Annotated in this window: 53 protein-coding genes and 4 pseudogenes (2 of these 57 running past the window's edge); 38 read left to right on the forward strand and 19 right to left on the reverse strand. The window is 71.5% G+C overall.

The genetic code is table 11. The features are described from left to right. Window positions 1–156 carry the 5' portion of an ABC transporter ATP-binding protein gene (locus ACFZAM_RS20340; RefSeq protein WP_355334994.1) on the reverse strand. 783 nt of this gene lie to the left of the window's left edge, so 156 of the gene's 939 nt are visible here — the first part of the coding sequence; its start codon is at window positions 154–156; the stop codon falls past the left edge of the window. Window positions 157–661: 505 nt separating this feature from the next. Between ACFZAM_RS20340 and ACFZAM_RS20345 the strand changes: the two genes are divergently transcribed. The 8 genes from ACFZAM_RS20345 (at window position 662) to rpsR (ending at window position 7,292) form a co-directional block, all read left to right on the forward strand. Further along, complete coding sequence (locus tag ACFZAM_RS20345; protein ID WP_391047829.1) at window positions 662–2,224, forward strand: alkaline phosphatase family protein; 1,563 nt, start codon at window positions 662–664, stop codon at window positions 2,222–2,224. 377 nt (window positions 2,225–2,601) lie between these two features. After that, on the forward strand, window positions 2,602–3,318 hold the full coding sequence (locus tag ACFZAM_RS20350) for an FCD domain-containing protein (protein ID WP_391047831.1): 717 nt from the start codon (window positions 2,602–2,604) through the stop codon (window positions 3,316–3,318). 338 nt (window positions 3,319–3,656) lie between these two features. Further along, a complete protein-coding gene (locus ACFZAM_RS20355; protein WP_391047834.1) occupies window positions 3,657–4,265 on the forward strand; it encodes a Fe-Mn family superoxide dismutase in 609 nt (202 codons plus the stop codon). 527 nt (window positions 4,266–4,792) lie between these two features. Continuing rightward, window positions 4,793–5,152 (forward strand): hypothetical protein, encoded by a 360-nt coding sequence (locus ACFZAM_RS20360; protein ID WP_391047835.1) that lies wholly within the window; start codon window positions 4,793–4,795, stop codon window positions 5,150–5,152. Window positions 5,153–5,325: 173 nt separating this feature from the next. Continuing rightward, window positions 5,326–5,496, forward strand: coding sequence for a 50S ribosomal protein L32 (gene rpmF, locus ACFZAM_RS20365; protein ID WP_355335007.1), 171 nt, complete (start codon window positions 5,326–5,328; stop codon window positions 5,494–5,496). A 62-nt stretch (window positions 5,497–5,558) separates the two neighbouring features. Continuing rightward, entirely contained in the window at window positions 5,559–5,813 is a 255-nt protein-coding gene (locus ACFZAM_RS20370) for a type B 50S ribosomal protein L31 (RefSeq protein WP_355335009.1), read from the forward strand. Further along, window positions 5,810–6,970 (forward strand): GTP-binding protein, encoded by a 1,161-nt coding sequence (locus tag ACFZAM_RS20375; RefSeq protein ID WP_391047839.1) that lies wholly within the window; start codon window positions 5,810–5,812, stop codon window positions 6,968–6,970. The genes ACFZAM_RS20370 and ACFZAM_RS20375 overlap by 4 nt, the downstream gene beginning before the upstream one ends. A 58-nt stretch (window positions 6,971–7,028) precedes the next feature. After that, a complete protein-coding gene (rpsR, locus tag ACFZAM_RS20380; protein ID WP_391047842.1) occupies window positions 7,029–7,292 on the forward strand; it encodes a 30S ribosomal protein S18 in 264 nt (87 codons plus the stop codon). Window positions 7,293–7,432: 140 nt separating this feature from the next. On the opposite strand, the gene ACFZAM_RS20385 is transcribed toward rpsR, so the two are convergent. Continuing rightward, entirely contained in the window at window positions 7,433–8,875 is a 1,443-nt protein-coding gene (locus ACFZAM_RS20385) for an aminotransferase class III-fold pyridoxal phosphate-dependent enzyme (protein ID WP_391047844.1), read from the reverse strand. A gap of 87 nt (window positions 8,876–8,962) precedes the next feature. On the opposite strand from ACFZAM_RS20385, the gene ACFZAM_RS20390 reads away from it, so the two are divergent. Together ACFZAM_RS20390 and ACFZAM_RS20395 are read left to right on the forward strand one after the other, a co-directional pair. Then, window positions 8,963–9,901: a LysR substrate-binding domain-containing protein gene (locus tag ACFZAM_RS20390; RefSeq protein ID WP_391047847.1), complete on the forward strand. Its 939-nt coding sequence runs from the start codon at window positions 8,963–8,965 to the stop codon at window positions 9,899–9,901. Window positions 9,902–9,953: 52 nt separating this feature from the next. Further along, on the forward strand, window positions 9,954–10,721 hold the full coding sequence (locus ACFZAM_RS20395) for an enoyl-CoA hydratase family protein (protein WP_391047849.1): 768 nt from the start codon (window positions 9,954–9,956) through the stop codon (window positions 10,719–10,721). A gap of 102 nt (window positions 10,722–10,823) precedes the next feature. Here ACFZAM_RS20395 and ACFZAM_RS20400 read toward each other — a convergent pair whose 3' ends face one another. Beyond that, on the reverse strand, window positions 10,824–11,699 hold the full coding sequence (locus ACFZAM_RS20400; RefSeq protein WP_391047851.1) for an aldolase/citrate lyase family protein: 876 nt from the start codon (window positions 11,697–11,699) through the stop codon (window positions 10,824–10,826). Window positions 11,700–11,749: 50 nt separating this feature from the next. Further along, the gene (locus tag ACFZAM_RS20405) at window positions 11,750–12,610 is read right to left on the reverse strand and encodes a MaoC family dehydratase N-terminal domain-containing protein (protein ID WP_391047854.1); all 861 of its coding nucleotides are present in this window, start codon (window positions 12,608–12,610) and stop codon (window positions 11,750–11,752) included. Window positions 12,611–12,782: 172 nt separating this feature from the next. Here ACFZAM_RS20405 and ACFZAM_RS20410 point away from each other — a divergent pair, with 172 nt between their 5' ends. The 4 genes from ACFZAM_RS20410 to ACFZAM_RS20425 all read left to right on the forward strand — a co-directional run bounded on the left by ACFZAM_RS20410 (window position 12,783) and on the right by ACFZAM_RS20425 (window position 18,431). Beyond that, complete coding sequence (locus ACFZAM_RS20410) at window positions 12,783–13,424, forward strand: FCD domain-containing protein (protein WP_391047856.1); 642 nt, start codon at window positions 12,783–12,785, stop codon at window positions 13,422–13,424. Between the two features lie 735 nt (window positions 13,425–14,159). Then, window positions 14,160–16,391, forward strand: a complete 2,232-nt coding sequence (locus ACFZAM_RS20415; protein WP_391047858.1) for a histidine kinase — start codon at window positions 14,160–14,162, stop codon at window positions 16,389–16,391. Next, window positions 16,388–17,140, forward strand: coding sequence for a response regulator (locus ACFZAM_RS20420; RefSeq protein WP_391047861.1), 753 nt, complete (start codon window positions 16,388–16,390; stop codon window positions 17,138–17,140). Before ACFZAM_RS20415 ends, ACFZAM_RS20420 begins: the two co-directional genes overlap by 4 nt. Before the next feature lie 10 nt (window positions 17,141–17,150). Beyond that, window positions 17,151–18,431 carry an alpha/beta fold hydrolase gene (locus ACFZAM_RS20425; protein ID WP_391047863.1) on the forward strand — a complete coding sequence of 427 codons (1,281 nt, stop codon included), beginning with the start codon at window positions 17,151–17,153 and terminating at the stop codon, window positions 18,429–18,431. A gap of 178 nt (window positions 18,432–18,609) precedes the next feature. Here the strand turns inward: ACFZAM_RS20425 and ACFZAM_RS20430 are convergent, their stop codons facing one another. The 5 genes from ACFZAM_RS20430 to ACFZAM_RS20450 form a co-directional block, all read right to left on the reverse strand. After that, window positions 18,610–18,963, reverse strand: coding sequence for a PRC-barrel domain-containing protein (locus ACFZAM_RS20430; protein WP_355335039.1), 354 nt, complete (start codon window positions 18,961–18,963; stop codon window positions 18,610–18,612). Between the two features lie 288 nt (window positions 18,964–19,251). Beyond that, complete coding sequence (locus ACFZAM_RS20435; protein ID WP_355335042.1) at window positions 19,252–19,608, reverse strand: hypothetical protein; 357 nt, start codon at window positions 19,606–19,608, stop codon at window positions 19,252–19,254. Window positions 19,609–19,789: 181 nt separating this feature from the next. Beyond that, entirely contained in the window at window positions 19,790–21,472 is a 1,683-nt protein-coding gene (locus tag ACFZAM_RS20440; protein WP_391047868.1) for a heterodisulfide reductase-related iron-sulfur binding cluster, read from the reverse strand. After that, the gene (locus ACFZAM_RS20445) at window positions 21,473–22,672 is read right to left on the reverse strand and encodes an FAD-binding protein (protein ID WP_391047870.1); all 1,200 of its coding nucleotides are present in this window, start codon (window positions 22,670–22,672) and stop codon (window positions 21,473–21,475) included. 1 nt (window position 22,673) lies between these two features. Then, the gene (locus tag ACFZAM_RS20450) at window positions 22,674–24,164 is read right to left on the reverse strand and encodes an FAD-linked oxidase C-terminal domain-containing protein (RefSeq protein ID WP_391047871.1); all 1,491 of its coding nucleotides are present in this window, start codon (window positions 24,162–24,164) and stop codon (window positions 22,674–22,676) included. Window positions 24,165–24,378: 214 nt separating this feature from the next. Between ACFZAM_RS20450 and ACFZAM_RS20455 the strand changes: the two genes are divergently transcribed. Both ACFZAM_RS20455 and ACFZAM_RS20460 read left to right on the forward strand, forming a co-directional pair. Further along, complete coding sequence (locus ACFZAM_RS20455; protein ID WP_355335053.1) at window positions 24,379–25,254, forward strand: LysR family transcriptional regulator; 876 nt, start codon at window positions 24,379–24,381, stop codon at window positions 25,252–25,254. A 75-nt stretch (window positions 25,255–25,329) separates the two neighbouring features. After that, on the forward strand, window positions 25,330–26,127 hold the full coding sequence (locus tag ACFZAM_RS20460; RefSeq protein ID WP_391047875.1) for a hypothetical protein: 798 nt from the start codon (window positions 25,330–25,332) through the stop codon (window positions 26,125–26,127). 13 nt (window positions 26,128–26,140) lie between these two features. Here the strand turns inward: ACFZAM_RS20460 and crcB (ACFZAM_RS20465) are convergent, their stop codons facing one another. After that, the gene (crcB, locus tag ACFZAM_RS20465; RefSeq protein ID WP_355335058.1) at window positions 26,141–26,515 is read right to left on the reverse strand and encodes a fluoride efflux transporter CrcB; all 375 of its coding nucleotides are present in this window, start codon (window positions 26,513–26,515) and stop codon (window positions 26,141–26,143) included. After that, window positions 26,512–27,033, reverse strand: coding sequence for a fluoride efflux transporter CrcB (gene crcB, locus ACFZAM_RS20470; RefSeq protein ID WP_391047878.1), 522 nt, complete (start codon window positions 27,031–27,033; stop codon window positions 26,512–26,514). Before crcB (ACFZAM_RS20470) ends, crcB (ACFZAM_RS20465) begins: the two co-directional genes overlap by 4 nt. A gap of 218 nt (window positions 27,034–27,251) precedes the next feature. Here crcB (ACFZAM_RS20470) and ACFZAM_RS20475 point away from each other — a divergent pair, with 218 nt between their 5' ends. The 4 genes from ACFZAM_RS20475 to ACFZAM_RS20490 all read left to right on the forward strand — a co-directional run bounded on the left by ACFZAM_RS20475 (window position 27,252) and on the right by ACFZAM_RS20490 (window position 30,116). Continuing rightward, window positions 27,252–27,713 carry an SRPBCC family protein gene (locus tag ACFZAM_RS20475; protein ID WP_391047881.1) on the forward strand — a complete coding sequence of 154 codons (462 nt, stop codon included), beginning with the start codon at window positions 27,252–27,254 and terminating at the stop codon, window positions 27,711–27,713. 87 nt (window positions 27,714–27,800) lie between these two features. Further along, the gene (locus tag ACFZAM_RS20480) at window positions 27,801–28,334 is read left to right on the forward strand and encodes a SigE family RNA polymerase sigma factor (RefSeq protein WP_355335065.1); all 534 of its coding nucleotides are present in this window, start codon (window positions 27,801–27,803) and stop codon (window positions 28,332–28,334) included. Beyond that, window positions 28,327–28,674 carry a hypothetical protein gene (locus ACFZAM_RS20485; protein ID WP_391047884.1) on the forward strand — a complete coding sequence of 116 codons (348 nt, stop codon included), beginning with the start codon at window positions 28,327–28,329 and terminating at the stop codon, window positions 28,672–28,674. The genes ACFZAM_RS20480 and ACFZAM_RS20485 overlap by 8 nt, the downstream gene beginning before the upstream one ends. Before the next feature lie 134 nt (window positions 28,675–28,808). Then, window positions 28,809–30,116: a hypothetical protein gene (locus ACFZAM_RS20490; protein WP_391047885.1), complete on the forward strand. Its 1,308-nt coding sequence runs from the start codon at window positions 28,809–28,811 to the stop codon at window positions 30,114–30,116. Window positions 30,117–30,176: 60 nt separating this feature from the next. Here the strand turns inward: ACFZAM_RS20490 and ACFZAM_RS20495 are convergent, their stop codons facing one another. Beyond that, a complete protein-coding gene (locus ACFZAM_RS20495) occupies window positions 30,177–30,572 on the reverse strand; it encodes a molybdopterin-binding protein (protein WP_188283203.1) in 396 nt (131 codons plus the stop codon). Window positions 30,573–30,824: 252 nt separating this feature from the next. Here ACFZAM_RS20495 and ACFZAM_RS20500 point away from each other — a divergent pair, with 252 nt between their 5' ends. The 9 genes and pseudogenes from ACFZAM_RS20500 to ACFZAM_RS20540 all read left to right on the forward strand — a co-directional run bounded on the left by ACFZAM_RS20500 (window position 30,825) and on the right by ACFZAM_RS20540 (window position 40,711). Next, complete coding sequence (locus ACFZAM_RS20500) at window positions 30,825–31,244, forward strand: TOBE domain-containing protein (RefSeq protein WP_391047887.1); 420 nt, start codon at window positions 30,825–30,827, stop codon at window positions 31,242–31,244. 195 nt (window positions 31,245–31,439) lie between these two features. Continuing rightward, complete coding sequence (locus ACFZAM_RS20505) at window positions 31,440–33,338, forward strand: coagulation factor 5/8 type domain-containing protein (RefSeq protein ID WP_391047889.1); 1,899 nt, start codon at window positions 31,440–31,442, stop codon at window positions 33,336–33,338. 186 nt (window positions 33,339–33,524) lie between these two features. Then, window positions 33,525–33,971, forward strand: coding sequence for a hypothetical protein (locus tag ACFZAM_RS20510; protein WP_391047891.1), 447 nt, complete (start codon window positions 33,525–33,527; stop codon window positions 33,969–33,971). Window positions 33,972–34,265: 294 nt separating this feature from the next. Then, window positions 34,266–35,498: a GAF domain-containing protein gene (locus ACFZAM_RS20515; RefSeq protein WP_355335078.1), complete on the forward strand. Its 1,233-nt coding sequence runs from the start codon at window positions 34,266–34,268 to the stop codon at window positions 35,496–35,498. Between the two features lie 189 nt (window positions 35,499–35,687). Further along, entirely contained in the window at window positions 35,688–37,205 is a 1,518-nt protein-coding gene (gene adh, locus ACFZAM_RS20520; protein WP_188283206.1) for an aldehyde dehydrogenase, read from the forward strand. A gap of 502 nt (window positions 37,206–37,707) precedes the next feature. Continuing rightward, window positions 37,708–37,890: pseudogene (locus tag ACFZAM_RS20525) on the forward strand (RHS repeat-associated core domain-containing protein); the annotation flags it as partial. 1,034 nt (window positions 37,891–38,924) lie between these two features. Continuing rightward, window positions 38,925–39,170, forward strand: coding sequence for an NUDIX domain-containing protein (locus ACFZAM_RS20530; protein ID WP_391047895.1), 246 nt, complete (start codon window positions 38,925–38,927; stop codon window positions 39,168–39,170). 83 nt (window positions 39,171–39,253) lie between these two features. Continuing rightward, on the forward strand, window positions 39,254–39,754 hold the full coding sequence (locus ACFZAM_RS20535; protein WP_391047897.1) for a hypothetical protein: 501 nt from the start codon (window positions 39,254–39,256) through the stop codon (window positions 39,752–39,754). Window positions 39,755–40,537: 783 nt separating this feature from the next. Then, on the forward strand, window positions 40,538–40,711 hold the full coding sequence (locus tag ACFZAM_RS20540; protein ID WP_391047900.1) for a cellulose binding domain-containing protein: 174 nt from the start codon (window positions 40,538–40,540) through the stop codon (window positions 40,709–40,711). A 170-nt stretch (window positions 40,712–40,881) separates the two neighbouring features. On the opposite strand, the gene ACFZAM_RS20545 is transcribed toward ACFZAM_RS20540, so the two are convergent. Both ACFZAM_RS20545 and ACFZAM_RS20550 read right to left on the reverse strand, forming a co-directional pair. Next, a complete protein-coding gene (locus tag ACFZAM_RS20545) occupies window positions 40,882–42,360 on the reverse strand; it encodes a glycoside hydrolase family 6 protein (protein WP_391047902.1) in 1,479 nt (492 codons plus the stop codon). 154 nt (window positions 42,361–42,514) lie between these two features. Continuing rightward, entirely contained in the window at window positions 42,515–42,844 is a 330-nt protein-coding gene (locus ACFZAM_RS20550) for a substrate-binding domain-containing protein (RefSeq protein ID WP_391047905.1), read from the reverse strand. A 244-nt stretch (window positions 42,845–43,088) separates the two neighbouring features. Between ACFZAM_RS20550 and ACFZAM_RS20555 the strand changes: the two genes are divergently transcribed. Together ACFZAM_RS20555 and ACFZAM_RS20560 are read left to right on the forward strand one after the other, a co-directional pair. Continuing rightward, window positions 43,089–43,286 carry a hypothetical protein gene (locus ACFZAM_RS20555; protein ID WP_391047907.1) on the forward strand — a complete coding sequence of 66 codons (198 nt, stop codon included), beginning with the start codon at window positions 43,089–43,091 and terminating at the stop codon, window positions 43,284–43,286. Continuing rightward, entirely contained in the window at window positions 43,286–43,795 is a 510-nt protein-coding gene (locus ACFZAM_RS20560) for a cation transporting ATPase C-terminal domain-containing protein (protein WP_391047910.1), read from the forward strand. Before ACFZAM_RS20555 ends, ACFZAM_RS20560 begins: the two co-directional genes overlap by 1 nt. 25 nt (window positions 43,796–43,820) lie before the next feature. On the opposite strand, the gene mgtA is transcribed toward ACFZAM_RS20560, so the two are convergent. The 3 genes from mgtA to ACFZAM_RS20575 all read right to left on the reverse strand — a co-directional run bounded on the left by mgtA (window position 43,821) and on the right by ACFZAM_RS20575 (window position 47,976). After that, window positions 43,821–46,514 (reverse strand): magnesium-translocating P-type ATPase, encoded by a 2,694-nt coding sequence (gene mgtA / locus ACFZAM_RS20565; protein ID WP_391047912.1) that lies wholly within the window; start codon window positions 46,512–46,514, stop codon window positions 43,821–43,823. A 170-nt stretch (window positions 46,515–46,684) separates the two neighbouring features. Next, window positions 46,685–46,951 carry a transposase gene (locus tag ACFZAM_RS20570; RefSeq protein WP_391048220.1) on the reverse strand — a complete coding sequence of 89 codons (267 nt, stop codon included), beginning with the start codon at window positions 46,949–46,951 and terminating at the stop codon, window positions 46,685–46,687. Window positions 46,952–47,085: 134 nt separating this feature from the next. Continuing rightward, window positions 47,086–47,976, reverse strand: a complete 891-nt coding sequence (locus tag ACFZAM_RS20575; protein ID WP_391047915.1) for a helix-turn-helix domain-containing protein — start codon at window positions 47,974–47,976, stop codon at window positions 47,086–47,088. 290 nt (window positions 47,977–48,266) lie between these two features. Here ACFZAM_RS20575 and ACFZAM_RS20580 point away from each other — a divergent pair, with 290 nt between their 5' ends. Beyond that, a complete protein-coding gene (locus ACFZAM_RS20580; RefSeq protein ID WP_391047918.1) occupies window positions 48,267–48,917 on the forward strand; it encodes a hypothetical protein in 651 nt (216 codons plus the stop codon). 86 nt (window positions 48,918–49,003) lie between these two features. Here ACFZAM_RS20580 and ACFZAM_RS20585 read toward each other — a convergent pair. Then, window positions 49,004–49,111, reverse strand: a pseudogene (locus ACFZAM_RS20585) (aldehyde dehydrogenase); the annotation flags it as partial. A 110-nt stretch (window positions 49,112–49,221) separates the two neighbouring features. Here ACFZAM_RS20585 and ACFZAM_RS20590 point away from each other — a divergent pair. The 4 genes from ACFZAM_RS20590 to ACFZAM_RS20605 all read left to right on the forward strand — a co-directional run bounded on the left by ACFZAM_RS20590 (window position 49,222) and on the right by ACFZAM_RS20605 (window position 54,250). Then, window positions 49,222–49,797 carry an RHS repeat-associated core domain-containing protein gene (locus tag ACFZAM_RS20590; RefSeq protein ID WP_391047920.1) on the forward strand — a complete coding sequence of 192 codons (576 nt, stop codon included), beginning with the start codon at window positions 49,222–49,224 and terminating at the stop codon, window positions 49,795–49,797. A 270-nt stretch (window positions 49,798–50,067) separates the two neighbouring features. Further along, entirely contained in the window at window positions 50,068–50,247 is a 180-nt protein-coding gene (locus ACFZAM_RS20595) for a hypothetical protein (RefSeq protein ID WP_391047922.1), read from the forward strand. A gap of 242 nt (window positions 50,248–50,489) precedes the next feature. Further along, the gene (locus ACFZAM_RS20600) at window positions 50,490–50,783 is read left to right on the forward strand and encodes a VOC family protein (RefSeq protein ID WP_391047924.1); all 294 of its coding nucleotides are present in this window, start codon (window positions 50,490–50,492) and stop codon (window positions 50,781–50,783) included. A 1,613-nt stretch (window positions 50,784–52,396) separates the two neighbouring features. After that, window positions 52,397–54,250 carry a GDSL-type esterase/lipase family protein gene (locus tag ACFZAM_RS20605; RefSeq protein WP_391047925.1) on the forward strand — a complete coding sequence of 618 codons (1,854 nt, stop codon included), beginning with the start codon at window positions 52,397–52,399 and terminating at the stop codon, window positions 54,248–54,250. Between the two features lie 203 nt (window positions 54,251–54,453). Here the strand turns inward: ACFZAM_RS20605 and ACFZAM_RS20610 are convergent, their stop codons facing one another. Beyond that, on the reverse strand, window positions 54,454–54,618 hold the full coding sequence (locus ACFZAM_RS20610; RefSeq protein ID WP_391048233.1) for a hypothetical protein: 165 nt from the start codon (window positions 54,616–54,618) through the stop codon (window positions 54,454–54,456). Window positions 54,619–54,671: 53 nt separating this feature from the next. On the opposite strand from ACFZAM_RS20610, the pseudogene ACFZAM_RS20615 reads away from it, so the two are divergent. Next, window positions 54,672–54,890: pseudogene (locus tag ACFZAM_RS20615) on the forward strand (transposase); the annotation flags it as partial. 147 nt (window positions 54,891–55,037) lie between these two features. Further along, window positions 55,038–55,541: pseudogene (locus ACFZAM_RS20620) on the forward strand (IS701 family transposase); its annotated part runs 60 nt beyond the window's last position; the annotation flags it as partial.

Raw genomic sequence — 55,541 nt, forward strand, 5'->3', positions numbered from 1 at the left:
GAGCAGGCCCAACAACGTGGTCTTGCCTGCGCCGTTCGGTCCGACCAGGCCGTGGATCCGCCCCTGCGCGACGTCCAGATCCACGCCGTCGAGGGCGACGACGTCACCGAAGCACTTGGTGATCCCACGAGCCCGGACAGCAAGGAGAGTGTCCATGAGTCCCTTCTTTCACAGCCCTCAGGGACCCTAGGGACAGCACAATGCGCCGTCATGGACTACGAGTTGAACGCTGGAAGAACGACAGGAGACCCGCTTGCGGTGCACGCGTGCCCCGCCCCGAGCCGCCGCACGCCGCCGCGCCGACGACCGCGACGGCGCCTTCCGCGACTACATCGCGGACTCGGCCAACAACGTGATCCGCCGGGTCGACGCGCGGACCGGGACCATCACGACCGTGGCGGGCGACCATACTGCCGACAAGGCGGACGACGGCCTCGGCGCGTTCTCCGGCGACGGCGGCGCGGCGACCTCCGGTCGACCGGTCCTCGGACCTGCTGTACCTCGCCGACACACGCAACAACGCGGTCGCCCAGGTGCTCGGTGTCGCCCGGTCCGGTGACGCGGCGGGGGCGACGGCTCCGCGCGGTCGCGGCGCCGCCCCGCGCGGTCCCGCCCCGCAGAAGTCCTGACCGGGTCCCACGAGACGGAGAGAAGACAGACGATGAGCAACACCGCTTCAGGCCGCTCGGGGATCTCCCGGCGCCGCTTCGTCGCCAGCGCCGCCGCGCTGGCGGGTGCCGCCGGGGTGGCGGGCGTGCTGCCCGAGAACCTCGCGCGGGCCGCGACCGCGGGGCCGGCCAAGGGGGACCTGTCCCAGATCAAGCACGTCGTGTACGTGATGATGGAGAACCGGTCGTTCGACCACTACTTCGGCACCTTTCCCGGTGCCCGCGGCTTCAACGACAAGACGGCGATCAAGCTGCCCAACGGCGACTCGGTCTTCCGGCAGCCCGATCCGGCCAACCCCGACGGGTATCTCGAACCGTTCCACATGTCCACGCTCAGCACCGGCGCCGCCGCGATCCCGTCGCTCTCCCACGACTGGCGCGACCAGCACGCCTCGTGGAACCAGGGCGCGATGGACGGCTGGCTGTCCGCGCACATCGCCTCGGACGGCGAGGTCAACGGCGCGTACACGATGGGCTACTTCACCCGCGAGGACATCCCGTTCCACTGGGCTCTCGCCGAGTCCTTCACGCTGCTGGACAACTACCACTGCTCCGTCCTGGGCCCGACCGACCCGAACCGGCTGGTGTGGATGTCCGGCACCAACGACCCGGAGGGCAAATTCGGCGGCCCCGTGCTGGAGACGGTCACGCCGAACCCGATGACCCACCCGTCGGCGGCGGAGATCCTCTACGACGCGGGGTACAGCGTCAAGACGTACTTCTCCGGCGCGACCAGCGGGTTCAACGTCTTCGCCTGGTTCGCCAGCTTCAAGAACAAGGCGACCCTGCCCGTCGCCCTCCACAACGCCGTCATGACCGGCGGCACGCTCTACGGCGACGGCACACCGGGACGGGTCGGCGATCCCACCCACCCGTCCCCGGCGTCCGACCCGGCGCTCGGTTTCGAGGAGGACTGCGCCAACGGGGTCCTCGCGGACGTGTCCTGGCTCTACATGCCGAGCGAGGCCGACGAGCACCCGCCGAATCTCCCGGCGGCCGGCGCGCAGTACCTGGCGTCCAAGCTGGAGGCGCTGGCCTCCAACGACGAGCTGTGGAACTCGACCGTCTTCGTCCTGAACTACGACGAGAACGACGGCTTCTTCGACCACGTCCCGCCGCCCGTCCCCAACCCCCGTACGTACCCGGAGGAGTTCGTCCACCTGACGTCGCCGAAGGGCACTCCGGGCGGGGGGCTGCCGGTCGGCGCGGGCTTCCGCGTGCCGTGCGTCATCGTCTCCCCCTGGACCGTGGGCGGCCGGATCTTCTCCGAGGTCTCCGACCACACCTCGGCGCTCCGGTTCATCGAGACCATCACCGCGGCGGGCGGCCTGTCCGGCCACGGTCCGGTGACCTTCACCCCGATCAGCAAGTGGCGTCGCCGCACCTTCGGCGACTTCACCGGCGCCCTCCGCCTCCAGGACCGCAAACCCGCTCCGACCAGCCCGGAATTCGCCCCCGCCACGACGGCCGCCCACCTCGCCGCCCAGACCGCGGCCTCCACCCAGCCCATGCCCGCGCGACCGGGCGCCACCCAGTCCTTCCCTCCCCCGCGCTGACCCGCCGGGTGCGGCGGGTCCATCTCGGGCTGTGACCGGGCGGCTCGCCCGCGCAGGCCGTCAGCGCCCAGGGCGGCGGCAGGGCGCCCGCTATCGCCAGGAGGCCGGGGAGGGGGCCGGGCGGCGCGATCGAACACACCGGGAGAACATCCGCGCGCCGGGAGGCGGGAAAGGCTCAATACCGGGGCACACGGAGTCGATAGGGCCCGGAGACCGAACTCACGGGGAAGGACCAGCCGGGCCCCGATCAGGGCCTATTGGTCATACCTTAATCAGCTACTATGGGGTCGTCCGCGTCTAGGGAAGGAACCCTTATGGCCGCTCGCCGTCCGACAGCGAGGACCGAGGACGGTCAGTCCGGCCGGCTCCTCAGCCCCGTGAACGACCGACGGATCTCCGCGCTGATCGTCGACCAGGTGCGCTCGCTCATCCATGAGGGCAAGTTGACGCCGGGCGACCGGCTCCCTCCGGAACGCGAGATGTGCGAGCGGTTCGGGGTCAGCCGGGTGACGGTGCGCGAGGCGCTGCGGGTGCTCGAGGCGGGCGGACTGGTCGAGATCCGGGTGGGCGCGCACGGCGGGGCGTTCGTCACCACGCCGACCAGCGACCGGATCGGGGCGAGCATCACCGATCTGCTCACGCTCTCCTCGGTGTCGGCGGCCGATGTGACTCAGGTCCGGCTGGTCCTGGAGGTCGGCATCATGCCGCTGCTGTGCGCGACCGCGGACGACGAGGACATCGCCGCGCTCCAGGCGATCTGCGACCGGCAGGAGGAGGCGGTCGAGGGCGGCGACTACGACGTGTCGCTGTCCGCCGAATTCCATACGCGGCTGGCGGCGAGCACGCACAACACCGCGTTCGAGATGCTGATCCACTCCTTCCACGGGCCGCAGTTGATATCGCCGGCGACCGCGCAGCGGACAGCGCCCGAGAGGGGCAAGCGCGGCATGGAGGAGCACCGGGCGATCATCGCGGCCATCCGGGCGGACGACGTGGAGACCGGGCAGCGGATCATGCGCGAGCACCTGAGCAGGACCGCGGCGCGGCTCTGCCTGGACGAACCCAAGGCGGCGGGGCGGCGCAAGAAGCAGTAGGCGGCCGGCTTCCGGCACGCGTGGCCGAGCCCCCTTCGACGCGGAGATCCGCGCCGAAGGGGGCTCCGGCGTTCCCGGCCCCCGCCCGCCCAGGTCGGCGGCATCGGAGCACGGGCGGCGGGCACAGCAGTACGTCGGCGGGCGGGACCGGCGGGCCGGCGGGTTGCCGGTTGGAAAGACGATCAGCGTCGAGGAAGCGACTCTCCCGGGATGCTGTCGGGCCGACCCCGCCCGACACCATGCTGCTGCACCAGTGCCGCTATTGCAACTCTCTCGCAATAAGGTCATAGGGTGGGTCGCGGCACGTATTCTCACTCTGTCGAAAGGGGCCGTGCCTGATGGGCACCTACGCGCTTCCTGACATGCCGTACGACTACTCCGCTCTGGAACCGGCCATCACCGGCGAAATCCTGGAGCTGCACCACGCCAAGCACCACGCCGCCTACGTCAAGGGCGCCAACGACACGCTGGAGCAGATCGCCGAGGCCCGCGAGAAGGAACAGCTCGCCCCGGCCCGGCTCGTGGGCCTGGAGAAGACCTTCGCCTTCAACCTCTCCGGCCACGTCCTGCACTCGATCTTCTGGGAGAATCTGTCCCCCGACGGCGGCGACCGCCCCGACGGCGCGCTGGCCACCGCCATCGAGGAGCACCTCGGCGGATTCGAGGCGTTCAAGAAGCATCTCACCGCCGCCACCGCGTCCGTCCAGGGCTCCGGCTGGGGCGTCCTGGCCTGGGAGCCGCTCGGCAAGCGGCTGATCGTGGAACAGGTCTACGACCACCACGGCAACGTCGGCCACGGCGCCACCCCGCTGCTGGTCTTCGACGCCTGGGAGCACGCCTACTACCTCCAGTACAAGAACGTCCGCCCCGACTACGTCACCAAGCTCTGGGACCTCGTCAACTGGACCGACGTCAGCGCCCGTTACGCCAAGGCCACCGGCGCCTGACCCTCGTAGCACGCCGCACACCGGACGCCGTACGCCGCAGGGGCACCGCCGACCACGGCGGTGCCCCCGGCCGCTTCCCTGTCACTCCCCCACCGTTCCCGCGCGGACAGGAACTGCCGCGCGCGGCCCCGTCGTCTCCCCTGACGCGTAGCGACGGACGCGGCCGAGGGACGGCAACAGGGGGGCAGCACGGTGGAGTTCACCAGGAGCGGGCGGCTTCGCCGGAGCGGCAGACGCTGGGTGGGGTGGGGGGCGCTAGTGGCGGTCGGCGCCGTCGTATGGGCGGCGCTCGCGCGCGGCGATTCCCGGCAGACGGCTTATATCGCCCTGCTCCTGGCCGTGTTGTCCGTCCTCGCGGGTGCGCGGTCGCTGCGGAGGGCGAGCCTGCCGTTCCGGCTGCGGGTGGACGAGTACGGGATCACCCTCGATGAGCACCGGCTGGGCTGGGGTGAGATCGAAGGGGTCGGGCTGCGCTACGGACCGGCGGACCCGTCGGGGGCGCCCAACAGGCCGTCGCCCTCGGGCCGTTGGTCGGGCTCAGCGGTCTGTACGGCAGCGGTTGGCTCTTCTTGCGGTGGCTGCGGCCGTTGCGCCTGCGGATCGGCCCCGAGGGCATCGCGATGCGGGACTTCGGCGCCACCGACCTCGTCTTCCGCTGGGACCAGATCGCCGCGGTCACCGTCGGCCCGCGGCCGTACACCTCGGAAAGGCACCTGTGGCTGCTGGTCTGGCCGGTTCCCGGGGAGAGGTTCGCCCTGCCGCGCACCCACGTGGTCGACGGCCATGAGACGTACGCCCTGGTGGCGGTGCGGCGCCTGCGCGGGCCCGGCGAGGTCGAGCCGGTCGTCAGGTACTTCGCCCGCCGCCGCTACGCCGAACCGGCCTGACCGCGCCTGGCCACGTCCGACCCGCTCGACCGGTGCGCCGGGACCCGCTGACAGGGGCCCGGCGCACCGGCGTGTCCGGGATCGCGCCCGTCCACGCAACTCTAATTGAAAACGATATCCATCTCCATATAGTGTGGTGGCTCGCCCGTCCGCCCACCTCACGAAGGACCGTCATGGCCGTTCCCAAACGCAAGATGTCTCGCGGCAACACCCGGCACCGCCGCGCCCAATGGAAGGCCGCCGCACCGCGGTTGGTCACCGTCACCATCGACGGCGTCGCGTACGCGGTCCCCCGGCGGCTCGTCAGGGCCTACGAGCGCGGCCTGCTCGACCCCGCGCGCTGACCCGACACCGCGGCCGGAGAAACCGGACCCCGCAGCCGACGACTCACGACGAGGACACCTCCATGAAGCCCGACATCCATCCCCCGTACGGCCCGGTCGTCTTCCGCGACAAGGCCGCCGACTTCGCCTTCCTCACCCGCTCCACCGCCACCAGCGACACGACGGTGGTGTGGGAGGACGGCAGGACCTACCCCGTCATCGACGTGGAGATCTCCTCGCGGAGCCACCCCTTCTACACCGGCACCGCCCGCGTCCTGGACACCGCGGGCCGCGTCGAGCGCTTCGAGCGCCGGTACGCGCGGCGGGGTCCGCGATGACGCGGGGGTGCGACCGGCTGCCGGTCGTCGTGGTGGCCGGTATGCACGGCGACGCGCGCCGCACGGTCGTCGGGCAGTTGCTGTCGATGGTCCCCGACAGCGTCGCCCTGCACCACGACCTGTCGCGGGCCGCGGAGCGCGGTGTCGTGCGCCGTACGGTGCGCGACGCGGACGGCCTCGTGTCCGAGGGCGAGACACCGCTGGTCAACGACTGCGCGTGCTGCGCTCTGCGCGAGGACCTGGTGCCGGAGCTGGAGCGGCTGGCCGCGAGCGGTCTGACGCGGCTCGCGGTGGTGGAGCTGTGGGACTCCGTCGAGCCGCAGGGGATGGCCGAGATCATCGCCGAACTTGGCTCCGGCTTCCTGGAGTTGGCCGGTGTCATGACGGCGGTCGACCCCGCTCTCGTCCTGCCCTGCCTGGCCAACGGCGACGATCTCGGCGACGCGGGCCTCGCGGTGGCGCCACAGGACCGGCGCACCGTCGGCGACACCTGGGCCCGCCAGTTGGAGTACCCGCCGGTGCTGGTGGTCGTCCAGGACGAGGAGCCGACCGACGAGGAGCGCGCCCTGCTGCGTCAACTCCACCCGACAGCGCGGCAGGTGGCGGCGGGCACCACCGAGCTGGCCAGGATGGCCTTCGCCGGTTTCGACGTCGCAGGCGCCGCCGCCGCGCAGCACCCCGCCTGCTCACGGCTGCCGCAGGACGCGGAGGAGGCCGGGGTCGGCACCCTGGTCTGGCGCAGGCGCCGCCCTTTCCACCCCGGCCGGTTGTACGCGGCACTGGAGGATCTGGCCTGCGCCGCCGCCCGCAGCCGTGGCCGCTTCTGGCTCGCGGACCGGCCCGACACGCTCCTGGCGTGGGACGCGGCCGGTGGCGCCCTGTGCGTGGAGAGCGTCGGCCCGTGGCTGGCGTCGCTGCCGGACGCGGCCTGGGAGCTGGAGTCCCCGGTCCGTACGGCCGCCGCGTCCCTCGACTGGGACCCGGAGCACGGCGACCGCTGCCAGCATCTGGTCTTCACCTCCCCCGGCCTCGACCGGTCGGGACTCGAAGACCTCCTGGACTCCTGCCTGTTGACGGACGCCGAGTACGCGGCGGGCCGCGCCGGATGGCGGACCCTCCCGGCCGCCTTCGACGAACTGCTCTCCCCGCTGTCCTGATCCGCCCTTTCCCCGGCCGGAGCGGCCGGGACCCGAACCGACCGAGGAAGTGCCGCCCATGCCCCGCCGACCCGAGCCCCGCAAGGCCCCTACGCCCCGGCCCAACCCGCTGGACGCGGCGAAGATCGAGTACATCGACTACAAGGACACCGATCTGCTGCGCAGGTTCATCTCCGACCGGGGCAAGATCCGCAGCCGCCGCGTCACCCGGATCAGCGCGCGGCAGCAGCGCCAGATCACCAAGGCCGTCAAGAACGCCCGCGAGATGGCGCTGCTCCCCTACGCCTCTACTCCGCCGAAGGGGAGCGCTTCCCCGCGCTAGACCGCCGCACGAGCCGCTCGCGCGGCGGTCGTTCGGAGCGGGGGCGTGGTCCAGAGCATGGCGCTGGCCCAGAGCGAGACGGCGGCTCAGGCCATGAGCGCGGCTCAGAGCGTGAGGGCGGCTCAGAGCGTGAGGGCGGCTCAGAGCGTGGCGGACGCGTCGCCGATCGCCTGGTCGAGGACGGCCAGGCCCAGGGAGAGTTCGTCCTCGGTGGCGGTCAGGGGCGGGGCGATGCGGAAGACCCCGCCCATGCCGGGGAGTTGGACGATGTTCATGTGCAGGCCGAGTTCGAGGCAGCGGCGGGTGACGCGTGCGCCCAGCTCGTCGGAGCTCTGCTTCGTGTCGCGGTCGACGACGAGTTCGAGTCCGGTCAGCAGGCCGCGGCCCCTGATGTCGCCGACCACAGCGTGGTGTTCGGCGATCTCCGCCAGGCCCTCGCGGAGGAACGCGCCGAGCGCGCGGGCGCGTTCGTCGAGCCTGTCGGCGATCAGGACGTCGAGGACGGTGTTGCCGACGGCCGCCACGAGCGGGTCGGCGGCGTGCGTGGTGAAGAACAGGAACCCGCGGTCGTACGCCTCCTGTTCGATCGCGGCGCTGGTCACGACGGCCGCCAACGGCAGTCCCGCGCCGAGCGTCTTGGACAGGGTGAGGATGTCGGGGACGATGCCGTCGCGCTCGAACGCGTACCAGGTCCCGGTGCGGCACAGACCGGTCTGGGCCTCGTCCAGGATCAACAGCATCCCGCGCTCACGGCACTTGTCGCGCAGGGCCGCGAAGTAGCCGGGCGGCGGCTCGATGACACCGCCCGAGCTGAGGATCGGCTCGACCAGGCACGCGGCCAGGCTGCCGGTGGACTGCGCGTCGATCAGGTCGAAGGCGAAGTCGAGTTGGCGGCGCCAGTCGAGCGCGCCGTCGGGCGTGGTGAAGTCGGGCCGGTACGCGTTCGGTACGGGGATGGCGAAGTTGCCGGGCGCGGCCGGCCCGTACCCCTTGCGGCCCGCGCTGTACGTGGCGGACGCCGCCGCCTGCGTCATGCCGTGCCAGGAGCGGGCGAAGGAGACGATCTCGTGCTTGCCGGTGACGAGTTTCGCCATCCGGATCGCGGCCTCGTTGGACTCGGCGCCGGTCGTCAGCAGCAGCACCTTGTCCAGGGGCGCGGGCAGGGTGTCGGACAGCCGCCGGGCGAGGTCGACGACCGGTCGGCTGAGCATGCCGCTGTAGAGGTGGTCGAGGTCCGCGATCTGCCGCCGGACGGTCGCGACGATCGCCGGGTGCGAGTGCCCGAGGATCGCGCTCATCTGGCCGGAGGTGAAGTCCAGGATCTTCCGGCCGTCGGCGGTGTACACGAAGCTTCCGGCGGCGCGTTCGATGATCTCGGGGGTGAACTCGGGTCCGTAGCGCACGAGATGCCGTTCGGCGTCGGCCCAGAAGCTCTCGGCGGACGGCGGGGCGGACGGGACGGTCGCGGGGCCGGTGATCACGCCGGGGGTCGTGCCCGCGGTCGTACCGGTGGAAGCGCCCGTGGAGGTGCCGGTTGAGGCGCCGGTAGTGGACGTGGGGGTGCCAGTGCGGGAAGCAGCCATGGCCTCGACGGTAGGCGGCCCGCGAGCGACACGTCCATCGCACATTTCCGGCTGTCCTGTTCGGTAGATCCGCACAAGAATGGCCCCATGATGAATCCCTGGCGGCTGCGGCTGCTCACCCAGCTCGACACGCTCGGCACCATCCGGGCCGTGGCCCAGGCCGCCAGCCTGAGCCCGTCGAGCGTGTCGCAGCAGCTCGCCGTGCTGGAGACCGAGACCCGTACGCAGCTTCTGGAACGCACCGGACGCCGGGTGCGGCTGACCTCGGCCGGGCTGATCCTCGCCCGGCGGGCGCGCGCCGTCCTCGACCACATGGACAGCGTCGAGGCGGAGCTGCACGGCTTCGGCGAGGAGCCGGCCGGACTCGTACGCCTGGGCGCGTTCCAGAGCGCGATCCACACCATGGCCGTGCCGGTCGTGACCCGACTGGCCCGTGAACACCCTCGCCTCGACATCGAGTTGCTGCAACTGGAGCCGCACGAGAGCATGCCCGCGCTGCGGGGCGGCGACGCGGACGTCATCATCACCACCACCGACTTCGACGAGCTGCCCCTGGGCCCCGACCTCGACCTCGTCCCGCTGGCCAGGGACCCGATCCTGCTGGTCGTACCGCCGGAGCACCCCGCGGCGGGACGCGGCGCCGCGGACCTCGCGGCGTACGCGGACGAGCCGTGGTCCTTGGACATGCCGCAGTCGTACATGGCCGGGCTGGCCCTGCGGCTGTGCCGCCAGGCCCAGTTCGAACCGCGCGTGGTCTGCCGCTTCAGCAACTACATGATGACCCTCCAGCACGTCGAGGCCGGGCTCTCCATCACCCTTCTCCCCGGCCTGACCGTGGCCCACAGCCGCTACCGCGTCGCCACCCGCGAGCTCGCCACCCCCGTCTCCCGTACCATCACCGCCGCGATCCGCCGCGGCTCCCCGCCCCGCGCGGCCGTCCACGTCGTCCTCGACACCCTGCGCCAGATCACGGACCTCCCCCTGCCCCTCCCCGGCTCCGTGGCCGGGCCGCCGGGCGGGCCCTAGCATCGTCCCGACCGCAGGGACCGTCGACCGCCGCCAACCCGAGGTGTCCTCCATGACGCAGCTCGTCCGTCACGTCGTACGCGACCAGGTCGCGACGATCACTCTCGACTCGCCGCACAACCGCAACGCGCTCTCCTCCCGACTGGTCGCGGAGCTGACCGAGGCTCTGGAGTCCTCGGGCGCCGACGCCGATGTGCGCGCGGTCGTCCTGACCCACACCGGGCGTACGTTCTGCGCGGGCGCCGACCTGTCGGAGGCGGGCGGCGGCTCGATGACGGCGGCGACGCAGGCGATCGTCTCGCTGCTCGGCCTGATCGTGGAGCTGCCCAAGCCGGTCATCGCGCGGGTCACCGGGCATGTACGGGCCGGTGGGATGGGCATCGTCGGCGCGTGCGACATCGCGGTGGCCGACGAGGGCGCGTCCTTCGCCTTCACCGAGGCGCGGATCGGCGTCACGCCCGCGATCATCTCGCTGTGCACGCTGGACGTCATGGAACCGCGCGCGGGCGCGCACTACTACCTGACCGGCGAGACCTTCGACGCGGCGCGCGCCGCGCAGATCGGCCTGATCACCTCGGCGGCCCCGGCCGACGGGATCGACGCCGTCGTCGCCCGCTTCACCGCCGCCGTCCGCGAGACCTCACCGCAGGGTTCCGCCGAGACGAAGAAGCTGCTGACGGCGGACCGGCGGCGGCGGATCGCCGCGGACGCGAGCGACCTCACCGCCCTGTCGGCGCGGCTGTTCGCCAGCGAGGAGGCGCAGGAGGGCATCCGCGCGTTCATGGAGCGCCGTCCGCCCCGGTGGCGCGCCGCCGGGTGACTCCACGCGGTACGGCCACGGACTGCCTGGGCGTGGCCGGTGGCCCGGTGCCGACCTCCGCTTCCGCCGCCGACCACCGTGGACCGCCGCCACGCCGACACGTCACCGATCGGCGCGGGCGGCGATCGAGCGGGCGCGCAGGTGGACGGGGCGGTCGACCATGTGGCCGTCCACGAGCTTCACCTCGTCCTCCGTGGTGAGTTCGAGGACCCGCAGGGCCCAGGCGAGTTCGTCCGGGTCGGGGGCGAGGGCCTCGTGGACGGCGGGCACTTGGGCGGGGTGAATGCACAACTTGCCGGTGAAGCCGCTGTCGAGGGACGCACGGGCTTGGGCCAACACCGTTTCCCGGTCGCGGACTTCGGTGCAGACGCCGTCCACGGGAGCGGGCAGTCCCGCGGCGGCCGAGGCGGCGACCAGGGCGAATCTGGCGGGGACGAGCCGCGCGGTGTCGTCGGGCCGCAGCCCCAACTGGGCGCAGAGGTCCAGGTGTCCGAAGACCAGCCGGACGACGCCGGGCGCCGCCGCGATCAGCCGGGCGTCGAGGACGCCGACCGCCGTCTCGATCAGCGGGAGCACGGCGGAGCCGGGCGGCAGGGCGGCCAGGACCGCCGCGACCGTGGCCGCGTCCTCGGCTTTGGGGACGACGACCGCGACGGGCCCGCCCGCCGCGCCGAGCGCCGCCAGATCCGCCGAACCACGGTGCGTGCGGGGGTCGTTGACGCGGATCACCACGCCGGGCGCCCGGCCCAGCAGCGCCGTCGCGTTGGCCAGCGCGGCCTCCTTCGCGTCGGGCGGCACCGCGTCCTCCAGATCGACCACGACCGCGTCCGCACCGCTGGCGAGCGCCCGGTCGAACCGTTCGGGCCGGTCGCCCGGCACGAACAGGAAGGACCGGGCGCGGCCCAGCGCGTCCGCGACACCCGTACGGTCGCCTCCGCCGTACGGGCTCGCGCTCTCGTTGTCCTCGGAAGGTACCATGGCTGATCCGCTCTCCTTCGATGGTGCCCGGCGGCGACGGCGCGGCCGGTTCAGTCGGCGGCGGGTGCGGCGTCCCGCGCGGTCATCCGTACGCAGCAACGCCCTTGTGACCATGCCTCGATGGACAGGGCGCCGTCCTCCCGCCCGGCCGAGCCGACGGTGACCTCCTGGCCGACGTAGGCGGTCGAGGTCAGCCGGTAGGTGAGGTGCGTCGGCGCGGCGCCGAGGCGGCGCCGGGCGTGTTCGGCGCACCAGAGGGCGAGCAGCGGGCCGTGGACGACGAGGCCGGGGTGGTGCTCGACCTCGCGGACGTACGGGGCGTCGTAGTGGATGCGGTGCAGGTTGTAGGTGAGCGCGCTGTACGCGAACAGGTAGCGCTCGTCGGGGACATGGGTGGCCGACGGGGTGACCGGGGACACCGCGCCTCCGGTGGTGGCGGTGGGCGGTCCGATGTCGGCCGCGCGGCGGTAGACGATGTCGCGCCGCTCCCTGATCCGGTCCTCGCCCGCGACCGACCACACGTGGTCCTCGGTGACCAGCAGCAGCACGCCGGAGCGGCCCTCGCGCACCCGGACGTCGGCGACGCGGCTCATGCGGGCGACGCGGTCGCCGACCCGCAGCGGCGCGACGACCTCCACCGTGCCGCCGCCGAACATCCGCCGCCGGTCGGCCAGCGGGGGCAGCAGCGCCCCGCCCTCGGGGTGTCCGTCGGCGCCGATCCGCTCGATCCCGACGGCGTCGCGCAGCAGCACCTCGTGCCAGAGCGGCGGCAGTTCGGCGCCGTCCTCGGGGGCGGGTACGTCCAACAGCGCGGCGAGCTTGTCGGTGGTCCCCCGTTCCACCGCGCCGCTGACCTGCGCGGGCTCGGGTCGCCAGGTGGCGGCGATCTTCTCGAATTCGGCGGCGGTCAACGGCCTCTCCTGCCCACGACCGGGCCGCGCACCCGCACGCTCGACGCCATGGCCACCGACCTTTCATATACGATTTCTCCAGATCGTACATGATGTAGGGTGAACGCCGTCCCAGCAGGGGAAACCGGCGGAGAACCCGGCAGAGGATCAGCGGAGAGAGTGGGTGCGGCCGGTGACGGACGGGCGCCGGAGGTCCGACGACGTCGCCTCGTACGTACGCGATCTGATCGTCTCGGGCGGGGTCGCGCCGGGTGAGTTCCTGCGGCTCGAACCGCTCGCCCAGCGGCTGGGGCTGAGCGTCACGCCGGTACGCGAGGCGATGGGTCTGCTGCGCGGCGAGGGATTCGTGGAACTGGAGCCGAACCGCGGCTTCGTCGTGCTGCCGCTGTCCCGCTCGGACATCGAGGACATCTACCGGGTGCACGCGTTCGTCTCGGGTGAACTGGCCGCGCTCGCCAGCCGTCGCCTCACCGCGGAGGCGCTGGACGGGCTCGTGGCGCTCCAGGAAGAGCTCGTCGCGGCACACCGGGCGGGTGACGCCGCGCGGGTGGAACGGCTCAACCACTTCTTCCACCGCGAGATCAACCGCGCCGCGGGCTCCCCGCGCCTGCTGTGGTTCCTGCGGACCGCGTCGCGTTACGCGCCCCGGATGTTCTTCTCCGGCGTCGACGGCTGGGCGGAGGCGTCCGCGCACGACCACGAGGCGATCCTGACCGCACTGGCGGACCACGATCCGGACGCGGCCCGTACGGCGATGGCCGACCACGTCCGGCACGCGGGCGAACTGCTGGCCCGGCACCACGAGAGCCGCTGACGCGAGCCCGACTCCCTTACGGGGAGCCGGTGTTGACCTCCTCCCCGCCGACAGAGCGGGGACGTCGGGCCGTAACATTCGCGCACGCCGACCCGGTTGAGGGCGGCGGTCAGGTCGGGCGATCTCGATCAGGGCGACGGCGGCGCCGCGTCGGCGCGGGCCGTGGTCGTTCAGCAGCCCGTCGAAGGATGCCGACCCGGCGGCGATCCGCTCCGCGCGGCCGGACCCCGAATTCAGCCGCGCACCCTCGCCCGCGATCTTCCCGGTGGACCATTCGCCGAGGTGCCCCGGACACGTCGAAGGTGTGGTCCATGCCCACGGCCACGGCGGCGAGGGGTCGACCGCCAGCCGTTCGAGGACCCGCCCGTCGAGTCCGTCCGGGCGCGCCGCGTCGGACTCGACGCCCGGACACGGGCCATCAGACCGCTGACGATCGTGGCGGCCGTCGTCCGGGACACGCCCGCGTGGCGGGCCGACCCGGCGCGGTGCGGCGGCCCGCGGGCGAGCAGCAGGGCCGGGATCCGCTCCTGGCTCGTCGGCCGCAGGGCCCGCGGCGAGCCACCGCTCTTCTGACGCGTGGCCGGAGATCACCCGCACAGGCACTCTTCCTGCCTGAGGGCACGCCCCTCGCTTCGACCGCCCAGCCGCACCCGAGACGGCGGCATCTGCGACCGCTGCGGCGCCAGGCACCTGACCCTCCGCTCTGGGCGTCGCCCGGCCGGTAATCTCCGGGCCATGGGAGAGCATCGCGGGCGCTCCGCGCGTCTGGTGCCGGGGATCCTGGCTGTCCTTCAAGCGCTCTGGTGGGCTGTGGCCGCGCTGGGGCGGGACGCGTCGCCCCGTCCGGCCCGTACGGCGCTGGCCGCGGCGGCCGTCGCGGTCGCCTTCGGTGCGATGGCGGTCCGGCGTGCCGCCCCGGCGGCGGCCCTGGCCGCCGCGGTCGCCGCCGTGGTGGGCGCGGATGTCTCGCGGGTCCTGGCCTGGGCGCCGGTGACCGTGGCGGCGGTGCTCGTCGCGCTGTACTCACTGGCCCTGCGCCGTACCGCGGGCGCGTCGGCGCTCGGGGCGCTCCTCGCCGCCCTGACCGTCGGCTGCCTCGTGCTGTGGCACGGCGCGCAGCCGCGGATCGTGGCGGCAGGCGCCCTGCTGGCCTGTGCGGGCGCGGCGGCCGTATGGGTACGGGGCCGGTCCCGCCGATGGCGCCGGGCTCTCGGTTCCGCGCGGGAGGAGTACGCCCGGCGGGCGCCCGACCTGCTCCGGCACACCGCGCGCGGTGAACGCCGGGGTTTCGCGGCCGAGTTGCACGACGTGGTGGCGCACCGGCTGACGGGTGTCACGGTGTCGGCCGCCGCCGCGCTGCGGCTCGGACGTGAGGACCTGATGGCGGAGGCCACCCGGCACGCGGGCCACGAGGGGCGGCTGGCGCTCCTCGAACTCGACGCGCTGGCCGACGCGCTCGCGGTGCCCCGCCGCCTGGAGGAGGTCGACGCCCTGGTGGCGGCCTTCCCCGGCGTCCGCTACACCCGCACGGTCGCCGCCCTGGAGCCCGCGGTGGAGCCCGCCACGGCCTCGCTCGCCTTCCGCGTCGTCCGTGAGGCGCTGACGAACACCGTCCGGTACGCGGCCGGAGCGACGGTGGAGGTGCGGATGGCCGTCGAACGCGGCGACCTCGTCGTCCATGTGCGGGACAGCGGCGGCGCGCTCGCGGTCGCCGACCTCGGCAGCGGCAGCGGCCTGACCGCGCTGGCCGAGGCGGTCGCGGCCGACGGCGGGCGGCTGACGGCGGGCCCGGTGGGCACGGGGTGGCGGGTCAGCGCGCGGCTGCCGCTGGCGGCCGGGCCGACCGCCGTACGAGAAAGCGCCCGTTTCAGGTCCGGTCGGCGCGGCCCCGCGGCGCTGGACGCGGCCCTCGCCCTGCTCGCCCTGGCGGTTCCGCTGGGCGCCGGTCTGCTGCCCGGCGGTGGCCCCAACGTCTTCCCCGGCGGCGCCGGGGCCACCGGCCACATCGCGCTCCTCGCCCTGCTCGTCCTGCACGCGCTGCCGCTCGCCCGGCAGCGTACGGCTCCGCGAAGCGGCCTGCTGGCGGCCTCGGCCGTGGTGCTGCTGTGGCTCGGTTGCGACCGGCTGGGCGTCACCGCGCCGCACACCACGGACTTGCTGCTGTGGTGCTGGTGGGGCGATCTGGTGCTGCTGTACTCGGTCGCGGCCCGCGCGCCGACCGCACCGGGCCCGCGGCGGACCTGGCCCGCGGTGCTCGGCGTCGCCGCGGTGGCGGGGCTGGCCATGGTCAGCGAGGACGTGCGGCGGGTCGCGCTGGGCTGGGCGGTGTTCGGCGCGCTGGCAGCGGTGCCCGCGGCGGCCGTCTGGGCGTGCGGGGTCCGGTCCTGCGGGCGCCGCCGCACCGGAGCCGACAGCGAGAGCGCCCGGCGAGCGGCGCTGAACCAGGCGGCGGCCGAGGCGGCGCGGACCGAACGGCTGCGGCTGTCCGCCGAACTGCGCGCCACGGCGCGCCGCCCGGTGGCGGCCATGGTGGCCGCGGCCGACGCCGCCGACCTGCCACAGGTGCTGGCCGAGGCGCGCGGCGGCCTGCGGGCGCTGCGTGAACTGCTGACCGACGTCCGCGAACCGCTCGACGCCGACGACGACGTACCGCCGCCCACGGTGGCGGGCATCGCCGCCCTGGCCGCCAGGCACCGCGCGACGGCCCGGCTGACCGGGCGCGTGCGGTCGCTTCCGGCCGCGATGGAGGTCGCCGCCTACCGGTCGGCGGAGGCGCTGATGTCCGACGAGGCGCGGGTCACCGTGCACTACGCGGCCGACGGGGTCGAGGTCGTCGTCCATCGCCGACCCCCGGCCGGACCGTCGCTGCGGCGGCTGCACGCGATGGCCGACGCCGTCGGCGGTACGCTCGCGACGACCGGCGACGGCACGGTCCGCGTATGGCTTCCCGAGGTGGTGCCGGCATGATCCGGGTGACGGTCGCGGACGACCAGGCCGTGGTGCGGGCCGGTATCGCCGCGGTGCTCGACGCCGAGGCCGATCTGAGCGTCGTGGGCCAGTGCGCCGACGGGGAGGCCGCCGTGGCCCTCGCCGCCGAACTGCGCCCCGACGTGGCGGTGGTGGACATCCGCATGCCGAGGCTCGACGGCATCGCCGCCGCCGCGCGCATCACCGCCGACGTGCCGCAGACCCGCGTCCTGGTGCTGACGACCTTCGGCCTGGACGAGTACGTGTTCGCCGCGCTGCGGGCCGGGGCCGCGGGGTTCCTGCTCAAGGACGCCGAACCCGAGCGCGTCATCGACGCGGTGCGGGTCGTCGCCGCGGGGGACGCCCTGCTGGACCCCGGCATCACCCGCCGTCTGATCGACCGTTTCACGTCCGCGCCGGGTCCCGACGACGCGGCGCCGCTGGCCGCGCTCACGCCCCGGGAGACCGAGGTGCTCGTCCAGGTGGCGCGCGGCGGGACGAACGCGGAGATCGCCGAGGCGCTAGGCATCAGCGCGGCCACCGTCAAGGACCATGTCGCCGTCGTCCTGGGCAAGTTGGGCGCACGCGACCGCGTCCACGCCACCATCGCCGCGTACGAGTCGGGGCTGATCCGGCCGGGCGTACGCCGACCCCGCCGGACGGCGGGGTCGGTCCCCGCCGTCCGGCCGTCGCGCCCCCCTGTCGATCCGGCCCCTGAGCAGGAGGAACGCGGCCAGGGGCGCTCATAGCGTTTCCGACATGGCACAGACACTCCTACGCCGCACCGCTGGCGTCCTGCTTCTTCTGGTGGCCGCGGTTCTCGGGCTCGCCGCGGCCGTGGCCGGTTTCGTCGGCGCGGGCGCGGCCACCGCTTCCGTCCCGCTCCTGGTGGCGGCGGCCCTCGCCGTCCTGTTCGGCGTCACCTTCCTCGTGGCGTGGCCCGGCTTCGTGCTGTTCGGCGTCGCCCGTCGGCGCCGGGCCGCGGTGATCTCCGCCACCGTGCTCGCCGTGGTGGCCGCGGCGCTGTCGGGGGCGACCGTCCTGCGGCCGATGCCGCGGCCCGCGGACGGGAAAGTGCCGCCGGACGTGCGTTTCTGGGCGCTGCCGACCGGCTCCCGGATCGCGTACCGCGAGGCGGCGGCCACAGGCACGGCCAGGCCCGCACCGGTGATCTTCCTGCACGGCGGTCCGGGCACCGCCAATGACGACATCTCGCAGGCGGGCCGCGCGCTGGCCGCCGACGGCTTCGACGTCTACGCGTACGACCAGGTCGGCTCGGGACGCTCCAGCAGGCTGCGCGACGTGACGCAGTACACCGTCGCCCGGCAGGTGGCGGATCTGGACGCCATCCGCCGGGCGATAGGCGCGGAGAAGATCATCCTGGTCGGCCAGTCCTGGGGCGGCTCGCTCGCCGCCCACTACATGGCCGCGCATCCCGACCGGGTGGCCAAGGCCGTCCTCAGCTCGCCGGGCGTGCTCTGGTACGGGGCCTTCCCCGACGGCGAGACCGGTGAGCTGTGGGACCGGCTGACGCCGGAGGCCAGGAAGCGGGTCGACGAGCTGACCAACACTCCCCGGATGATCGCCATGGCCCTGCTCCAGTCGGTCAACCCCGACGCGGCGCACCACCTGGTCGGCGACCGGGAGGCCGACCAGCGCTTCCGGGAGATCCTCACCACGTCACTGCCCGCCGCCCAGTGCCCCGGCCGGCCCCCGGCGCGGCTCCCGGGCAACCGCACGGGCTTCTACGTCAACCAGTTCACCATCGACGACGCCAAGCACCTGCCGGACCCGCGTCCCCGGCTGCGCACGGCGCGCATACCGACGCTCATCATGCGCGGCGAGTGCGACTACAAGAAGTGGGAGGTCACCTACGACTACAAGCGCACACTTCCCGACGCGACCCTGGTGTACGTGCCCGGCGCCGGGCACGCCATCGCGATCGACCGGCCCGCGGTCTACGAGTCGGCGCTCGTGGCCTTCCTGCTGGACCGGCCGCTTCCGTTGCGGCCCTACAGCGGGACGGCTCCGCCGTCGTGAGGCGCCCGTGAGATGCCCGTGACATGCCCGTGACATGCCCGTGACATGCCCGTGACATGCCCGTGCGGTGACAAACCCCCGGGGGCATTTCACGCTCCCACGGAATTCACGTGCCCACGGGAAAAGGCCGCCCCGGCGAGTGCCGGGGCGGCCCCATATTTCCCTGCCGCTCGCTGTGTCAGCGGTTACGGTGGCTGCCGTAGTACTCGCCCACCTGCTGGTGGTATCCGGCGTCGCCGACGTGCTTGTCCTTGTCGAACTCAGGGGAGTTCTTGATCTGCTCCTTCGTCAGCTCGACGAAGATCTTCTGGTCCGCCGCGTCGATCGACCTCACGGTGCCGGCCGGGAGCAGTACGTGCTTGCCGAAAATCCACACACCCGTGTCGACCACCAGATATGCGGAGTCGACGTCATCGGAGTGCTTGTCGACCTTTCCGATGTGGCCGTCGGTCGCCTCGACCTTGTATCCGATCAGGTCGGTTCCCGCCGTGTGGCCGGAGGTCTGCTCGTAGCCCCAGATATTGTCACTCATGTCGCGGCTCCTTTATCGCAATTTCCGTCCCGATTCGCGGTAGTGACGTTGTGTCATCCGATAGTCAGTGACGCTTACTCACACCGTCGCGTGCCCGCCCGTCCCGCACGCACACCTCATATGCCGAAGATTATTGCCGTGCGGCAAATATTCGTCTGAGCAGCGGGAACGGTATGGTGCTCCGCCCGGACGCCCGGCGTCGAGGTGTGATCGGGGTCACGACAAAAGCCCGCCGGGCCGGAGAATCGCTCTCCGCCAGCGGGCTTCGCGCGGCCCTCAGGCCCTCGGTCAGAGGCGCAGCAGGCGCTCGGTGAGTTCGCGGTAGTCGCGCAGCAGGCCCACGGCGCCATCCGGGACGCCGTCTGCGTCCTGCCAGCGGGCGCGCAGGACGCGCAGCCGCTCGGCCAGCACCTCGGCGAGGTGGCCGCTGGCCGCGTCGAGGGCCTGGTCGGCCTCGTCCAGCGCCTGGCGCGGACTCTCGCCGAAGGAGCCCGCGGCCCGCTGGAGGAGCGCGGCGGAGTCGTCGCGCTCCTTCTGCGGCAGCAGCGGCTCGGGCCGGGACTCGCGCTTGGCCCACCGTTCGGTGAACGCCGGATTCTCCGCCCCGGTCGCGGGCTGCCGTGCGCGTTCGGCGTCATACATCATGTGAAGTGCCACTTCTCTCTGCCGTGCGGGGTCGTGATCCGGGCCGTGGTGTCGTGCCGACGCCCACCCGAACACCATGAGATCGGTGGAAGCTGAAGGCTGTGGCGTGCCGAAGGCGCGCCGCGTACCGCCCTACGCCGTACTGGCCAGTGAACTCCGGGCGTCACCGCATGTCAACGCGTCATCGGCCGACCGGGGCGCGCCCGGGCGGTTCCGCCTCACGAGAGCTCCGCCGCGTGGCGCGGGTCCCGGGGGTGGCGTAGGAGATGACGGTGCCGGGTCCTTCGAGTGCCCGGGCCAGGAGCCGGTCGACGGGAACACCCCGGATCGAGGCGTCGAGCACCTGCACGGTGTGGGCGACGGGCAGCCGCTCGCCCATGCGGGCCAACGTGGTGGCGACCTGCATCCAGCAGCCGGGGTTCGCGGTGACCATGATGTCCGCGCCGGTCGCCAGGACCGCCTTGGCCTTGCGTTCGCCGAGTTCGCGTGCGGGTTCCGCGTGCAGCAGGTTGTACGTGCCCGCGCTGCCGCAGCAGATCTCGGCCTCCGCCAACTCCCTTGTCTCCAGGCCGGGAACAGCCCTCAGCAGTCGGCGCGGCTGGTCGCGTACGGCCTGCGCGTGCGCCAGGTGGCAGGCGTCCTGGTAGGCGACGGTCATGGGGAGCGGGTGCCTGGGGGCTACCGGGCCCAATTCGTCGAGGAGTTCGGTGATGTCCATGACCTTGGCGGCCAGCGCCTCCGCGCGCCGCGCCCAGTCGGGCTCGTCGCGCAACTGGTGGCCGTACTCCTTGAGGTTGGACCCGCAGCCCGCGGCGTTCACCACGACGGTCTCCACCCCGGCCGCCTCGAACGTCTCGATGACGGACTTGGCGAAGCCCTCCGCCTCGGGGGCCCGGCCCGCGTGCGCGGACAGCGCGCCGCAGCAGCTCTGACGTCGCGGTACGACCACGTCGCAGCCCTCGGCGGCCAGGACGCGTACGGTCGCGGCGTTCACGTCGGGGAAGAAGGTCCCCTGGACGCAGCCGGTGAGCAGGCCGACGGTACGGCGGCGGGCGCCGACGGCGGGGGTGTGTTCCGGCAGCTTGTCGACGTGACCGAGCCTGGGGGCCAGCGACTCCATGGCCTGGAGGGGGCGCGGCAGCCGTCGCAGCACTCCGACGCGGGCGAGCAGCCGCCCGAGACCGCTCGCCTGGTAGACGCGCAGCGGTCCGCGCAGGGCGCGCAGACGGCGGGGGTAGGGGAACAGGCCGTAGATCAGGGCGCGCAACAGCCGTTCGGCGCGCGGCCGTTGGACCCGGCGTTCGAGCTGGGCGCGGGTGCTCTCAATGAGCTTGTCGTACTGCACGCCGGACGGGCAGGCCGTCACGCACGCCATGCAGCCCAGGCACTGGTCGAGGTGACGCACGCTGCCGGCGTCGAAAGTGTCGCCTTCGAGTCCGGCCTTCATGATGTCGATGCGTCCGCGCGGGCTGTCCATCTCCTCGCCCCACAGCACATACGTCGGGCAGGTGGGCAGGCAGAAGCCGCAGTGCACGCAGTCCCCGACGAGCGCCGCGTCCGGCGGGTGGTGGGCGTCGAAGGCGCTGCCCGGCGGCGGCGCGCTGCCCGGCATGCCGAGGGCGACGGTGGCGGCGCCCGCGCTGGGCGCGACGGACACACCGAGTACGGGCGGCACCGGGACCGGGGGCTCCCCCGAACTCCGTGGCGGGAGCGACCCGTTGGAGGCGCCCGCTGAACCCCCGTCCGGGAGCGACCCGTTGGAGGAGCCCTTGAAAGCGTCCTTGGAGGCGTCCTTGGAGGCGTCCTTGGACGTGTCCGCCGAATTCCCGTGCGGAAGGGGCCCGTTGGGGGTGTCCGCGGCCATCTAGAGTCCTCCGAGCAGTCGGCCGGGCGACAGGCGCCGCTCCGGGTCGAAGCGGTCCTTGACCCGCGTCATCAGGTCGAACGAGTCGGCGACCGGCCCCCAGTGGTCGAGCGCGTCGCGCGCGTCGTCGGCGGCGATCACCACCGCGGAGCCGTCGTACGGGGCGATCGACGCCCGCAGCGCCGCGAGGTCGGTGTCGGTGGGCACCGCCATGTACGCCACTCCCGTGCAGGCCGACGCGGTGCCCGAAGCGCCGTCCGGGAGGGCGTCGAGCACGCGGGGCAGCGCGAAGGGTTCGTGGGCAAGCCGCAGGACGAGGCCGCCGGTCGGCCGCGCTCCGAACCAGCCGGGGACCTCGTCCGCGTGCGCCCCCGCCCCCAGCAACGCGATCGCGGCACGCGACTGGGCGCGTACGGAAGCGGCGCTGCTCTCGAAGAGCACGGTCAACTCCCCCGCCCGCGAGGACCAGTTGAGTTCGACGGCGGTGGGGGTGAGCGTGGAGCGGGCGAGCAGCGCGGCGTACCTGCCCGCTTCGGCGCTGTCCTGTACGGGCACGGTGACCGCGCCGGTGACCGGTGGCAGCGGGTGGAGGCGCCAGGTCGTGGAGACCAGGACGCCGAGGCCGCCGTGCGCTCCGGTGTAGAGCTTGCCGAGGTCGTATCCGGCCACGTTCTTGACGACCTTGCCGCCCGATCGCGCGAGCGTGCCGTCGGCCAGGGCGACGGTGACGCCGATGAGCAGGTCGCGGGCGGTGCCGTAGCGCAGTCGGCGCGGCCCCGAGGCGTTGGCGCTGACGATCCCGCCGAGCGTGGCGCCCGCTTCCGGCGGGTCGAGGGCGAGCCTCTGGCCGTGTTCCGCGAGCTGTCGTTGCAGGTCGGCCAGTGGCACCCCGGCCTCGGCGACGACCACGAGGTCGCCGGGCGCGTACTCCACGACCCGGCCCAGTCCCGCGGTGCGCAGCAGCAGGTCGCAGGAGGTGGCAGGGGCGGCCCAGCCGGTCTTCGTACCGCCGCCGACCGGGACGACGGTGCCGGTGGTGCTCCGCAGGATCTCGGCGACCTCGGCGGCGGTCGCGGGTTCGACGGTCTCCGCTGCGGTCGCGGGTTCGATGACCTCGGCGGCAGTCGCGGGTTCGACGGTCTCGGACCGTACGGCGCCCGCCTGCGCGGTGTCCGGACGCGCGCGGCGCTGTGCGGTCATGTCAGAACACCTCGCCCAGCGCCGGGTCGTGCGTGTCGGCGGCGGTGCGGACGCCGGGGCGCTCCCCGCACAGCCGCGGGGTCGGGAACTGCTTGCCGGGGTTGGCGATGTTGTCGGGGTCGAAGGCGCAGCGGACGAGTTGCATGGTGTCCAGGTCCTCGTCCGTGAACTGCCGGGTCATCCGCGACTTCTTCTCCAGGCCGACGCCGTGTTCCCCGGTGATGGAGCCGCCCGCGTCGACGCACAGGTCGAGGATGGCGAAGCCCAGCTCCTCGGCGGCGTGCGCGGCGCCGGGGACGGTGTCGTCGAAGAGGATGAGGGGGTGCAGATTGCCGTCGCCCGCGTGGAAGACGTTGGCGACGCGGATTCCGGCGCGCTCGGCGAGGCGGCCGACCTCGGTGAGGATCTCGGGCAGCCGGGTGCGCGGGATGACGCCGTCCTGGACGTAGTAGGCGGGGCTGATCCGGCCGACGGCCGCGAAGGCGGACTTGCGGCCCTTCCACATCAGGGCGCGCTCGGCGGCGTCGCGGGCGATGCGGGTCTCGAACGCGTGTCGCGCGGCGGCCAGTTGCTCGACCTGGACGAATTGTTCGTCCACCTCGACGCGGGGGCCGTCGAGTTCGATGACGAGGACGGCGACCGCGCCCTGCGGGTAACCGCAGTTGACCGCGGCCTCGGCCGCCTCGATGGCGAGGGCGTCCATCATCTCGATGGCCGCGGGCAGGATGCCCGCCGCGATGATGTCGCTGACGGCTCCGGCCGCGTCCTCCACGGTGTGGAAGCCGACGAGCATGGTCTGTACGGATTCGGGCGCCTGGATGGTGCGGACGGTGACCTCGGTGGCGACGCCGAGCGTGCCCTCGCTGCCGACGAACGCGCCGAGCAGGTCGAGGCCCGGGTGTTCGGGCGCGGTGCCCCCGAGGTGTACCACCTCGCCGTCGGGCAGGACGACTTCGGCGCCCATGACGTGGTTGACGGTGAAGCCGTACTTGAGGCAGTGCGCGCCGCCCGCGTTCTCCGCGACGTTCCCGCCGATGGAACAGACCTGCTGCGATGACGGGTCGGGCGCGTACGCCTGGCCGTAGGGGGCGGCCTCGCGGGTGACCGACAGGTTGATCACGCCGGGCTCGACGACGACGCGGGCGTTGTCGGGGTCGACGGAGACGATCCGGCGGAGCCTGGACAGCACGATGAGGACGCCGTCGGCGACGGGGACGGCGCCGCCGGACAGCCCGGTACCGGAGCCGCGGGCGACGAACGGGACTCCGGCCTCGGCGCACAGCCGCACGGCCGCCACGACGTCGTCGCGGTGCTCGGCGAGGACGACGACGGCGGGCCGCACCCGGAAGCTGGTCAGGCCGTCGCATTCGTAGGTGCGCAGTTGGGCGGGGTCGGTGAGGACCTTCTCCGCGCCGATGCGGGCGCGCAGCCGGGCCGCGAGCCCTGGCGCCTTGGGCGTGGGCCGGTCCGCGTCGGCCGGGACGGCGGTCATCGCGCACTCCTCCGCTTGATTCCACTCCTCGGTAACTGAATACCGAATGATGGAAGAATGCCGTCGCCTTCCGAGCACGTCAAGGGTGGCGGGTGGCATTCGTCACCCCCGCACGGACCACCCCTCCCGCCCCAGGCGGCCACAGGCCGCGACCGTCGCCTTCCGTCCGGGCTTGGAACAATGGGGCTCGATTCAGCAGCTAGAGTGCTGAATCATGGAACTGCGCCAGCTCGAATACTTCGTGGCGGTCGCCGAGGAGCGGCACTTCACCCGGGCCGCCCAGCGCATGCTGGTCTCCCAGTCCGGGCTGTCCGCCTCGGTGCGCGCGCTGGAGCGCGAGCTGGGCTCGCCGCTGTTCGTCCGCACCACACGCAGCGTCGAACTCACCGGCGCCGGGCGGGCGTTGCTCGTGGAGGCGACCCGTACGCTGGCCGGCGCCCGTGCCGCGAGGGAGGCCGTGGCCGCGGTGCAGGGGCTGCTGCGCGGCACCCTCTCGGTCGGCATCGAGCAGTGCGTGACCATCGACATCGGCGACCTGCTGGCCCGATTCCGTGCCCGGCACCCCAATGTCGAGGTCCGGCTGCGCCAGGCGGGCTCGACCGTGCTCGCTGGCGACGTGGCCGACGGCCATCTCGACGTCGCCTTCGTGACCCTGCCGGGAGCGCCGCCCGAGGGCGTACGCCTGCTGCCGCTGACCACCGAGCCGATGGTGCTGCTCTGCGACCCCGGCCACCGGCTGGCGGGCGAGCCGCAGGTGAAGTGGGCGGACCTCGACGGCGAGACCTTCGTGGACTTCCACGCCGACTGGGGCGCCCGGCAGCTCACCGACCGGGCCTTCGCCGCCTGCGGCGCCTCCCGCCAGGTCGCCCTCGAGGTGTACGACGTGCACACGGTGATCGACCTGGTCCGCTACGGGCTCGGCATCGCGGTCGTCCCGCGCCCCATCGCCCGCAAGGAGTCGGCCGCGTCGCTGTGCGCCGTGCCGATCACCGGCGCCGAGGACCCGGGCTGGCCGGTCTCCGTCGCCCTGCCCGACGACGACCGGCCAGGACCGGCCGCGCGGGAACTCCTGTCGTACCTGGACCGCTGACCGGATCACGCCCGTCCCCCGTCCGCGCGCCGTGCCCCCGCCATAGGGTGGCCCCAACGCGACGAGGGGGGCGGCGTGATCACCGAGCCCGAGCTGACGGACGGGTCGGGCGACGACCGGCCCGTCGATGTCATCGGCGACGACGACCGGCCGCGGGAGCCGCGCGGCGGACGGCTGTCCGGTGTGCGCCGGCGGCGCGGGCCCTGGGTCTGGGCGCTCGCCGGGGCCGTCGTCGCGTCGGCGGCCTGGGCCGGTGCGCTGCGGGGTGCCGACTACGGCCGTACGGCCCCGCCCGACCTGCACGGATACCGCCTCGCGGATCCGTGCACCGTGGCGGCGCTCCAGCCCCTCGTGGACATGATCGGCCTGTCCTCGATGCACGAGATCCCCGGACCGACGAACGTGGGCAGGACGCTCGACCACATCGCGTGCCGCCTGGTCGGCAACACGTCGGAGAACGACGGCTGGATCACCTCGTACACCATCTCGGTCAGCGTCGACCTGCACAAGAAGACCGACCCCCGGGCGGAATTCGAGGACGGACTGAAGGCGCGGGACGCCGACCCGGCCGAGCCGGCCGCCGGCAGCGGCGTGGTCATGGTCCACGACCCGCGGACGAGCAGGCCGGTCACCGGCCTCGGCGACCGCGCCTTTCTCACCGGTGACTCCACGAGCCAGACCGTGGACGTCCTGCACGGCGGCGCCGTGTTCTCGATCGAGGCCGGCGCCACCGAGGAGTGGATCGGCGCGGGCGAGCGCCCGACGGACGCGGACGGCTCACCCGAACCCCCGCCCCATGTCGACACGAAGCGGTTCGGCGCCCAACTGCCCCGCGCCGTACGTCACTTGATGAGCGTGCTGTCGGCGCGCTGACGAACCCCGCGGCTCAGCCCCAGAACGCCTGCGCCAGCGCCGTACCGGCGAAGGCCGCGCCGAGCCCGGCCGCCACGCTCGCCACCGCGTTGGCCGCGGCGAAGAAGCGGGCGCCGCTCTCGGCCAGCCGCAGCGTCTCGTAGGAGAAGGTCGAGTAGGTCGTGAGGGCGCCGCACAGGCCGGTGCCCAGCAGCACCTGGACCTGGGACGAGGCGGCGCCCTCGGTGACCGCGCCGGTCACGACGCCGAGGACGAGACAGCCGACGACGTTGACGGTGAAGGTGCCCCAGGGGAAGAGGCTGTCGTGCCGGCTCTGGACCGAGCGGTCGGTGAGGTAGCGCATCGGAGCGCCGACCATGGCCCCGACGATGACCAGCAGCCAGTTCATCGCGCCTCCGCCTCGTCGGCCCGCTCGGCCCGGTCCGCGAGCCGCCCGAGCACCACGTGCCGGGTCGCGGCCGCCGCCAGCCACACCGCGGCGAGGGCGGCGAGCAGCGTGAGCGCCAGATACGCGAGCGCGGTACGGGCCTGCCCGCCGTCGATCAGGGCCCGGATGTCGGTGGCGTAGGTGGAGAAGGTGGTGAAGCCGCCGAGCACGCCGGTGCCGAAGAAGGGCCGCACCAGACGGTGCGTGTTCCAGACGTCGGTGATCAGCACCATGAGGACACCGATGACCGCGCAGCCGACGACGTTGACGATCAGCGTCGTCCACGGGAAGGCGCCGGAGGCCGTCGGCCAGAGCAGCGCGGCCCCGTAGCGGGCGCACGCGCCGATCGCGCCGCCGACCGCGACCACGGCGACGACCGGGGCCTGGCCCTCGCGCGACGCTTCGCGCTGTGCCGGGTCGCGCAGATCGATGTCGGGGTCCACGGGTTCGTCGGGCGTCACGGGCCGGACTTCTGCCACCTTCGTCTCCTACTCACCGGGCACGCCCAAGCTTGGCGTGCGCGCGTCGCAAGTAGGGACCGTTGACGGCTGTGTCGCCGTGGTTCGGGTACGGCGGGCCCCACCGCCGCGCGGTGCTCCGGGGAGCGCCGCAGACCGCCATGCTACCCGGCGCGGTACGAGGGGCGCGTGGGAGTCTGTCTCCTGCCGGAGCCACGCGACCGCGAGGGAGAGTCCCTGTGCCGACCTACCAGACCTCGATCACCGTCGACGCTCCCGTCGAACGCGTCTGGGAGGTGCTCGTCGCCGTCGAGGACTGGCCCGCTCTCACGGCGTCCATGACCTCCGTCCGCCCGCTCGACGCGGACGGCGCGAGCCGGAGCGGGAGCGCGGACCACGTCGTCGCCGTCGGGCGCCGATTCGCGGTCGAGCAGCCCAAGTTGCGCAAGGCGGTGTGGACGGTCACGGCGCTGGACGAGGGTTCCCGGTTCTCATGGCGGTCCGCGGGTCCCGGAGTGACCACGAGCGGCGACCACCTGGTCGAGCCGGAGGGCGACGGCACCCGCCTCACCCTGGTGCTCACCCAGCGCGGCGCGCTGTCCGGCCTGGTCGGCCTGGTGGCGGGCGGCCTGACCCGCAGGTACCTGGAGATGGAGGCCCGCGGCCTCAAGGAACGCGCCGAGTCGCCCGCCGCGGAGTAGCGGCCACGGCGCGCCGCCACCTCATGTGGCGGCCGTCACAGCAGATTCTCTCCCGTGGATGTCGACCGGACGTCCGGCCCCAGGCGTATGCGTGATGAGGCCGAAGAGAACTGGGAGCTGTTGTTGACCGCTGAGGAGTTCGAAGAGTTCTACGCCCACGCGGTCAGACGGCTCACCGGTCAGCTCTATGTGATGCTCGGCGATCTGCCGGAGGCGCAGGACGTGGTGCAGGAAGCGTTCGTCAGGGGCTGGAGCCGACGGCGGCAGCTCGCGAGGGACGGCAACCCGGAGGGCTGGATCCGTACGGTCGCCTGGCGGCTCGCGGTCAGCCGCTGGCGCGGCCGTCGGCGCTCGGAGGAGGCGTGGCAGCGGTACGGCGGCCCGCCGTCCGTCGAGGAACCGGGCCCCGGCACGGTCGCCCTGGTCTCCGCGCTGCGCGAACTGCCGCCAGGACAGCGGCGGAGCGTCACCCTGCACTACGTGTGCGACCTGTCCGTCGACCAGATCGCCGCGGAGACCGGTGTGTCCAGCAGCACCGTCAAGACGCACCTGGTCAGGGGCCGGGCCACGCTCGCCCAGCATCTGCCGGAACCGCACGCAGAGGAGCCCCCTGGTGCCTGATACCCACGAGGAGCGCTTGAGGTCCGCGTTCAAGAACGCCGCGGCGGACGGTCGCCGCGCGGCGACGCCCGCGCCCCCGACCGTCGTCCGCGCCCGCGGCGACCGCAAGCGGAGGCAGCGGCTCGCGACGGTCGCCGCGGTGGCCTGCGTCCTGATCGGCGGTACGACCGCGTCGCTGGTCACGCTGCTGCCCGGTGACGGCGGCGCCGTCCCGCCCGCCACGAGCCCGGGGCCCGCCACCACCGGCCCGAACGGCCTCCCGTCGTCGACCGCGACCTCCGACTACCCGGTCCGCACCTACCCGCCGACCGGCACGGTCCACATGACGACAGCCCGCTAAGCACTCCCCCCGTCGCACCCCGCCCCGGCCGCACCGGCCGGCCGGGCAGTCCGGCATGCCCGGAACCGCCACCTGTACGTCGTCGCCCACGCGTCGCCCGAGCGGTCCGTGGCAGCCCCCTCAGGAGCACGACCATGCCCAAGAGCGCCTTCTCCCCGCCCGCGACCGCGCCCCGCCCCGTACCGTCCGAGCCGCCGGACCGTGCCGTCCCGCTCCGCCACCGGCTCCCGGGGCGTCTGCCGCTCCCCCGCCTCGGCCCCACCGACCGCGCCGTGCTCTGGCTGTACGCGCTCACGCGGGTCGGCGTCTGGACGACCGCGTACTGCACGGGGCGGCTGTTCACCGGCGACGGCAAGGCACAGCGGGCGCCCTCGATGATGTCCCGCTGGGAGCAGTGGGACTGGGGTTACTACCTGCACGTCGCGCGCGACGGCTACTTCCCGGCGCCGGTGCAGGGAGCCGTTCTCGGCAGCGGCGCGGCCACGCCCGACAACCGCGAGGCGTTCTTCCCCGGCTTCCCGCTGCTGCTGCGCGCCGTGCACCTGCTGATACGCGACTGGACCGCCGCGGGGCTGCTGATCTCGTTCGTGGCGGGGGCCGTCGCCGTGCTGTCGCTGGCCCGGATCGCCGCGCTGGACGGCCGGTCCGCGCGTACGTCCGTAGCCGGGCGCGGCGCGGACCGGCTCCCGGACGACGGGAACGGCACCGGATCGCGCGCCGTGCTCTTCCTGCTGCTCTCCCCCTGCGCGGTCTTCCTCGCCGCCGGGTACACCGAGGCGCTGTTCCTCGCCTTCGCGCTGCCCTGCTGGCTGGCCGCCAAGCGCGGGAACTGGCCGCTCGCCGCCGCGCTGGCCGCCGCCGCGACCACCGTCCGGATCAGCGGTCTGTTCCTCGGCGCCGCGCTCGTCGTCCAGCTCCTGACCTCGGGGCCGCTGACCAAACGGCTGCGGCTGCTGCACTGGCCGGCGCTCTCCGCGCTGCCCGCGCTCGTCTACGCCTGGTATCTGCACGCGCGCACCGGCGACTGGATGGCCTGGAAGCACGCGGAGGAACGCGGCTGGTACCGGACGTTCCACTCGCCGTGGCAGGCGTGGCGGCACACCTGGGACGGCGCCTTCGACCACACGCAGGCCACGCCGTACGCGCTGCTGTTCCAGTTCGAACTCGTCGCCATGGCGGTCGGTCTGGCGCTGCTCTGCCTGCTGCTCAAGCGGCGCCGCTGGCCGGAGGCCGTCTACCTCGGGCTCAGCCTGTGGGCGCTGGGCACCTCGTACTGGTACATGTCCGTGCCGCGCGCCTCACTGCTGTGGTGGCCGCTGTGGACGGGGCTGGCCGCCTGGAGCGTACGGCGCCCCTGGCTGACCACGGCGTACGTGTGCGTCGCCGCGCCGCTGGCCACCGTCCTCACGGTCGCCTTCACCTCGGGACGGTGGGCGGGCTGACACCAGCGGGCGCGACGAAACGCTGAGGCGCGACGGTGGCGCGGACGAAGGCGCGGCGGATCAGACCCGGTCGATGTGCACGTTCGTGGACTTCACGCGGGCGGTGGCCTGCATCCCGACCTCCAGGCCCAGTTCCTCGACGGCCTCGCGGGTCAGCAGGGACACCAGCCGGTGCGGCCCGGCCTGGATCTCCACCTGGGCAGCGACGTCGCCGAGCTTCACGGCGGTGACGATGCCGGGGAAGGCGTTGCGGACCGAGGTGTACGAGGCGTCCTCGTCCGCGCTGTCGGACTGCGCGATCTCGACGGAGAACGCGGCCAGGTCACGGCCGTCGATGAGCCTGCGGCCGTTGTCGTCGCGGTGGGTGGCGACCCGGCCGCCGTCCGCCCAGCGACGGACCGTGTCGGGGCTGACGCCCAGGAGCCGCGCGGCCTGGCCGATCGTGTAGGACTGCATGGGGAAGACAATAAGCGCAGCCCGCCACCCGGCCCCGCACACCACGGGCGACGACACGGCGGCCCCTCAATGGACTCCGACGGACTCCGGCGGACGCCAGAGGCGGGCGGCACGGGGGCGGGCGCAGGCGGCGGCGACTCGGCGGACGCGCCGTGCCGGTTCGCGCCCCGGCGCGCGTACGGCGCCCGGTTAGAGTGCCAGAGCCGCACCCGGCAAATCCGACATTCCATACGGAGATCGAGGCGTATCCCCATGAGCCTGAGCATCCGCAACCAACTTCCCGGCACCGTCGCGTCCGTGACCCCCGGCGAGGTGATGGCGACCGTCAAGGTACGGCTGGACGGCGGCCAGGACATCACCGCCGCGATCACCCTGGAGGCGGCGGACGAACTCGGCCTCGCCGAGGGCACGGCGGTCCGCGCCCTGGTGAAGTCCACCGAGGTCTCCCTTGCCACGGGCCCGGTCTCGGGGCTCAGCATCCGCAATCAACTGCCGGGCACCGTCACAGACATCGCCACGGGCGGCGCGATGGCTGCGGTGAAGATCTCCGTCGAGGACGGCGAGTTGACCTCCGCGATCACCAAGGACGCGGCCGTCGACCTCCGACTCGCCCAGGGCACCGCCGTCACCGCCCTGATCAAGTCGACGGAGATCTCGCTCGCGACCGTCTGACGACCCGTCCGCCGGTGGCCGAGGCAGCACTCCTGAGGCCAGTGGTGTGCTGGTGAACCCGGTGGAGTCACCAGCCGATTCGCTGCGAGAGAGCGCTCTCTTCGTGCTTGACACCCAGTCGCGCGGCCCGCGAGGGTACGTCTCCAAGAGAGCGCTCTCAATTCCCCCCTCGCCGTCAGAAGGTGGTCGTAGCTCATGTCTTCGTTCAGGGCCGCAGACAGTGCACTTCCCAACTCGCAGCAGCCGCAGGCGCCATCGCAGTCGCAGCACACATCCGGGGAGCGCGGCGGTCTGAGCCGCCGTTCGCTGATCGCCACGGCCGCTTTCGCCGGTGTGGTGCCGTTGGCGGGTGCCGCGACCCCCGCCGCGGCGCGGTCGGCCGGCACGCACTCCCCCGGCTCCCACTCCCCCGGCGGCCACTCGCCGTCCACGGAACCCGACTTCGGCCCGAACGTCACCGTCTTCGACCCGAGCATGCCCGCCGCCGACATCCAGGCCGCGCTGGACGCGGCCACCGCCGTACAGGTCGCCAACGAATTCGGCACGCAGCGCTACGCCTTCCTCTTCAAGCCGGGCACGTACGACGTCGACGCGCAACTCGGCTACTACACCTCGGTCGCGGGCCTCGGGCTGTCGCCCGACGACGTGACCATCAACGGCGCGGTGCGCGTCGAGGGGCAGGCGCAGCCTGGCGGCGGCGACAGCGCGCTCACCAACTTCTGGCGCTCGGCGGAGAATCTGGCGGTCAACCCGACCGACGGCATCAACTGGTGGGCGGTGTCGCAGGCCGCGCCGCTGCGCCGGGTGCACATCCGCGGCCAGCTCTTCCTCTTCCCCCGGCAGGGCGGTTACTCCAGCGGCGGCTTCATCGCCGACTCGGTGGTGGACGGGCAGGTGATCAACGCCTCGCAGCAGCAGTGGCTGACGCGGGACAGCTCGGTCGGCTCCTGGTCCAACGGCGTGTGGAACCAGGTCTTCGCGGGTGTCGTCGGCGCCCCCGAGCAGTCCTTCCCCGACCCGCCGTACACGACGCTGGCCACCAGCCCGCTCAGCCGCGAGAAGCCCTTCCTGTACGTCGACTCGGCGGGCCGTTACCGGGTGTTCCTGCCGTCGCTGCGGCACGACGCGGTCGGCGCGTCCTGGTCCGGCGGTACGACCGAGGGCACCTCGGTGCCCATCGACCGGTTCTTCATCGCCAAGCCCACGGACTCGGTGCGCGCCATCAACCGCGCGCTGGCGCAGGGCAAGCACCTGCTCCTGACGCCGGGCGTCTACCGGCTGGCGGAGTCCATCAAGGTCAAGTGGTCGGGCACGGTGGTGCTCGGCCTGGGCTTCCCCACCCTCACGCCGGTCGGCGGAGCGGTGCCGATGACGGTCGCGGACGTCAAGGGCGTCCGCGTCGCGGGGCTGCTCTTCGACGCGGGCAAGACCAACTCCCCCGCCCTGCTGGAGGTCGGCAGCAGGCGCGGCGGCCGTACGGACCCGCGCGACCCGACCTCGCTCCAGGACGTGTTCTTCCGGATCGGCGGCGCGGGCGCGGGCAAGGCCACCACGAGCCTGGTCGTCAACAGCGACAATGTGCTGCTCGACCACATCTGGGCCTGGCGCGCGGATCACGGTACGGGCGTCGGCTGGACGGTGAACACGGCGGAGACCGGCGTGGTCGTCAACGGTGACCACGTCCTGGCCACCGGCCTGTTCGTGGAGCACTACCAGAAGTACAACGTCATCTGGAACGGCGACCACGGCCGGACGGTCATGTTCCAGAACGAGTTGCCGTACGACCCGCCGAATCAGGCCGCCTACGGGCATCACGGCGTCGCGGGCTGGGCCGCGTACAAGGTGGCGGATTCGGTCCGGCACCACGAGGGCTGGGGTCTTGGCAGCTACTGCTTCTTCAACGTGGACCCGACGATCCACAACGCCCACAGCTTCGAGGTGCCCGACCGCCCGGGCGTACGGTTCCACGACCTGCTGACCGTCTCGCTCAACGGAGACGGCGTGATCGACCACGTCATCAACGACTACGGCGCGGCGGCGCAGGGCTCGGCGACGGTCCCGGTGGACGTGGTGAGCTACCCGCCGGCGCACTGACGTCGCGCGCACGCCTGGGTGGCGGGCGGTGACGCGTGGTGACGGACCCCGGTGACGCGCCGCGTCACCGGGGCCGCGCGTGCGGCGGGTGCGGCGGGCGATCGGCGGCCGATACGGGCGGGACGTATGTGATGCCGTCCGGCGGGTAGCCGAGGGGTACGCAGCTCACCATCGGAGGTGACCGCAATGCTGATCCTGGGATTGCTGCTCCTGGCCGGTGCCGGTGCTTTCACCGGCCTCGCCATCGCCGACAACACGTCGGGAGGTCCCGAGTACAACGTGTCGGTGCTCGGGCACTCCATCGCGACCATGAACACCCTTCAGATCTTCTGCGCCGGTCTGGCGCTCGCCCTGATCTTCTGCCTCGGCGCCGCGATGGCGATGGGCGGCGGAGTGAGCCACCGGCGCAAGTCCCGCAAGCTCACCGAGGCCCGCAGGGCCGCGAAGGACAACGCCAGGGAACGTGACGCGCTGGCGGCCCGGTTGGAGACGGCGGACACCACGGCCGCACCGGCCGGGGACACCGGGACCGACTACGCGTACGGCGGTTCCACGGCGGCCGACAGCGCCGACGGTTCCGAGACGGCGGCCGCACCCCGGCACCGTCACGCGCGGCACCTGTTCGGCCACTGACCGACCGCGGTCCTCGGATGCCGTGAGGGCGGCGCCCCCGTGACACGGGGGCGCCGCCCTCCGTCGCGTCCTGGGAGCCGTACGAGGCGCGCGAGCGGCCCGAGCGGTACGAGCGGCCCGTGCCGTTCTGCTGCCGACCGGACGTGAACGCGGTGCGGACTGCCGCGAACAGCCTTCCTGCGGGCGAGGTGTCCGATTATGATGCGGATCACGCCGCCTCCCCTACGAGGTGGCACCCGGCAGTGCCCGGACATCCATGTCGACGACGAAGACGACACAGAAGTCGGGAAGGCCATGGCAGAGCAGGGTGCGCTCCAGCACCGCAGGACCGTGCTGGAAAACGAATGGGCCCGCCGCGTACCGCAGTTGAGGTCGGCGGGGGGCTATCCGGCGGGCCCGGCTCCGCTGCGCCGTGAGGTCACCGACTCCTGGGTGCGCAGCGTCGGCACGGTGGATCCCGCGCGGGACAGCGCGCCGGTCTCCGAGGACGGCGCGGTCCATCCGCGGTGGAAGGGTTCGCCGCTGCGCGCGCCGGTCGCCGACCTGTCGGGGGAACTGCACAGCATCGCCGAGGACGCGGGTTTCGTCGCGGCGGTGACCGACGAGTCCGGCACGATCCTGTGGACGTGCGGCGGCAGGCTGATGCGGCGCAGGGCGGAGCGGGTCAATTTCGCGCCGGGCGGGCGGTGGGACGAGCGCGCGATGGGCACCAACGCGCTGTCCCTGGCGCTGCGCACCGGCCGCCCGAGCACGGTCTTCTCCGCCGAGCACCTGGTCGCCGCCCTGCACGGCTGGGTCTGTTACTGCGCGCCCATCCACGCCCCCGACGGCCGGGTGCTGGGCGTCCTCGACCTCTCCACCACCTGGGACCGCTCGCACCCGCTGGCCCTGCCGACCGTACGCACCCTGGCCTCCGCCATCGAGGCCCGGCTGCTGGACGGCGCTCCGGAGCCGCAGCGCCCCGCCGGTCTCGAACTGCGCTGCCTCGGTACGGCGCAGGCCAGCAGTGACGGTGAGCCGCTGCATCTGCCGCCGCGCCAACTGGAGATCCTGACGCTGCTCGCCCTGGAGCCCGAGGGCTTCGCGCCCGACCGGTTGCGCGCGTCGCTGTACGGCGACCGCTGCGTGACCGCGTCCACGTTCAAGGCCGAACTGTCGCATCTGCGGCGCGCGCTGAACGGCGGGGTGGCGACCAGGCGGTACGCGCTGACGGTGCCGGTGAGCTGCGACGCGGCCGAGGTGCTGCGGGCGCTGGAGTGCGGTGACATCGCGGCGGCCGTCGGCCACTACCGCGGGCCGCTGCTGCCGATGTCGGAGGCGCCGGGCATCGTGGCCTGGCGCGAGCATCTGGAAGTGGTGGTCCGCGAGGCGGTGCTCGCCGACACCCGCCCCGAGCACGCGCTGCGGTACGGGGAGCGGGCGCCGTACGACGCCGCCGTGCACGAGCACGCGCTGCGGCTGCTCGGTCCCGGCGACGCGCGGCGCGGGATCGCGGCGAGCCGGCTGAACGCGGCGCTGCGGAGCTGACGCGACGGTCTCCGGCCGTGCGGGAAGCGGCGTCCGCGCCCCCCGGCGTCCGCACAGGCCCCGCGCCGCCAACCTTGCGCGCCCCGGTGTCCGCACAGGCCCCGCGCCGCCAACCTTTTGCCAACCTCGGGCCACCACAGTGAGTGCTGACACCGTAACCCGCACACCGGTACACCGAGGAGCGCCGCCATGGTCTACGCGCAGCCAGGCACCGAGGGCAGCATCGTCAGCTTCGCCCAGCGGTACGACAACTTCATCGGGGGCGACTGGGTCGCACCGGCCGAGGGACAGTATTTCGACAACCCGTCCCCGGTGACCGGTGAGACCTTCTGCCAGGTCGCGCGGTCCACCGCGCCGGACATCGAGCTGGCCCTGGACGCCGCGCACGCGGCCGCCGGTCCGTGGGGCCGCACCTCGGCCACGGAGCGGGCGAACATCCTCAACAAGATCGCCGACCGGATCGAGGAGAACCTCGAACGGCTGGCGGTGGCCGAGACGTGGGAGAACGGCAAGCCGGTCCGCGAGACGCTGGCCGCCGACCTGCCGCTGGCGGTGGACCACTTCCGCTACTTCGCGGGAGCGCTGCGCGCCCAGGAGGGCAGCATCTCGGAGATCGACGCCGACACCGTCGCGTACCACTACCACGAGCCGTTGGGCGTGGTCGGCCAGATCATCCCGTGGAACTTCCCGATCCTGATGGCCACATGGAAGCTCGCGCCGGCGCTGGCCGCGGGCAACTGCGTGGTCATCAAGCCCGCCGAGCAGACCCCGGTCAGCCTGCTGGTCGTCATCGAGCTGATCGCCGACCTGCTGCCCGCCGGTGTGCTCAACGTCGTCAACGGATTCGGCGTGGAGGCGGGCAAGCCGCTCGCGTCGAGCCCGCGGGTGGCGAAGGTGGCCTTCACCGGTGAGACCACCACCGGGCGGCTGATCATGCAGTACGCCAGCGAGAACATCATCCCGGTGACGCTGGAACTGGGCGGCAAGAGCCCGAACATCTTCCTGCCGGACGTGATGGCCGCGGACGACGACTACCTCGACAAGGCGATCGAGGGCTTCGTGATGTTCGCCCTCAACCAGGGCGAGGTCTGCACCTGCCCGTCCCGCGCGCTGATCCACTCCTCGATCTACGACGAGTTCATGGCCCGGTGTCTGGAGCGGACCCGCGCCATCGTCGGCGGCGACCCGCTGGACCCGGCGACCATGCTCGGTGCCCAGGCCAGCAACGACCAGTACGAGAAGATCCTGTCGTACTTCGACATCGGCAAGCAGGAGGGCGCCGAGGTCCTGACCGGCGGCACCAGCCGTACCGTCCCCGGCCTGGAGGGCGGCTTCTACATCGAACCGACGATCTTCCGCGGCACCAACAACATGCGGATCTTCCAGGAGGAGATCTTCGGCCCGGTCGTCTCGGTCACCACCTTCGACTCCACCGACGAGGCCCTCAAACTCGCCAACGACACCCTGTACGGCCTCGGCGCGGGCGTCTGGACCCGCGACGGCAACACCGCCTACCGGCTCGGCCGCGAGATCAAGGCGGGCCGCGTCTGGACCAACTGCTACCACGCCTACCCGGCCCACGCGGCCTTCGGCGGCTACAAGAATTCCGGCATCGGCCGCGAGAACCACAAGATGATGCTCGAGCACTACCAGCAGACCAAGAACCTCCTCGTCTCGTACTCCCCCAAGAAGCTCGGCTTCTTCTAGGACCCCATAAAGTGGCGCCTGACCTGGCCTTCCGACAGGCCGGGCGCCACCTCGGGGACCTCAGCGCCGTCGGTGTACGGCGCCCGGTGTTCTCCCAGATCTCCCCGTGGTTTCCGACCTCTGACCAGCTGTCCCGGGGCATTTCCGGGCCAAATGCTCTGAGACTGGTCATCGGCGGCGTCTGTGGCCGTCGCCCATCGGCGCATGGATTCCTCGATGCGACCGTCGGCGTAGTCCTGCGCTCCAGCAAGGAACGTGGCGCAGCAGCTGAACATCACCTGGACGCCCGGCCCTTCGGGCGCACTCGGCAGGATCAACACCGGAGGCCAGCCAGCAGGAGATGCCCGCGTACCGAAGGTCATACGGCCGCTTCCCGAGTATCAAGACCTACGTTGTTCGCCCCCGAGCCAGCCATAGCGAACGACGGCAGGGGTATATTGCGAGTTTCCATCCACGGCATTGACGGCGATCTGGACGTCATCACGGGTTCTTCCGGGTACGCCTCTACGATCCGGCATCTGGACGATTCCTGCAAAATGATCCGGTCGCCGACGGCTCGCCGAATCGCTACGGATATCCTGCCAATCCGCTGACGATGTATGATCTCAACGGTCAGTCCTGCCTTGGCAAAATGCGCAAAGCTTGGAGAATCCTCAAGTTCGCCAGCGCCATGGCCTTGTCGTAGCATCACTGTGGCTGCCCGCCGCCAAGATCCTAAAAATCAAGCGCGCGATTCGGGGACTGTGGGGTGTAAAAAATGCCGCTCGCCTCATCGTCGGAGCAACAAGCGTTCGATCGCTAAAATTGGAATCACATTCGGGGTCAGCATCCCGGATGTCGATTCAATTCTGAGCAACTGCAAGTAGCGGCACTTGCGGGGCGGACACAGAAGAGACTGCACCCGCCCCACCATCGGAGTTCACCAAACGAGGTGGGAATACCATTCGCAACAATAGAAATTGCGATCGGTTGCAGCCTCGACGTAGTGCGTGCGTGTGCGCGCAGCCCGACAGGCGGTAGGCGTCGCCCGCGCGCAGGGCGCAGGCGGGCCCGCCGAAGACGTCGAGCTGGCGGCGCTGGGGCCAGGAGGTCCCGACGAGTCCGGTGCGAAGGTGTCCTGTGACCGGGTTCGTCTGGCCTTTGACGGTCCACAGGTGGGTGTCGCCGTGGCAGGGTTCCGATTCGGGCAGGTCCAGCTCAGGTACCCGCTGCCGGAAGCGGTCGAGGGACTCGACCAAGCGAAGGCAGTTGGCGCACATGCGGGAAGCCGATGAGGGGCGCGCAGCAAGCGCCTTGCCGCAATAGCCCATCAGGTGGCCGGGAATCGGCCGGTGGGCGGCGCGCAAGGGTCAGCTGTCAGTCGCTACGGACGACCGTGAGGTGGCCTTCGGGGTCTGCTGCACGTTTGGCTGACAGGTCAGGTCAAGATGTCACCCAATCGTGCGGCAGACCCCCACGTCGTGCAGTTCCGTCTGTTCCGTATCGGGTTACCGCCCGGAGCACGCTCCTACATTGCCGCCGCCCACTACCGGCAGCGTCAAACCGGTCCGGGGATAGCCACCCCCACTAGCCGGCGGCGTCACGTCGGCCGGTAACCGATGGCCGCACCGCCCACGCGGCGCGGCCATCCCCACCAAACGACTACGGGAGGATCGCCTCGATGCCTGCACGCTGCCACGGCGCCACCAGCCGTCTCCTCACCACTGCCGCCGGTTCACCATGACCGGGACACACACCACCGCTGCGGGTCTGCGCCCTGGGCACGAGCCATCGGTCGCCGCCGCCGTGATCCTTCATGACGGGTGCGTGCTCCTGGTGCGCCGCACGGTTCCGGAGGGCACGTTGCTGTGGCAGTTCCCCGCCGGACGCATCGAGCCCGGCGAAACCCCGCAGCATGCGGCGGTCCGCGAGACTGGCGAAGAAACGGGAGTATGCGCGACCGCGATTCGGTCCCTGGGCTATTGAACCTGAACGGGTGTTGTCGGGGAGCGGTGTGCATCGCGTTGACCACGCTGGCTCCCGGGTAGGCGTCGCGGCAGGATGAGTGCATGACCGAGAACAACGCGGATCTGCTGGTGTTGCTACGTGAGCTGGATGATCCTGAGTGGCTGGAGTGGCCGCGGGACTTCGACCGTCGCGAGATCGCCGTGCGCTTCGGTCAGCTGGTAGACCGACTCGAAGGTGACTTCGCAGCTCACTGCACGACCGTGGCCGGGCAGGAGAATCAGGACTCCAGCGAGTACGGACGTATTTACGTGCCCGGGGACGCGACTGTGTGCGGGACCCGGATCGTCGTCTGTGTGAGCCAGTTCGGCTCACTGGCGCTGGTGTGCGCGGACAATCCTGGTGCCTTCCTCGGGACGGACGACGCGCAGGCTGAGGGTGAGCTGGACGGTGCTGACCTCGCCAGGGTCAACCGGGCGCTGGAAGAGCTCGGCTACGTCGTGGTTCCCGAGGAACTGCTGGAGAGCGACTACGACGGGCCGAGCCGACTGCACCCGCACATCCAGCGGCCCACCTGGTGGAATCGCTTCTTCGGCTACTTCTGACGATTACCCCGACAAGTTCAGGCCGGTGCCCGTCAGGCAGCCATCGATGACCTCCGGTCGGTACTGCAGCATCTTGAGCTTGCGTTTCACCGCGCGGGTGATCTGGCTGAGGTCGGCGGCGTCGAGGTTGCCGATGTCGCGTGTGACCAGTGACCAGACGCCCTCCTGCGGGTTGAGGTCCGGAAGCGTATGTCGGTAGCTGGAACACGGAGAGCCAGGCGGTGTCGGCTTCGAAGAACGCCCGCAGGGGTGCGACCAGGTGCATGCGCAAGTTGTCCCAGACCAGGACGATCGGGCCGCCGAGCTGGGTGTGGGCGCGGATGTCCAGGTCGCGGTAGTCCTTCCAGCCGGAGCCCTTCGGTTCGTCCTTGCGGCCCCGGTACTCGCGGATCGCGTAGATCAGCCTGGACTGCTCACCGGGCTTGTAGCAGGTCATCCTGGACAAGGTCGTCATCCCGGCCAAGGGCGAGTTCGAGTTCAGGCCCCACGAGCACTTCCTGCTGCTGGGCCCCTCATCCCGACACTGCGGCGAGAACGAACGTCTGCGGTTCGTCCTGTCCACGAACGAGCTCTTCGAGGTCGACGTTCCCGTCGGGGGCACGTTCTTCCCCGAAGGTATGTTCGTGACGGACTGACAGGGTTGGGTCGTGGGTGGACCAACCCCAGACACCTTCTGGGAACCATCCCGCGTACCGGGCCCCGACCTTGATCCGCCGCCTACACCGTCACCAGTGACTGGGGCGCGACCTGGGTCTTCGGCGGTGACCAGCGGATCGGCAACGCGTGGAACGGCGTACTGCCCCAAAGTGGCCAGACCGTCACGGCACGGGACGCGGATACAACGCCACCCTGGCACCCGGCGGCGCCGTTGACATCGGATTCACCGCCACCTATCGCACAAACCACGTCGTGCCGCACGGCTTCCCTGTCAACGGAACGGTGTGCGCGGCCGCCTGACCTTGTCAGCCGGTGCCGGCAGGGCCGGCCCCAGTCAGACTCAAAGGCGCGATCATTGCCGCTTTCCCCCGCGTGCGGGCTCGTCCCATCAATCGCCCGTGCCGGGCGTACCGCGGCGGCCGCGCCCGGGAAGATTCCGGGCCGGCCACCGCCGTAGAGCGGATGGTGCGTCAGGAGACGCTGCAGGCAGCGCCGTTGAGCGTAAACGCGGTGGGCGAGGTGGTTCCGGAGCCTGTTCCCTGGAAACCAAAGCTGGTGGAGCCGCCCGCGGGGACGGCGCCGTTGTAGCCCAGGTCGGTGGCGGTCACGGTGGCGCCGGACTGGGTGGTCGTGGCGTTCCATGCGCTGGTGATCTTCTGGTCGGCAGGGAAAGTCCACTTGAGCGACCAGCCGTTGACTGCGCTGCCGCCGGTGTTGCGCAGGGTCACGTCCGTGGTGAAGCCGCCCGTCCAGGCGCTGACGATCTTGTAGCTGACGGAGCAGGCCGCATCTGTCGGCGGCGGGGTCGTGGGCGGGGCCGTGGTCGGCGGGGTAGTGGGCGGGGCCGTGGTCGGCGGGGCGGTAGTCGGCGGAACGGTGGTCGGCGGGGTCGTCGGCGGAACGGGGTCCGAGGTTCCGGCGGATGCCAGCGCGTATGCCACGTCCGGCAGGAAGGTACCTGCGGCGCCGGCGCAGCCATCCGCCTCGCCTGGCGGCTTCACCCAGAGGAACGCGTCGATCGCCGCGTCGCCGGTGTTGGTCGTGGGATAGGCGCCGATCGCCCGGCCAGACGGGTCGCACCATGCCCCGCCGCCCGCTGGACCGTTGCCGTTGCGGCTGGTGTCCACCACGGCGTGCAGATTGGCCGGGTTGCCGAGCGCGGCCAGCACGTTCTTGGCGAAGTTGACCTCATTGGCCGTGGTATTGAAGTTGGAGACGTTGGTGAAGAGGCCGTCGGCATTCGTCAGGATGCCGGCGCTGCGCAGCCGATTGGCCTGCTCCGAGGCACTGTTCCAGGCCGAGTGGCCGCCGTCCAGGTAGACCTTTGCGTTGGGTGCGGCGGCGTGGATGGCGGCTCCCGCCCGGGAGAGCGAGGCGAACCGGTCGGCCTGCTGCTGTGCGGTCAGGCAGGTGGTCAGGGCGATGGAGTCGGGCTCCAGGATGATGATCGACCGGCCACTGCCCAGCCCGGCGGCGAAGTTGCGCACCCAGGCGTCGTACGAGGCCAGGTCCGGTGCGCCGCCTGCGGACGCGCCGCCGCAGTCACGGTTGGGGATCTCGTACACGGCCAGCACCGGCACCTGTCCGGCGGTGGCCGCGGCCGTGGTGACAGCCCGGACGTCACCGGTGACGGTGGAGGGGCGGTAGTTGGAGAACCAGATCGCCTGCGGCTGGCTTGCGATCCGCCGGGCGATGACCGGCTGGCGGGAGTCACCGGGATTGGCGGCAACCCAGCGGACGACCTGGGAGTTGGGGTCCGCGTAGAACTGGGTCCCGGTCGGGAGGCTGCCCTGCGCCGCGGCGCCCGCGGTGATCTCGGTGCTCAGGACGATGCCGGTGGCGGCGAGACCTGCGGCTACGCCGAGCGCCATGGCCTTGCGCAGCCGCGACCCGCGCGCGGGAGCCTTGACCGCCTCGGCCGGGCGTGGGGTACCGATGGGGGGTGTCACAGTTTTCCTCCGTGCTCTCGTGGGGGGAGAGGGCCCTCAGGGAGCGAGGGCCAGATGCGACGGGGTACGTGGGAGCGCTCCCACTGCTGGATTGAGCCTAGCGAGTACGACGAGGGCCCGTCATCCCCTGCGCGGGACGCACTTTCGGGCCGGCTCACTCTGCCGCGGTCCGTTTGGCCTCATCGGCAGGTCGATTCCCTGGCCACCGGAGTGAAGCGGCTGACGATCCCTTCCTGGTCCTTGACCGACGACGCGACCGCCGGGCCAGGAGGCCGACCGCGGACTGTGCCCTCGCGTCGTCGTCCGGGTCGATCGTGGACAGCGAGGGGGCGCGGTATGCGCTCGTCTCGACGTTGTCGAGGCCGATCAGCTTGACCTCACCGGGCACCCGCACCCCTGAGTCGGCGAGGCCGCGCGGCACGCCCATCGCCACCGTGCCGGTCGCGCAGAAGACACCGTCGAAGTCGAGGCCGTCGTGCACCATGTCCCTGGCGGGCGGCTGGCATCGGAGCTCGGGGTAGGAGTGACCTCATCGCAGCGTATGGCCGCACGCCGGGCCGTCTTCCACTTCGACGCCCACCTCAAGCGCAAGTCGACGGTGGACCAGACCTCCGGCGACCTCGTGGTGCACACCAAGGGCGCACTCGAAACCCGTCGCCCGGCGCGTCGTACCCGGGGCTCTGGACAACAGGCAGGAAGCCGAAGCCGGGCTGACCCTGATCGGTCTGGTGGCGATGGCCGACCCGCCCCGCGAAGATGTCGCCCAGGCGGTGCAGGCCCGCGGCGAAGTGGTCGCGCTGTCCGGTGGCGCGGTGCCGCTGCCGCTGCCGCTGCCGCTGACGGTCCTGCAGATCCTCGCCATCGACCTCGGAACGGAACGCTGCCCGCGCTGGCGTTGGGACGCGAGCCCGCCGAACCCGGAGTGATGGACCGGCCGCCGCGACCCCGCACCGCCGGAGTCATCGACCGGGCGCTGCTCATCCGCGCCTGGGCGTTCCTGGGAAGCATCTCGGCGGTCCTGGTCATGGGCGGCTTCTTCTTCACCCTCTGGCGGGCCGGCTGGCACCCCGGCGACCCCACCGGCGGCGGTACGGCCCATCACCACGCCTATCTGCAGGCCACGACCATCACCTTCGCCGGCATCGTCGCCTGCCAGATCGGCACGGCGTTCGCCGCCCGGACCGACCACGCCTCGCTGTTCACCATCGGCCTGCGGTCCAACCCGCGACTGCCGTGGGGCATCGCCTTCGAACCGGTCTTCACGGCAGCCGTCGTCTATACGCCCCCGCTCCAGGACATCTTCGGCACGGCGTCGCTCGGCCCGTCACAGCTGGCCGTGATCGCGCCGTTCCCCTTCATCGTCTGGGGAGCCGACGGACTGCTCAGGTGGTTCCGCCGCCGGAACGCACCAGGCCAGAGGGCCGGGACGCCGTAGTCATCGATTCAGGGTCAGTACGCGCCTACACCCGGGCCGTGCCGCCTGCCGTACGCTTCAGCGAGCTGAAGCGTGCGGCCCGCCGTCGCAGCAGGCGCCGGTGACCCGCGTGTGGCAAGGGAACAGTGTCCGGCGACGGCAAGGTGCGGTAGAAGAGCCACTTGCCCGCTTCGATCAGTCCGAGATAGCAGACGGTCAGGGCCGCCAGCGCCGCGAAGAACCCTGCCGGCAAAGGCTGGAATCCGAGGGTGTGGGCCAGCGGAGTCGACGGTAGTACGGCGCCGACCGCAGCCGCGCCGAACGCCGCCAGCACCAGGGGAAGGCTGGGGTGGCTGCGCCAGAACGGAATGCGGCGGGTACGGATGGCGAAGATCACCAGCGTCTGGGTGGCGAGTGACTCGACGAACCAGCCGGTCCTGAACTGCGTCGCACCGGAGTGGAAGACCCACAGCATGACGCCGAAGGTCGCGAAGTCGAAGACCGAACTGATCGGCCCGAAGCAGATCATGAAGCGACGGATGAAACCGATGTCCCAGTGCGAGGGGCGGCGCAGTTGCGCCTCATCGACGTTGTCGGTGGGGATGGCGAGCTGACTGGAGTCGTACAGCAGGTTGTTGAGCAGGATCTGCGACGGCAGCATCGGGAGGAAGCTGAGGAAGAGCGAGGCACCGGCCGCACTGAACATGTTGCCGAAGTTGCTGGACGTGCCCATGAGGACGTACTTGATGGTGTTGGCGAAGATCCGGCGTCCCTCCGTGACCCCGTCGGCGAGGACGTCGAGGTCCTTCTCCAGCAGGATCACGTCGGCGGCGTCCTTGGCCACGTCCGTGGCGGAGTCGACGGATATCCCGACGTCCGCGGCGTGCAGGGCGAGGGCGTCGTTGACGCCGTCACCGAGGAACGCCACGTCGTTTCCGGTGGTGCGCTGGACACGGACGATGCGTGCCTTGTCCTCCGGGCTCACGCGGGCGAACACCGTGGTGCGCTCGATCGCCTCGATGAGCTGGTTGTCGTCGAGCGTGTTCAGGTCTGTCCCGGTCAGGGCGGTGGCAGCGGGCAGACCCAGGTCGTGGCAGACCCGGACCGCCACCGCGGGGTTGTCGCCGGTGACGATCTTGACGTCGATCCCCAGGCCGGCGAGCCGGAGCAGCGCCGCTGCCGCATCGGGTTTGGGCGGGTCGAGGAATACCAGCAGGCCGCTGAGGTGCAGGGTGTTCTCGTCCGGGGCGGTGGGCTTCCGCAAACCGGGAGCCGGCCGGGTGGCGACGGCCACGACGCGGTTGCCCGCGGCGAACTCGGTCTCCAGCGCCTTCCTGGCGGTGTCCGGTACGTCGACGCAGCGCTCCAGCACGCTCTCCGGGGCGCCCTTGGTGACCAGGATCGCCGTGCCGGAGCCGTCGCGGACCACGGTGGAGACCATGCGCCGCTGGTGGTCGAACGGCAGTACCGCCACCTGCGTCCAGGCGGCGAGAGCCGTGTGCTCGGTCTGCGCCGCGGGTGAGTCCCACAAGGCGGCGTCCAGTGGATTGCCGCCCACCGCCGAGCCGTCGGCGGCATTGCTCTCGGTACTCAACAGGCCCCAGCGCAGTACCTGTTCGGGAGAGTCGTCGCCTGCGGGCACGGCGCGCATGAAGTCGATGCGCCCCAGGGTCAGGGTGCCGGTCTTGTCGGTGAACAGCATGTTGACGTCACCGAGGTCCTCGATGCAGACCAGGCGTTTGACCAGTACCTTGCGGCGGCTCATGCGCCGCGACCCGGCGGCCAGGCTGGTGGAGACGACAGCCGGGAGCAGTTGGGGGGTGATGCCGACCGCGATGGCGAGCGAGAAGAGCAGCGAGTCGATGAGCGGCTTGTGGAGCGCCACGTTGATCACGAGGATCGACGCGGTGAGGGAGCCCGCGACGTAGACGAGCAGCATGGAGAATCGGCGCAGCCCGCGCTGGAACTCCGTCTCCAGTTGGTGGCCGCTCAGCCCGACCGCGATCTTCCCGAACTCGGCATCGGCGCCGGTGGAGACCACCAGAGCGCGGCCGCTGCCGGAGTGGACGACCGTGCCCATCAGGGCGCAGCAGGTCAGGTCTGCCAGCGCCGTCCCGGCCGGAACCGGGTCCGTCGCCTTGGACACCGGCAGCGACTCACCGGTGAGGACGGACTCGTCGCATTCCAGGTCGGTCGCCTCCAGCAGCCGCACGTCGGCGGGCACGATGTCACCCAGCCGGAGGCTGACCACGTCTCCCGGTACCAGGTCGGTCACCGGAACGCTCACCGCTTTGCCGTCGCGGAAGACGACCGCCTGGTGGCGGATCTGGCTGTGCAGCGCCTCGGCGGCCTTCTCGGCCCGGAACTCGTTGACGAAGCCGAGGCCCACCGAGAGGGCGACGATCACCGCGATGATCACGGCGGCGCTGCGCTCTCCGACACCGTAGGAGACGGCCGCGGCAGCCAGCAGCAGTCCCAGCAGCGGAGACCGCAGTTGCCGCCACAGCACGGGAAGCGCCCGGGCACGGTGCGACGACACGGCGTTAGGCCCCCATCGCAGCAGCCGCTCCGCCGCCGCCTTCGCGGGAAGACCGTCCCTGCTGGAGGCCAGTTCGCCGACGACACGGTCGGCCGGAAGACTGGCCGCCGCAGTGACCGTGTGCGGCGTCCGGGCGTCGATGCCCCCGGGCGCCGCTGTTGCGCGCCCACGCGCCCTTGGGTTTGCGTGAAATACATGCACCCGATGCGCCTCTTCCAGACAGATCAAAAACCCGCTGCCGGGGACCGGGGCATCGTGCCAACCGTACGCGCGTCACCGGTGAGTGGCCACGCGCGCCAACGTGCGGGCAGGTTCGCCCGCGTTGACATGCGACCGAAGCGGGCGTTGACACCTGAGAACTCGTAACACGATCATGAGGACGCGTTGTTGAGGCGTCGCCAGCAGATGAGTGCGCAGGCGGGTGAGACGAAGGCGTTGTGGAGGTCGAGGCGTCGTTCCCGGCGGACGGCAAGTCGCTTGAACTGGTGGAGTTGGGCGAAGGTCTGCTCAACGACGTGGCGGAGCCTGCCGAGGCCGATGATGTCCCGTGATCCCTTGCGGGAGATGACCGGCAGGATCCGGCGCTGGCGCAGTTGTCGCCGGTTGGGGTTGCTGTCGTAGCCCTTGTCCCCGAGCAGGGGCGTCGGCCCGTACGCGCTTGCCCCGTCACCCCGTCACCCCGGCGCAGACCAGCGACCTCTGCCTGCGCGGGGGCACCTGGGCGTCCGCAGGGCCGGTCGGCCACGGCGCGATCCGGTGGCCTGCCGGCGTCTCAGCGGCGGGGGGTGAGGCATACCGTGCCGCTCAGGTGGATCCTGGCCTGGTCGACGTAGCCCGAGAGTTCGCGTCCGACGACGGAGCCGTAGTAGCGGTGGGCGTAGTGGCTGTGCGGCTGTTCCGGGGCCAGGTCGAAGTAGTCGCCGCGGTGGATGCCGTCGCCCACCGGGGCGCCGTGGGCGTCGAGGACGTTACCGTCGCTGGTGACGACGTACTGCCGGGTGGCGCGGCAGGGGAAGTCGCCCGGCTGGGACCGGCCCGGCGTGCGGCCGGGACCGGACGGGACGGCGCCGTTCCGGTGTCCGGTGGGGTGGAACGCGACGGCCGCGTAGCCGAGCGCCGCGATCACGACCGCGGTCACTGAGGCGGTGAGCAGGACCCGCCGCTGCCGTGACCGCGGCGCAGGGGTGGCTCCGGGCGGCGCCGGCTGTGCGGTCGGCCCGGCGGCAGGGGTCGCGGGCCCGTCGGCGGACGCCGGGCGCGGGTCAGGGGTGGCGGGCACCCCCGGGGGAGCCTCGGCCGGGGGCGTCGGCGGGACTTCGGCCGGCCCGCGGGGCGCGGCTGCTCCCGGCACTCCCGGCGGGGTGGCGGCCGGGGGGACGAGCGGGCCGGCGTCGGCGTTCTCGCCGGTGTCCGCGGACATCCCCAGGGCCTGGCGAGCGGCACGCCAGGCGGGTAATCGGGCCTCGGCACCGTCCCCGAGGGCGGTGATGATCGCCTCGGCCACCGGCCACGGCGGGACGCGCGTGCCGTTGGTCGCCTCGTTGCAGTAGGTGCTGCTGTAGCCCGCCCTGGCGGCGAGCTGGCGCACGCTCAGCCCGGATCGCCGCACGAGTGCCGCCATCAGGTCGTGCCATGCCGCGACCGGGTCCGGTGCCTGTGTCATCCCGTTCCTCGTCCCCTCGAAAGCTCTGCCCGCGTCAGGTGTCCGCCGGTGTCCGCCGGTGTCCGCCGGTGTCCGCCGGTGTCCGCGGACGTCCGCGGACACCGGAGAGCTGGGCGGACACCCCCCTGGACACCTAGACCTGTCAGTGGCGCCGCTGTCCGGCGGACGCCCGGCCGCCCCGGCCGCCGAGCTCGTAGCCTGCCCGGCCCGGAACCGCGGCCGGACGCCCCGGCTCGCACCGGCGCGACGACATGACGACACCTCGACGACACGACATCAGGAGATCCCCCATGCGTCTGTGGAAGCCTTTCGCACTCGCCGCCGCCACAGTAGCGGCGTCCGCCTCCGTCCTGGCGGCCCCCGCCTTCGCCGCCAACGGGCAGGGCGACAAGTACACCCACTCCACCACTCTTTCGCAGCCGAGTTGCTTCATCCATGCCAACTACCCCAAGGCCGGCGTCGCTGACTGGGGATGGACGAAGCCGCAGCGCTCACCGAAGGGCGGCTCCTACCACGTGGGAGTCCGGTACACCTACCGCGGCTACGCGCTGGTGAAGGACTACGGAGCAGCCGGGGAGCCCAGTTGGGGCTTCGTCGCCACATCCTGCCTGACGGATCCGCACGCCTACGACACGCACCACCGCCAGCTCCCCGACCGTCGTGCCGTGGGCGGCAGCGGGGCGGTCAAGTCGGTGGCGATGAGCGCCCCGCACGCCGGCAAGTCCAAGCGGGGGCTCGTCCACGTGGGCACCGGGCAGGTCGGCACCCTGCGCGACGCCGGGAAGTCCTTCGCCATCGGCAACGTCCGGGCCGGCGATGCCTTCTACCTCACCACCGAGCACTGCGGTAAGCACGACACCCGTGCCTGGATCCTGGGTTACGCCCCCGCGTCCGGCCGCTGGGGCTTCGTCCAGGCCGCCCACCTGCCGGCCTGCCACTGACCTGGAGCGCGGGCCGAGGGCTCGTCCTGAGCGCCTGTCCCGGTGCCGGGCGCCGTCCTGAGCGCCCGGCCCCGGCACTGCGCCGGTCACGGCTTCAGGACGACCTTCGTCCATCCCCGGTCGCGGTCGTCGAAGTGCCGGTAGGCATCGGCGTACAGGGGCAGCTCGTGCGAGACGATGAACGACGGCTCGGCGCCCGGTAACCCTGTCCGGACAACCGGCTCACCGAAGCGGACACCCCCACCCCCGTTCACTACTGCCTGGACGCGGCGGGCGGCATGACCGGCGTCGACACCCTCTTCACGTGCCCCGACACCAGGACCACCTGCGCCTTCAACCAGCTCACCGCCCTCACCGACGGCGGCACCGCCTACACCGCCGCGTACTCCGGCACCGACAACGGCGAACGCACCCGCCTCGGCGCGACCACCTTCCACAACGGCCCCGAAGGACTCGCCGCCTCCACCACCGCAGGAACCGACACCGGATACACCACCCGCGATCCCCAGGGCACACTCAACTCCATGAAAACCGGGGGCACTTCGGACTACTACCTCACCGACGTCGACGGCTCCGTCCTCGGCCTGGCCAACGCCGCCCGCACCCACAACCACAACCCCTACGGCCAGGACGCCTCTACTCCGTCGAAGCGCTGCCCCAGCCCTACCGCCTCCAGAGCACCTACCTCCAGCCCACCGGCCCGTACAAAACGGGCGCGCGCTACTACGACCCCACCCCCGGCCACTTCACCCAAACCGACCCCTCCGGCCAGGAAACCAACCCCTACACCGCCCTCGCCGGTGACCCCATCAACCACACCGACCCCAACGGAAGATCATTCTTCGGCAAAGCCTCAAGTTCGGATATTTCGCCAGTTTGACGAAGAAAGTAATAACCGAAGACGACAGCGGAGCGTTCGTTGCTAAAGTCGGATTTTTGGTGGGAATCGGAACAGAAGCGATTTGCGATGCAGCCGCCGCTGCCGGAGCCGCGCCTACTCTGAGAGCAAGTATCGGCCTAGGTATCACGGGCTGCACCGTGCTGGCATCCGGCCTCGCTGCGGCGGCCACCGCTGGCACAGAAGCCGCTCAGTAATAAACCGTGGCGAGGGTGGGTGTCACGCGGCACCCACCCTCGCGAGGAGATACATATGGTCAAACCGCTTCTGACGATCGCAGGTTTCGCGGCGGTCATCCTTATCGTTCTGGGTGTCAGCGCGGCGATAAAAGGCAACGGGGCGCTGGCCGTCATCCCCCTCGTCTTCGGTATAGGCATGATCGGGGCTATAGCGTGGATCAGCCACCGCGCCTCCGCCGCTGGCAATAAATGAGTCATCGCATCCCTGATCCCACACAGGCATTCGGTCAGCTCAGCCTCGTTTCAACGCCGGAGCCCGGTGCCGGACAGGCGGTTGCCGTAGTGTTCCTCGCCTCGTTGGCAGTCGTCGTCGGGTACTACATCATCATCCGACGTCGAAAATAGCCCGTACCGTGCGGGCCGCCACCAACACCCGGAACGCTCACGCTTCCCCGATTACCGGGCGTTCCGTCGCCCGGGCCACATGATGGGTGGATGCAGATCACTCCGCGCGCCTTCGCCCATATCCGCCTCACGGTCACCGGCGTCGACCGCTCCCGCGCCTTCTACGAGGACCTCTTCGGACTGCCCGTGGCCCTCGAGCTGCCCGCGGACGCGGACGACAAGACGCGCGAGGAACTGTCGTTCCTCTACGGCGGCGTCAGCTGCCGACTCGGTGACTCCCTGCTCGGGCTGCGCCCGGTCGCTTCGGACCGCTTCAGCGAGGACCGGGTGGGCCTGGACCACGCGGCAGCGAAACAGGCCCACAGAGCCCCGCCGCGCTGCTGACGCAACTGGGCGAGGCCGTCGTGGCCCAGGACGCCGTGAACCTCAGTGAATGGGTCACCGAGCAACTGCCGACAACGCTGCGGCCCGCGTCCTGGGCTGCATCCTCCACCTCGCCGACGCCACCTACGACGCCCGCCGGTGGTGGCAGTACGCCGCCGGTGAGGACCGCGCAGCCTCCCACTGCCTGTACCTGTCACCTGGCACGCGGAGAACCCACAGCCGCGTCATGGCTCGGCCAGTACAAGCCGCATCCCGGCCCGGCACCCCGAATCGAGCGGGCGGTATCCCGCACGGCGGGCAAACTGCTCGCCGAAGACGTCGGCCTGCCTGTGCCCAGCCTCTACTTCGCCGACCAGTTCATCTCACTGCTCGCCGCAGTCGGCGAAACCCGCCCCGGGACCCCGACCGCCTCTATGCCCTCCGCGCGCCGGCACCCAGGCGCCCACCTGGATTCCACACTGGAATCGGAGGGAATCGAGACCCGGGCGTTGCCCGGTGGCGTGGACGGCCGGGGCTGCGAGACGGTACGCCGTCAGCTTCACAGCTGGTCGTCGCGCTCTGCTCGTTCGGCGGGCAGACTCGTGCGGCCACCGCCGCACGGTCGGGGCGTCACACGTAGACGAGCTCTTACAACGGCTACCTAGGAGCGGATCGAGCCGCTGCTGCCGAGGAGGGAGCGGCGGTTCTGGTTTCCGGGACGTCGGCCGGTATCTGACCCGGAGGCGCTGTCACCCGGCTCCAGTCCCTGCCAACACGAAGGAGCACCGACGAAATGGCGTGTGCGGGGTGACGGAAAGAGGCCGCGTTCTCAGAGTGGGGTTGCTGCGCCGAGGTGGGTCCTTCGCTTGGCCAGCGGCCAGGGGGGAGTCGGCGGATAGCGTGTTCAGTCCGCGCGAGGGGTGAGGGGGGCGTGTGCTGGTGGGGAACGAACAGTTAGGTGTTGTGCTGGTCCACGGAATCGCAACGCGCAGCCGTCTCACTCAATCAAGTCCACACAGGTCAACGCCATGCGATCAACTTAGTTCGGTTAGACGGGTCATCCACGGTGACAGCGGGCCCGGGGAATTTCGAAGCGGGATCCGTCCGGGCCCGGGGCCTGTGACGGCGCAGAGGGCACCGGAGAGTCGGTGGGGCGGACGCGCCTGCTGACAGGCAGGTGCTTGTCAGTGCGTATCGGAGTAGATGCCAAATGAGCGTCTGACAGGCAATAACGGCGAACAGGGCTCATAAGGACACATCGGCCGCTAACATCGCCTGATTCCGCTTGGCCCGGGTGATCCGCCCGGCGGTCCGCGGAGGTGAGCTGAGGGGTGGGACTTATGCCGGGGACACGACGTGCGCTGGTCGCAGCGGTGACAGGAATGCTATTAGCGGCGGGGCTCATGGCACCCGCGGCACGTGCCGAACTCCCGCAGGACATGCCGCAGCCGTCGGCTGCGGCATGGCAGCAGCCCGTTGAGAGTTCAGGGCTGCTCCATACGGACTTGCAGGGGAACTCCAGCGTTCAGGGATGCACGGGCAACGACAGCACAGGGCCGATGGTGCAGCGGTTCACTGCCGGTGGGTCTCCGCTTCCCGGCGCGCCCGCGGGAGCGCTGGCGTCTTGTGTCAGCATGGTGAGCGCCGGTGGTCTGACGGTAGGCATCCGCCCACGCCCGCACGGCAACGGCACCGATCCTTCGGTCGTGGCGGCGTACCAGGGCGCGGCGTTGAAGTGGACCCGCCCCATCAGCGTGACGTGCGGCCAGTCTCCTGTCGCTATCGGATACGGACAGCTCGTCCCGGGCGCGGACGGCAACATCTACGGCGCCGGCACCGCGTACACCAACTGCGGCCGGCAGGCCGTGATCTTCGGCATATCCGCGACGACCGGGGCATTGCTGTTCGCCAACCGGTCCGCGGACGCTTCCGGCATCGTCGGGGCCTACCGGCGGGGCCTGGTAGTGGAGAACTACGCCGGAGACGGCGTGCGGTACATCGACTACCACGGCAACGACATCGGCCGCGTTCGCGTGGTGTCCGCCGCTGCCGAGATGCCGCAGCGGCTCGCTGTGAACCCCGACGGCTACGTGTTCGCGTACCTCACCAACCGCAGCGGCCCCACCTCCAAACCCGACTGCTGGCGGTACGACCCGGTCAACCGCCTCGATGTGTTCAACATCAGTGGCCGCACCGGCCGTTACACCCTGCCATACTGCGCCGACCCACTCATCAACGCTTGGACCGCTGCCTCGTGGGGGGTGCCGGTCCTGCTGACTGTCACTCAGGCTGGAAGCAGCACCGACCGCCTGATCGCTGTCGATCCCAGGGGCCATCTGCTGTTCACCCGTACCGTCCCCGAAAGAGACGACGCCCGCGACCGCGCCTACGCACCGGTCGCCGTCCAAGCCGACAGCCGCGGCCACATCGTGCTGCTGCGCAATGTCGCCTATAACGCGTACACCTCCACCAGCTTTCAGGTAGACACCTACAGCCACACCACCGGCGCGCCGGTGGACTCCTTCGACACCTCCGCGCTCGACTCCGGCGCAGGCGGAAACAGCAGCCAGTACGCCCTAGCCGAAGGCCGTCTCTACGTCGAACAAGTCCAGTGCACCGCCCCGGACGGGCTATGTGGCACTTGGCAGACCGTGCTGGTGTCCATGCCGCGCCCGGGGCTGGGGATGGACGAACCTCGCGCCACGCTCCTGAAATCCAGTGCGGCGCTTCCGGCGCCGGTCTCGACTGTCGCGCTGGGCGACTCCTACTCCTCTGGCGAGGGCAATCCGCCGTTCGACGCCGCTTCCCACGCCTGCGATCGTAGCCCGCAGGCGTGGCCCCGGCTGCTGGCGGTAGACGACGCGGCCGTGCATCTCGTAGCGCACCTGGCGTGTTCAGGGGCGGAAATCTCGGCGCTCAGCTCGACGTTCAAGGGGGAACCCGCACAGGTGACCACCCGTCTGCGTTCCCTTCGGCCCGCACCGAGCCTGGTCACGCTCACTATCGGTGGAAACGATGTCGGCTTCTCCCGCATCCTGACCCACTGCTTCCTCAGCGACTGCGTCCTGGATCGCACCCTCGCCCACGCGAGGGGCTACATCAGCCAGACGCTCCCGGGGAAGCTGCTGAGCGCCTATCAGCTGGTCAAAACGACAGCTCCGCATGCCCGGGTAGTCGTGGTCGGCTATCCGCGGTTGTTCCCCGCGCAGCAGTCGGCCACCATGCGGTGCGGCTGGCTCACACCTTCTGAGCGCTCCAATCTCAACGACCTGGCCGCGCAGACGGATGCCGCCGCCCGGGCCGCGGCCGCCCGCGCTCACGTTACCTACGTCTCGGTCCTGAACAGCTTCGACGGTCACGAACTGTGCAGCGCCTCACCATGGGTCTACGACATCGGCCGGAACGGCGGCGACAACCGCGGCCACCCCCTACCCGCCGGACAACGCGCCATCGAATCCGCAGTACGGCGGGTGATCGACGCCGTCTGACCACCACCAGGCCACACCGCCGGTGAGTGTCGCGAGGCTGGAGTGGCCTTGAAGGGTTCGCCCGGCCGTCCTCGCCTCAGTGACGCGCAGATCGCCCGGCTGGAGCAAGAGTTGCAGCGCGGTCCGCTAGTCCACGGATGGGCGGACCAGCGGTGGACGCCGACGCGGGTGAAGACGCTGATCGGGCCGCTGTGCCACGTCTCCTACACCGTTGAAGGCACCTGGTGGTTACTGAGACGGCACAGCTGGTCCTGGCGCAGCCAGCCCGGCGGGTGTTCGAGCGGAACGATGCGCCGAACGTCGGAGACGCCGACCTTGGCCTCATTACGCGTCTCGTAGTCCTCGGCCGCCGCCGGACTGTAGGCCACGCCGGGCTCCCGGCGCCGCGGGAAGCTTCGTGCGTCACCGCTGCGGCGCTCGTGCTGTCGGTCGCCGTGGCACTCGGCACGGCACCGGACTGGGCACCTACCGCTGGGTCGTCGAGCGAACCTTCGCGTGGCTCCACGGTTTCAAACGACTCCGCATCCACTGGGAACGACGAGCTGACATCCACGAGGCCATCCTCAAACTCGCCTGCTGCTTGATCACCCTGCGACAGGTCAACTCATTGTGTTGGCCGTTGTTAGTACTCCAGTCGTAGATCGTGACCTTGCTGGTCGGGGCTGGTGCGGAGATGGCTGCGGCCCCCGTTGATCACCGTGAGTTGTGTGGACAAACGAAAATCAGGCGGTGGCCGCGGGGCACAGCGGAGTGCCTGCCCGGTGGCGGGCGATGTTCGGACCAGCTGATGAGTCGCGTGACGGGCCGGTTCGCTCGGGTCGAACCCCGACGTCGCGCAACCGCGTTGGTGCTCGGCCTAGTCTCGGACCTGCCGAGGAAGAACTGCTGGACGCTGGCCGAGCACGCTGGCGACGCAGTCCCTGACGACGTGTGCGCCTACGTGATCGAGCACCTCGCCGACGACCAGGCGGTGCTCGTGGTCGACGAGACGGGCGACCTGAAGAAGGGCACGGCGACCGTCGGCGTCCAGCGCCTGTACACCGGCACGGCCGGCCACATCGAGAACGTCCAGGTCACCGTCTATCTCGTTTACTCCGCCTCCCGCGGACACGCCGCCATCGACCGAGCCCTGTACGTGCCACGCTCGTGGACTGAGAACCCGGATCGCTGCCGGAGCGCGGGCATCCCGGACGATCTGGCCTTCGCCTCCAAGCCCCAACTCGCTGCCCCCATGGTTGAGCGGGCCCTGGACGCGGGAGCTCCCGCTCGCTGGGTCGCGGGCGACGAAGTC

Origin of the sequence: Streptomyces sp. NPDC008079, from assembly GCF_042957385.1 — a bacterium.
GTDB lineage: Bacteria > Actinomycetota > Actinomycetes > Streptomycetales > Streptomycetaceae > Actinacidiphila.

What these genes read in the sequence shown, in the direction of transcription:
- ACFZAM_RS20345 (WP_391047829.1), top strand. Translation starts at nt 662, where the DNA reads ATGAGCAACACCGCTTCAGGCCGCTCGGGGATCTCCCGGCGCCGCTTC.
- ACFZAM_RS20355 (WP_391047834.1), top strand. Translation starts at nt 3,657, where the DNA reads ATGGGCACCTACGCGCTTCCTGACATGCCGTACGACTACTCCGCTCTG.
- rpmF (WP_355335007.1), top strand. Translation starts at nt 5,326, where the DNA reads ATGGCCGTTCCCAAACGCAAGATGTCTCGCGGCAACACCCGGCACCGC.
- ACFZAM_RS20370 (WP_355335009.1), top strand. Translation starts at nt 5,559, where the DNA reads ATGAAGCCCGACATCCATCCCCCGTACGGCCCGGTCGTCTTCCGCGAC.
- ACFZAM_RS20375 (WP_391047839.1), top strand. Translation starts at nt 5,810, where the DNA reads ATGACGCGGGGGTGCGACCGGCTGCCGGTCGTCGTGGTGGCCGGTATG.
- rpsR (WP_391047842.1), top strand. Translation starts at nt 7,029, where the DNA reads ATGCCCCGCCGACCCGAGCCCCGCAAGGCCCCTACGCCCCGGCCCAAC.
- ACFZAM_RS20385 (WP_391047844.1), bottom strand. Translation starts at nt 8,875, where the DNA reads ATGGCTGCTTCCCGCACTGGCACCCCCACGTCCACTACCGGCGCCTCA.
- ACFZAM_RS20390 (WP_391047847.1), top strand. Translation starts at nt 8,963, where the DNA reads ATGATGAATCCCTGGCGGCTGCGGCTGCTCACCCAGCTCGACACGCTC.
- ACFZAM_RS20395 (WP_391047849.1), top strand. Translation starts at nt 9,954, where the DNA reads ATGACGCAGCTCGTCCGTCACGTCGTACGCGACCAGGTCGCGACGATC.
- ACFZAM_RS20400 (WP_391047851.1), bottom strand. Translation starts at nt 11,699, where the DNA reads ATGGTACCTTCCGAGGACAACGAGAGCGCGAGCCCGTACGGCGGAGGC.
- ACFZAM_RS20415 (WP_391047858.1), top strand. Translation starts at nt 14,160, where the DNA reads ATGGGAGAGCATCGCGGGCGCTCCGCGCGTCTGGTGCCGGGGATCCTG.
- ACFZAM_RS20420 (WP_391047861.1), top strand. Translation starts at nt 16,388, where the DNA reads ATGATCCGGGTGACGGTCGCGGACGACCAGGCCGTGGTGCGGGCCGGT.
- ACFZAM_RS20425 (WP_391047863.1), top strand. Translation starts at nt 17,151, where the DNA reads ATGGCACAGACACTCCTACGCCGCACCGCTGGCGTCCTGCTTCTTCTG.
- ACFZAM_RS20430 (WP_355335039.1), bottom strand. Translation starts at nt 18,963, where the DNA reads ATGAGTGACAATATCTGGGGCTACGAGCAGACCTCCGGCCACACGGCG.
- ACFZAM_RS20435 (WP_355335042.1), bottom strand. Translation starts at nt 19,608, where the DNA reads ATGATGTATGACGCCGAACGCGCACGGCAGCCCGCGACCGGGGCGGAG.
- ACFZAM_RS20440 (WP_391047868.1), bottom strand. Translation starts at nt 21,472, where the DNA reads ATGGCCGCGGACACCCCCAACGGGCCCCTTCCGCACGGGAATTCGGCG.
- ACFZAM_RS20445 (WP_391047870.1), bottom strand. Translation starts at nt 22,672, where the DNA reads ATGACCGCACAGCGCCGCGCGCGTCCGGACACCGCGCAGGCGGGCGCC.
- ACFZAM_RS20450 (WP_391047871.1), bottom strand. Translation starts at nt 24,164, where the DNA reads ATGACCGCCGTCCCGGCCGACGCGGACCGGCCCACGCCCAAGGCGCCA.
- ACFZAM_RS20455 (WP_355335053.1), top strand. Translation starts at nt 24,379, where the DNA reads ATGGAACTGCGCCAGCTCGAATACTTCGTGGCGGTCGCCGAGGAGCGG.
- crcB (WP_355335058.1), bottom strand. Translation starts at nt 26,515, where the DNA reads ATGAACTGGCTGCTGGTCATCGTCGGGGCCATGGTCGGCGCTCCGATG.
- ACFZAM_RS20480 (WP_355335065.1), top strand. Translation starts at nt 27,801, where the DNA reads ATGCGTGATGAGGCCGAAGAGAACTGGGAGCTGTTGTTGACCGCTGAG.
- ACFZAM_RS20490 (WP_391047885.1), top strand. Translation starts at nt 28,809, where the DNA reads ATGCCCAAGAGCGCCTTCTCCCCGCCCGCGACCGCGCCCCGCCCCGTA.
- ACFZAM_RS20495 (WP_188283203.1), bottom strand. Translation starts at nt 30,572, where the DNA reads ATGCAGTCCTACACGATCGGCCAGGCCGCGCGGCTCCTGGGCGTCAGC.
- ACFZAM_RS20500 (WP_391047887.1), top strand. Translation starts at nt 30,825, where the DNA reads ATGAGCCTGAGCATCCGCAACCAACTTCCCGGCACCGTCGCGTCCGTG.
- ACFZAM_RS20505 (WP_391047889.1), top strand. Translation starts at nt 31,440, where the DNA reads ATGTCTTCGTTCAGGGCCGCAGACAGTGCACTTCCCAACTCGCAGCAG.
- ACFZAM_RS20510 (WP_391047891.1), top strand. Translation starts at nt 33,525, where the DNA reads ATGCTGATCCTGGGATTGCTGCTCCTGGCCGGTGCCGGTGCTTTCACC.
- ACFZAM_RS20515 (WP_355335078.1), top strand. Translation starts at nt 34,266, where the DNA reads ATGGCAGAGCAGGGTGCGCTCCAGCACCGCAGGACCGTGCTGGAAAAC.
- adh (WP_188283206.1), top strand. Translation starts at nt 35,688, where the DNA reads ATGGTCTACGCGCAGCCAGGCACCGAGGGCAGCATCGTCAGCTTCGCC.
- ACFZAM_RS20530 (WP_391047895.1), top strand. Translation starts at nt 38,925, where the DNA reads ATGACCGGGACACACACCACCGCTGCGGGTCTGCGCCCTGGGCACGAG.
- ACFZAM_RS20535 (WP_391047897.1), top strand. Translation starts at nt 39,254, where the DNA reads ATGACCGAGAACAACGCGGATCTGCTGGTGTTGCTACGTGAGCTGGAT.
- ACFZAM_RS20550 (WP_391047905.1), bottom strand. Translation starts at nt 42,844, where the DNA reads ATGGTGCACGACGGCCTCGACTTCGACGGTGTCTTCTGCGCGACCGGC.
- ACFZAM_RS20560 (WP_391047910.1), top strand. Translation starts at nt 43,286, where the DNA reads ATGGACCGGCCGCCGCGACCCCGCACCGCCGGAGTCATCGACCGGGCG.
- ACFZAM_RS20575 (WP_391047915.1), bottom strand. Translation starts at nt 47,976, where the DNA reads ATGACACAGGCACCGGACCCGGTCGCGGCATGGCACGACCTGATGGCG.
- ACFZAM_RS20580 (WP_391047918.1), top strand. Translation starts at nt 48,267, where the DNA reads ATGCGTCTGTGGAAGCCTTTCGCACTCGCCGCCGCCACAGTAGCGGCG.
- ACFZAM_RS20595 (WP_391047922.1), top strand. Translation starts at nt 50,068, where the DNA reads ATGGTCAAACCGCTTCTGACGATCGCAGGTTTCGCGGCGGTCATCCTT.
- ACFZAM_RS20600 (WP_391047924.1), top strand. Translation starts at nt 50,490, where the DNA reads ATGCAGATCACTCCGCGCGCCTTCGCCCATATCCGCCTCACGGTCACC.
- ACFZAM_RS20605 (WP_391047925.1), top strand. Translation starts at nt 52,397, where the DNA reads ATGGTGAGCGCCGGTGGTCTGACGGTAGGCATCCGCCCACGCCCGCAC.